Annotated in this window: 51 protein-coding genes, 3 tRNA genes and 1 pseudogene (1 of these 55 only partly in view); 29 read left to right on the top strand and 26 right to left on the bottom strand. The window is 70.5% G+C overall.

The window, feature by feature from the left end:
• From AB0J06_RS06115 to AB0J06_RS06065, 11 genes are all read right to left on the bottom strand, one after another.
• On the bottom strand, positions 1-478 hold the 5' portion of the coding sequence (locus tag AB0J06_RS06115; protein WP_357425387.1) for an ABC transporter ATP-binding protein. 281 nt of this gene lie to the left of the window's left edge; only the first 478 of its 759 coding nucleotides appear in the window; the start codon lies at positions 476-478; the stop codon falls past the left edge of the window.
• Between the two features lie 87 nt (positions 479-565).
• Positions 566-2,209, bottom strand: coding sequence for a cation acetate symporter (locus tag AB0J06_RS06110; RefSeq protein ID WP_357425176.1), 1,644 nt, complete (start codon positions 2,207-2,209; stop codon positions 566-568).
• A 5-nt stretch (positions 2,210-2,214) separates the two neighbouring features.
• Positions 2,215-2,640, bottom strand: coding sequence for a hypothetical protein (locus AB0J06_RS06105; protein WP_357425174.1), 426 nt, complete (start codon positions 2,638-2,640; stop codon positions 2,215-2,217).
• Positions 2,641-2,818: 178 nt separating this feature from the next.
• Positions 2,819-4,906 carry a carboxypeptidase-like regulatory domain-containing protein gene (locus AB0J06_RS06100; protein WP_357425172.1) on the bottom strand — a complete coding sequence of 696 codons (2,088 nt, stop codon included), beginning with the start codon at positions 4,904-4,906 and terminating at the stop codon, positions 2,819-2,821.
• A 271-nt stretch (positions 4,907-5,177) separates the two neighbouring features.
• On the bottom strand, positions 5,178-6,917 hold the full coding sequence (locus AB0J06_RS06095; protein WP_357425169.1) for a DUF4173 domain-containing protein: 1,740 nt from the start codon (positions 6,915-6,917) through the stop codon (positions 5,178-5,180).
• Between the two features lie 75 nt (positions 6,918-6,992).
• On the bottom strand, positions 6,993-8,000 hold the full coding sequence (locus AB0J06_RS06090; protein WP_357425385.1) for an ATP-binding protein: 1,008 nt from the start codon (positions 7,998-8,000) through the stop codon (positions 6,993-6,995).
• Positions 8,001-8,074: 74 nt separating this feature from the next.
• The gene (locus tag AB0J06_RS06085; RefSeq protein ID WP_357425167.1) at positions 8,075-8,752 is read right to left on the bottom strand and encodes a response regulator transcription factor; all 678 of its coding nucleotides are present in this window, start codon (positions 8,750-8,752) and stop codon (positions 8,075-8,077) included.
• A 210-nt stretch (positions 8,753-8,962) separates the two neighbouring features.
• Positions 8,963-9,718, bottom strand: coding sequence for a LytTR family DNA-binding domain-containing protein (locus AB0J06_RS06080; protein ID WP_357425165.1), 756 nt, complete (start codon positions 9,716-9,718; stop codon positions 8,963-8,965).
• Positions 9,715-10,932, bottom strand: coding sequence for a histidine kinase (locus tag AB0J06_RS06075; protein WP_357425163.1), 1,218 nt, complete (start codon positions 10,930-10,932; stop codon positions 9,715-9,717). Before AB0J06_RS06075 ends, AB0J06_RS06080 begins: the two co-directional genes overlap by 4 nt.
• A 43-nt stretch (positions 10,933-10,975) precedes the next feature.
• Entirely contained in the window at positions 10,976-12,487 is a 1,512-nt protein-coding gene (locus tag AB0J06_RS06070) for a sugar transferase (RefSeq protein WP_357425161.1), read from the bottom strand.
• A 321-nt stretch (positions 12,488-12,808) separates the two neighbouring features.
• Entirely contained in the window at positions 12,809-13,696 is an 888-nt protein-coding gene (locus AB0J06_RS06065) for a DNA-formamidopyrimidine glycosylase family protein (RefSeq protein WP_357425159.1), read from the bottom strand.
• Between the two features lie 45 nt (positions 13,697-13,741).
• On the opposite strand from AB0J06_RS06065, the gene AB0J06_RS06060 reads away from it, so the two are divergent.
• Positions 13,742-14,926: a glycosyltransferase gene (locus tag AB0J06_RS06060; RefSeq protein ID WP_357425157.1), complete on the top strand. Its 1,185-nt coding sequence runs from the start codon at positions 13,742-13,744 to the stop codon at positions 14,924-14,926.
• Between the two features lie 67 nt (positions 14,927-14,993).
• Here AB0J06_RS06060 and AB0J06_RS06055 read toward each other — a convergent pair whose 3' ends face one another.
• Genes AB0J06_RS06055 through AB0J06_RS06045 form a run of 3 tightly spaced genes read right to left on the bottom strand, consistent with a single transcriptional unit; the run spans position 14,994 to position 17,480 of the window.
• On the bottom strand, positions 14,994-15,719 hold the full coding sequence (locus AB0J06_RS06055) for a CDP-alcohol phosphatidyltransferase family protein (protein WP_357425155.1): 726 nt from the start codon (positions 15,717-15,719) through the stop codon (positions 14,994-14,996).
• Positions 15,694-16,761: an iron-containing alcohol dehydrogenase family protein gene (locus AB0J06_RS06050; RefSeq protein ID WP_357425152.1), complete on the bottom strand. Its 1,068-nt coding sequence runs from the start codon at positions 16,759-16,761 to the stop codon at positions 15,694-15,696. Before AB0J06_RS06050 ends, AB0J06_RS06055 begins: the two co-directional genes overlap by 26 nt.
• The gene (locus AB0J06_RS06045) at positions 16,749-17,480 is read right to left on the bottom strand and encodes a phosphocholine cytidylyltransferase family protein (protein ID WP_357425150.1); all 732 of its coding nucleotides are present in this window, start codon (positions 17,478-17,480) and stop codon (positions 16,749-16,751) included. Before AB0J06_RS06045 ends, AB0J06_RS06050 begins: the two co-directional genes overlap by 13 nt.
• A 245-nt stretch (positions 17,481-17,725) precedes the next feature.
• Between AB0J06_RS06045 and AB0J06_RS06040 the strand changes: the two genes are divergently transcribed.
• From AB0J06_RS06040 to corA, 3 genes are all read left to right on the top strand, one after another.
• The gene (locus tag AB0J06_RS06040) at positions 17,726-18,118 is read left to right on the top strand and encodes a CBS domain-containing protein (protein ID WP_357425148.1); all 393 of its coding nucleotides are present in this window, start codon (positions 17,726-17,728) and stop codon (positions 18,116-18,118) included.
• 113 nt (positions 18,119-18,231) lie between these two features.
• The gene (locus AB0J06_RS06035; protein WP_357425146.1) at positions 18,232-19,326 is read left to right on the top strand and encodes a PLP-dependent aminotransferase family protein; all 1,095 of its coding nucleotides are present in this window, start codon (positions 18,232-18,234) and stop codon (positions 19,324-19,326) included.
• Between the two features lie 275 nt (positions 19,327-19,601).
• Positions 19,602-20,756 carry a magnesium/cobalt transporter CorA gene (corA, locus tag AB0J06_RS06030; RefSeq protein WP_357425144.1) on the top strand — a complete coding sequence of 385 codons (1,155 nt, stop codon included), beginning with the start codon at positions 19,602-19,604 and terminating at the stop codon, positions 20,754-20,756.
• Positions 20,757-20,902: 146 nt separating this feature from the next.
• Here corA and AB0J06_RS06025 read toward each other — a convergent pair whose 3' ends face one another.
• A complete protein-coding gene (locus tag AB0J06_RS06025) occupies positions 20,903-21,691 on the bottom strand; it encodes a hypothetical protein (RefSeq protein ID WP_357425142.1) in 789 nt (262 codons plus the stop codon).
• A gap of 43 nt (positions 21,692-21,734) precedes the next feature.
• Between AB0J06_RS06025 and AB0J06_RS06020 the strand changes: the two genes are divergently transcribed.
• Together AB0J06_RS06020 and AB0J06_RS06015 are read left to right on the top strand one after the other, a co-directional pair.
• Positions 21,735-22,265: a peptidylprolyl isomerase gene (locus AB0J06_RS06020; RefSeq protein WP_357425140.1), complete on the top strand. Its 531-nt coding sequence runs from the start codon at positions 21,735-21,737 to the stop codon at positions 22,263-22,265.
• 62 nt (positions 22,266-22,327) lie between these two features.
• On the top strand, positions 22,328-23,260 hold the full coding sequence (locus AB0J06_RS06015; RefSeq protein ID WP_357425138.1) for a rhomboid family intramembrane serine protease: 933 nt from the start codon (positions 22,328-22,330) through the stop codon (positions 23,258-23,260).
• Positions 23,261-23,269: 9 nt separating this feature from the next.
• Here the strand turns inward: AB0J06_RS06015 and AB0J06_RS06010 are convergent, their stop codons facing one another.
• Positions 23,270-23,710 (bottom strand): PH domain-containing protein, encoded by a 441-nt coding sequence (locus AB0J06_RS06010; RefSeq protein ID WP_357425136.1) that lies wholly within the window; start codon positions 23,708-23,710, stop codon positions 23,270-23,272.
• 125 nt (positions 23,711-23,835) lie between these two features.
• On the opposite strand from AB0J06_RS06010, the gene AB0J06_RS06005 reads away from it, so the two are divergent.
• The 6 genes from AB0J06_RS06005 to AB0J06_RS05980 all read left to right on the top strand — a co-directional run bounded on the left by AB0J06_RS06005 (position 23,836) and on the right by AB0J06_RS05980 (position 29,429).
• Positions 23,836-25,008 carry an acetyl-CoA C-acyltransferase gene (locus AB0J06_RS06005; RefSeq protein ID WP_357425134.1) on the top strand — a complete coding sequence of 391 codons (1,173 nt, stop codon included), beginning with the start codon at positions 23,836-23,838 and terminating at the stop codon, positions 25,006-25,008.
• Positions 25,009-25,067: 59 nt separating this feature from the next.
• Positions 25,068-25,580, top strand: coding sequence for a hypothetical protein (locus tag AB0J06_RS06000; RefSeq protein ID WP_357425383.1), 513 nt, complete (start codon positions 25,068-25,070; stop codon positions 25,578-25,580).
• Positions 25,581-25,707: 127 nt separating this feature from the next.
• Positions 25,708-26,403 (top strand): response regulator transcription factor, encoded by a 696-nt coding sequence (locus tag AB0J06_RS05995; protein ID WP_357425132.1) that lies wholly within the window; start codon positions 25,708-25,710, stop codon positions 26,401-26,403.
• A complete protein-coding gene (locus AB0J06_RS05990) occupies positions 26,396-27,835 on the top strand; it encodes a HAMP domain-containing sensor histidine kinase (protein ID WP_357425130.1) in 1,440 nt (479 codons plus the stop codon). Before AB0J06_RS05995 ends, AB0J06_RS05990 begins: the two co-directional genes overlap by 8 nt.
• An 89-nt stretch (positions 27,836-27,924) precedes the next feature.
• Positions 27,925-28,512, top strand: a complete 588-nt coding sequence (locus AB0J06_RS05985) for a hypothetical protein (RefSeq protein ID WP_357425128.1) — start codon at positions 27,925-27,927, stop codon at positions 28,510-28,512.
• Between the two features lie 209 nt (positions 28,513-28,721).
• On the top strand, positions 28,722-29,429 hold the full coding sequence (locus tag AB0J06_RS05980) for a glycosyltransferase family 2 protein (RefSeq protein WP_357425126.1): 708 nt from the start codon (positions 28,722-28,724) through the stop codon (positions 29,427-29,429).
• Here the strand turns inward: AB0J06_RS05980 and AB0J06_RS05975 are convergent.
• Positions 29,410-30,288 (bottom strand): transketolase, encoded by an 879-nt coding sequence (locus AB0J06_RS05975; protein ID WP_357425124.1) that lies wholly within the window; start codon positions 30,286-30,288, stop codon positions 29,410-29,412. The two genes, AB0J06_RS05980 and AB0J06_RS05975, sit on opposite strands and share 20 nt — an antisense overlap.
• Before the next feature lie 2 nt (positions 30,289-30,290).
• Positions 30,291-30,986 carry a transketolase gene (locus AB0J06_RS05970; protein WP_357425122.1) on the bottom strand — a complete coding sequence of 232 codons (696 nt, stop codon included), beginning with the start codon at positions 30,984-30,986 and terminating at the stop codon, positions 30,291-30,293.
• Between the two features lie 46 nt (positions 30,987-31,032).
• Between AB0J06_RS05970 and soxR the strand changes: the two genes are divergently transcribed.
• Positions 31,033-31,500, top strand: a complete 468-nt coding sequence (soxR, locus tag AB0J06_RS05965; protein WP_357425120.1) for a redox-sensitive transcriptional activator SoxR — start codon at positions 31,033-31,035, stop codon at positions 31,498-31,500.
• Here soxR and AB0J06_RS05960 read toward each other — a convergent pair whose 3' ends face one another.
• On the bottom strand, positions 31,501-32,472 hold the full coding sequence (locus AB0J06_RS05960; protein ID WP_357425118.1) for an NAD(P)H-quinone oxidoreductase: 972 nt from the start codon (positions 32,470-32,472) through the stop codon (positions 31,501-31,503).
• Positions 32,473-32,592: 120 nt separating this feature from the next.
• Between AB0J06_RS05960 and AB0J06_RS05955 the strand changes: the two genes are divergently transcribed.
• The 3 genes from AB0J06_RS05955 to AB0J06_RS05945 all read left to right on the top strand — a co-directional run bounded on the left by AB0J06_RS05955 (position 32,593) and on the right by AB0J06_RS05945 (position 35,534).
• A tRNA-Ser gene (locus AB0J06_RS05955) sits at positions 32,593-32,682 on the top strand.
• Between the two features lie 65 nt (positions 32,683-32,747).
• On the top strand, positions 32,748-33,281 hold the full coding sequence (locus AB0J06_RS05950; RefSeq protein ID WP_357425116.1) for a YbhB/YbcL family Raf kinase inhibitor-like protein: 534 nt from the start codon (positions 32,748-32,750) through the stop codon (positions 33,279-33,281).
• Between the two features lie 300 nt (positions 33,282-33,581).
• Positions 33,582-35,534, top strand: a complete 1,953-nt coding sequence (locus tag AB0J06_RS05945; protein WP_357425114.1) for a hypothetical protein — start codon at positions 33,582-33,584, stop codon at positions 35,532-35,534.
• Positions 35,535-35,582: 48 nt separating this feature from the next.
• On the opposite strand, the gene AB0J06_RS05940 is transcribed toward AB0J06_RS05945, so the two are convergent.
• Positions 35,583-36,305, bottom strand: coding sequence for an IucA/IucC family C-terminal-domain containing protein (locus tag AB0J06_RS05940; protein ID WP_357425381.1), 723 nt, complete (start codon positions 36,303-36,305; stop codon positions 35,583-35,585).
• 516 nt (positions 36,306-36,821) lie between these two features.
• On the opposite strand from AB0J06_RS05940, the gene AB0J06_RS05935 reads away from it, so the two are divergent.
• On the top strand, positions 36,822-38,354 hold the full coding sequence (locus AB0J06_RS05935) for a peptide deformylase (protein ID WP_357425112.1): 1,533 nt from the start codon (positions 36,822-36,824) through the stop codon (positions 38,352-38,354).
• 115 nt (positions 38,355-38,469) lie between these two features.
• Here AB0J06_RS05935 and AB0J06_RS05930 read toward each other — a convergent pair whose 3' ends face one another.
• Positions 38,470-39,585 carry a globin domain-containing protein gene (locus AB0J06_RS05930; RefSeq protein ID WP_357425110.1) on the bottom strand — a complete coding sequence of 372 codons (1,116 nt, stop codon included), beginning with the start codon at positions 39,583-39,585 and terminating at the stop codon, positions 38,470-38,472.
• A 261-nt stretch (positions 39,586-39,846) separates the two neighbouring features.
• Between AB0J06_RS05930 and AB0J06_RS05925 the strand changes: the two genes are divergently transcribed.
• Positions 39,847-40,479, top strand: coding sequence for a pyridoxamine 5'-phosphate oxidase family protein (locus tag AB0J06_RS05925; RefSeq protein ID WP_357425108.1), 633 nt, complete (start codon positions 39,847-39,849; stop codon positions 40,477-40,479).
• Positions 40,480-40,500: 21 nt separating this feature from the next.
• Complete coding sequence (locus tag AB0J06_RS05920) at positions 40,501-41,271, top strand: CPBP family intramembrane glutamic endopeptidase (protein ID WP_357425106.1); 771 nt, start codon at positions 40,501-40,503, stop codon at positions 41,269-41,271.
• On the opposite strand, the gene AB0J06_RS05915 is transcribed toward AB0J06_RS05920, so the two are convergent.
• The gene (locus AB0J06_RS05915; RefSeq protein WP_357425104.1) at positions 41,258-42,427 is read right to left on the bottom strand and encodes a hypothetical protein; all 1,170 of its coding nucleotides are present in this window, start codon (positions 42,425-42,427) and stop codon (positions 41,258-41,260) included. The two genes, AB0J06_RS05920 and AB0J06_RS05915, sit on opposite strands and share 14 nt — an antisense overlap.
• 445 nt (positions 42,428-42,872) lie before the next feature.
• Between AB0J06_RS05915 and AB0J06_RS05910 the strand changes: the two genes are divergently transcribed.
• A tRNA-Ser gene (locus AB0J06_RS05910) sits at positions 42,873-42,963 on the top strand.
• 34 nt (positions 42,964-42,997) lie between these two features.
• Positions 42,998-43,073: transfer RNA gene (locus tag AB0J06_RS05905), tRNA-Arg, on the top strand.
• A gap of 598 nt (positions 43,074-43,671) precedes the next feature.
• Here the strand turns inward: AB0J06_RS05905 and AB0J06_RS05900 are convergent.
• Positions 43,672-44,052 (bottom strand): hypothetical protein, encoded by a 381-nt coding sequence (locus tag AB0J06_RS05900; RefSeq protein ID WP_357425102.1) that lies wholly within the window; start codon positions 44,050-44,052, stop codon positions 43,672-43,674.
• Between the two features lie 537 nt (positions 44,053-44,589).
• Between AB0J06_RS05900 and AB0J06_RS05895 the strand changes: the two genes are divergently transcribed.
• The gene (locus tag AB0J06_RS05895; RefSeq protein ID WP_357425100.1) at positions 44,590-45,294 is read left to right on the top strand and encodes an LPXTG cell wall anchor domain-containing protein; all 705 of its coding nucleotides are present in this window, start codon (positions 44,590-44,592) and stop codon (positions 45,292-45,294) included.
• Between the two features lie 349 nt (positions 45,295-45,643).
• Here AB0J06_RS05895 and AB0J06_RS05890 read toward each other — a convergent pair whose 3' ends face one another.
• Complete coding sequence (locus AB0J06_RS05890) at positions 45,644-45,952, bottom strand: transposase (RefSeq protein WP_357425097.1); 309 nt, start codon at positions 45,950-45,952, stop codon at positions 45,644-45,646.
• Between the two features lie 131 nt (positions 45,953-46,083).
• On the opposite strand from AB0J06_RS05890, the gene AB0J06_RS05885 reads away from it, so the two are divergent.
• From AB0J06_RS05885 to AB0J06_RS05865, 5 genes are all read left to right on the top strand, one after another.
• Positions 46,084-46,800, top strand: a complete 717-nt coding sequence (locus AB0J06_RS05885; protein ID WP_357425095.1) for a winged helix-turn-helix domain-containing protein — start codon at positions 46,084-46,086, stop codon at positions 46,798-46,800.
• Positions 46,797-48,056: an MFS transporter gene (locus AB0J06_RS05880; RefSeq protein ID WP_357425093.1), complete on the top strand. Its 1,260-nt coding sequence runs from the start codon at positions 46,797-46,799 to the stop codon at positions 48,054-48,056. The genes AB0J06_RS05885 and AB0J06_RS05880 overlap by 4 nt, the downstream gene beginning before the upstream one ends.
• A 340-nt stretch (positions 48,057-48,396) precedes the next feature.
• The gene (locus AB0J06_RS05875; RefSeq protein ID WP_357425091.1) at positions 48,397-48,963 is read left to right on the top strand and encodes a hypothetical protein; all 567 of its coding nucleotides are present in this window, start codon (positions 48,397-48,399) and stop codon (positions 48,961-48,963) included.
• Positions 48,964-49,137: 174 nt separating this feature from the next.
• Complete coding sequence (locus AB0J06_RS05870; RefSeq protein ID WP_357425089.1) at positions 49,138-49,683, top strand: GNAT family N-acetyltransferase; 546 nt, start codon at positions 49,138-49,140, stop codon at positions 49,681-49,683.
• Between the two features lie 228 nt (positions 49,684-49,911).
• Positions 49,912-50,736 (top strand): hypothetical protein, encoded by an 825-nt coding sequence (locus AB0J06_RS05865; RefSeq protein WP_357425087.1) that lies wholly within the window; start codon positions 49,912-49,914, stop codon positions 50,734-50,736.
• A 162-nt stretch (positions 50,737-50,898) separates the two neighbouring features.
• On the opposite strand, the gene AB0J06_RS05860 is transcribed toward AB0J06_RS05865, so the two are convergent.
• Positions 50,899-51,273 (bottom strand): hypothetical protein, encoded by a 375-nt coding sequence (locus AB0J06_RS05860; RefSeq protein WP_357425085.1) that lies wholly within the window; start codon positions 51,271-51,273, stop codon positions 50,899-50,901.
• Positions 51,274-51,419: 146 nt separating this feature from the next.
• Complete coding sequence (locus tag AB0J06_RS05855; RefSeq protein WP_357425083.1) at positions 51,420-54,626, bottom strand: IPT/TIG domain-containing protein; 3,207 nt, start codon at positions 54,624-54,626, stop codon at positions 51,420-51,422.
• A 207-nt stretch (positions 54,627-54,833) separates the two neighbouring features.
• Here AB0J06_RS05855 and AB0J06_RS05850 point away from each other — a divergent pair, with 207 nt between their 5' ends.
• Both AB0J06_RS05850 and AB0J06_RS05845 read left to right on the top strand, forming a co-directional pair.
• Complete coding sequence (locus AB0J06_RS05850; RefSeq protein ID WP_357425081.1) at positions 54,834-56,057, top strand: serine hydrolase domain-containing protein; 1,224 nt, start codon at positions 54,834-54,836, stop codon at positions 56,055-56,057.
• 129 nt (positions 56,058-56,186) lie between these two features.
• Positions 56,187-56,262 (top strand): annotated as a pseudogene (locus AB0J06_RS05845) (30S ribosomal protein S8); the annotation flags it as partial.

Below are 56,262 nucleotides of genomic sequence, written 5' to 3'. Positions count from 1 at the left end.
GCAGTCGCGGCGCGTGCAGCAGGGCGCAGGCCAGCCCGATCTTCTTCTTCATCCCGGCCGAATAGTCGACGACCAGGGTGCGTCCGGCGTCGCCGAGCGCCAGCACGTCGAGCAGTTCCCGTGCCCGCTGGTCGACCACCGCCGGGTCCATGCCGCGCAGCAGTCCGTGATAGGCCAGCAGCTCGGCGCCGTTGAGCCGATCGAACAGGCGGACGCCGTCGGGCAGCACGCCGAGCAGGTGCTTGGCCTGGACCGGGTTGCTCCACACGTCGTGCCCGAGCACCCAGGCGCCGCCCGCGTCGGGGCGCAGCAGGCCGACCGCCATAGACAGCGTGGTCGTCTTGCCCGCGCCGTTGGGGCCGAGCAGCCCGTAGAACGAGCCGATCGGCACGTCCAGGTCGACCCCGCTCACGGCCACCTTGGTGTCGAACCGCTTGACCAGCCCGCGTAACGCGAGCGCACCCTGCTCACCACTGATCACGCCACTGACCGTAGCGGCCAGCGCCAAACGCGCGCCTGCGCAACGCGGATGATCCGTCCCTCCTCCGGTGGTAGGAGGGACCGTTCAGAGGCGGAGGCTCTCGGGGGCGTGCAACCGCAGCATGGTGGCGCCGACGTCCGACGGCATCCGACGGCGGGTGGCCAGGGACACGGCCACCATGACGGCGAACGCCAGCGGCACGGTCCAGGCCGCCGGCTGGGTGAGCAGCGCCGCCGGCCAGCCGGACAGCGCGGGCCCGATGACGGTGACCAGGACGGCGGCGATGGCGGCCCCGCCGCCGACGAGAATGCCGGCCGCCGCACCGACGTCGGTCAACCCCCGCCACCAGATGCCGAGCACCAGGAGCGGGCAGAAGCTGGACGCGGCGACCGCGAACGCCAACCCCACCACCTGCGAGACGTCGAGCCCGGAGACGTTGAGCGCGAGCACCATCGGCACCAGCCCGGCGACCACGGTGGCCAGCCGGAAGTCGCGGACGGAGCCGCGCCCCAGGACGTCTGTGGAAATCACCCCGGCGACGCTGGTGAGCAACCCCGAGGAGGTGGAGAGGAAAGCGGCGAAGGCGCCGGCCGCCACGAGCGCGGCCAACAACTGCCCGGTCACACCGCCACCGAGCGCGGCGCCGGGCAGGAGCACCACCACCGCGTCGGACTGGCCGGTCATCAGCAACTGCGGGGTGTAGACCCGGCCGAGCACGCCGTAGAGGGTGGGGAGCAGGTAGAAGAGCCCCACGAGCGCGAGCACGACCAGTGTGGTGCGCCGGGCGGCGGCGCCGTCCGGGTTGGTGTAGAAGCGCACGAGTACGTGCGGCAACCCCATCGTGCCGAGGAAGGTGGCCAGGATCAGGGAGTACGCGGCGAACAGACCCCGCTCGCCGTGCTCCGCGCCCCCCGGCAGCAGCCAGTCCGGCCCCAGGTTGGCCGGCACGGTGGAGACCTGCGGCACGGGGGCGCCGGCGGCGAAGGAGAGTTCCGTTCCCGGCTGCACCTCCACGACGCTGCCGTCCCCGAGAGCGAGGGTCGCCGGCTGTTCGACCACGATGGTGGTCGCGCGGGGAAAGGTCAGCCCCTCCGGCGGCGTGACCGGCGGCCGCCCGTCGGCCTGCCACTGCAGGACCAGGAAGATCGCGGGTACGGCGAGCGCGGTGAGCTTGAGCCAGTACTGGAACGCCTGCACGAAGGTGATCGCGCGCATGCCGCCCAGCGCCACGTTGGCGGTGACCACCGCGCCGACCAGCAGCGCGCCGAGTTGGTAGGGACCGCCGGTCACCGTGGTGAGGGTCAGGCCGGCGCCCTGCATCTGCGGCACCAGATAGAACCATCCGATGAAGATGACGAAAACCGTGGCCAGCTTGCGCAGCCGGCGCGAGCCGAGCCGCACCTCGCAGAAGTCCGGCAGGGTGAACGCCCCCGACCGGCGCAGCGGCGCGGCCACGAAGAGCAGCAGCGCCAGATAGCCGGCGGCGAAGCCGACCGGATACCAGAGCACGTCCACGCCGTACTTGAGGATCAGACCGGCGATGCCGAGGAACGACGCGGCGGAGAGGTATTCACCGCCGATCGCGGCGGCGTTCCAGGTCGGACTGACCATCCGGGAGGCGACCAGGAAGTCGGAGGTGGTGCGGGCCAGCTTCAGCCCGTAGAAGCCGATGGCGACGGAGATCAGGGTGACCGCCACGATCGCCGGCACGGTGTAGGGGTTGGGCACGGCCCTCAGCGCTCCGGCCGGCGCACCAGCGCAGTGAAGTCCTGCTCGTTGCGTTCGGCGAGGCGCACGAAGATCCAGCCGACGCCCACCAGGAACGGGAAGGCGGCGACCCCGAGCAGCAGCCACGGCAGGTTGATCCCGAAGATCTTCGCCGCGCCGACCGCCGGCGCGACCGCGAAGAGCAGTGGCAGGCCGCCGAGCCCGATCGCGACGACCAGCGACAGCCGCAGGGCCAGGGCGAGCTGGGCGCGAACCAGTCCGCGTACGAGCGCCTCGCCGACCCGGGTCTGCTCGGCCAGTTCGGTGCGGGTGCGGTCCGGGTCCCTGCGCTGGCGGGTCACCTCGGCCAGCACCAGCCGGGTCCGCTGGCGCGGGGTGGACGCGCCCGTGGTCCGGCCGGCGCTCGCGGTCGGATCGGCGGGTGCGGCCATGCCGGCAGTCTCGCCGCCAGCCGGTGATTGTCAAGTGCGCGAGGTCGGCACCCACATCGCGGGATCGATCGCGGGCGCTGTGCACAACAGGCGGAAACCCGTTCACCCGTGTGGATAACCCGCGGGAAAGCCGGAGGGCCGGTGGTTTCCCGACCGGCCCCCCTTCCCACAACCCGGGTCAGCCGGTCTGTACGACCAGGTTGACGGCGAGCGTGCCGGTCGCCGGGACGACGAAGATCGCGAGCTTACGGCTTCCGTCGGGCTGCGTCGCCAGGTAGCGATCGTCGTACCAGTCTTGTCCGTCCCGGAACGAGACGTTGTAGGTGACGTAGATGCGCTGCTTGCCGAGGACGCGCATGCGGAACTGCCCGTCGGACATCCAGCCCGCGCCGGCCACGTCTCCGGTCTCCGCGTTGTGGGCCAGGACCCACCCGCCGGCGAAGGCCGTGCCGTCCTGGTTGTTGAAGGATCCGGTTACCTCGGTGCCGGCGCTCAGCGCGATGTCGTGCGTCGCTGTGCCACCGGCCGTCACCGCGATCGGGGTGGCGGTGAAGCGGCTGACGGCGCCCCCCGACCACTGTTGCGCATAGTCGTGCGCGCCGAAGCCGAGCGGCCACTCGTACGGCCCGAGCCGCCCGATCCGGTAGCGGCCATCGGCGTCGGTCACCTCGTCGCCCACACCGACGCCGGGGTGGCCGGTCAGCAGCGCGATGCCGGCAGATTGAATCGGAGCACCGCTCGCGGCATCCGTTACCCGGCCGGTGAGCGACCCGGCCGGATCCAGCTTGACCTGCGGGGCCGCGGCGGCCTTCCCCGCGGTGGCGGCGACAGGGGCGGCCTGCCGTTCGTCGCCTGTGCCACCGTCGGCGCCGACCCACTGCCGCCCGTACGCCACGTCCTGGGGGATGGCGAAGAGCCGGTAGGAGCCGCCCTCCAGCGGACCAATGGTGATCTTGCCGTTCCGGTCACTGCACCGACCGTGACCGTCCCTGAGGCTGGCCTGCTTGGGCAGGAAGGCGTCGACGCAGACGTCCTTCACGGGTTGCCCGGTCCGGCGGTCGACGATGGTGGTGGTGATGGCCGCGGCGGGCTTCAGCAACACCGTCCGTTCCGTGGTCTGTCCGGCCCGGACCCGGACGCCCGTGATCTCCTTGCTGAAGTGCAGGGCGTTCGGCACGTCGACGTAGAGGTCGTGCTGCCCCTGCGGGAGGTCATCGATCGTGACCTGGCCGGTTCCTTTGCTGCACACCGCTTTGACGCAGAAGGTCGCCAGCGGTGCGCCGGTGACGGCGTCAACCGCGGAGACGCGCACCGATCCGGTGCCGAGCAGCTTGTCGCTGATCCGCGTCGTTTGCTCGCCGTGCACCACGACCAGCTCGGCGTCCGCCTGGTCCAGCTTGCCGCGGTAGTACTGCTGTCGCTCGCCGTGGTAAAAAGCGACCTTGTACGCGCCGGCGAGCAGCGCGGGCATGGCGAACTGGCCGTTCGCGTCCGTCGCCGCGTCCGGGGCGGAGCCGTACCAGTTCGGCGTGGTGGCCGAGACGGTGACGTTGGCGAGCGGCTCGCCGGCCGCGCTGGTGAACCGACCGGCGAGGCTGCCAATGGGCAACACCGTGTCGTCCGCGACGACCTCCGCACCGGCCCGCACCTCGAAGCGCTGAGCGCTCTCCGAATCGAGCTTTCCGGGCACGTACTGGCTCTGGTACGAGCCCTCGATCGGGTCGAAAGAGATGGTGTACCAACCGGGCAGGGCGTCCAACCGGTAGCGCCCCTCGCCATCGGTGGAGCCGTAGACCTGGTCGCCCGAATCGTTGTTCACCACCCGCACGAGAAGCGAGGATGCCGGGTTGCCGGCCCCGTCCCGGATCTGTCCGGTGATGACGCCGGTCGCTCGGAGCTGGTCGTCCGCCGTGACGGTCTGTCCACTGACGACCGTGACCGCGTCGGCCTGCCAGACCTCGGACTGCTGGCGGTAGAACTGTTGCGCGCCGCCGGTCGGGAAGAACCCGACGATGTACGCCTTGGGGGCCAGGCCGGTGATGGTGTAGCGGCCGTCCGCGTCCGTGGTGGCCCAGCCGGGACTGTTGTACGTGTCGGCGTCGTAGACCTGGACCGGGACGTCGGCGGCCGGGGTGCCGGCGCTCGTGGTCAACCGACCGGTGATGGTGCCCGTGCCGGCCGCGTGCGCGGGGGGTGCCCCGGCGAGCGCGACGGCCGTGATGACCGCGCCGGCCAACGCGGCGCGGCGCAGAAGTGGAAAGCGCATGTACGTCCAAACGTGAGGGGACGGGGCGGCCGCGGCGGCTGGGCCGCGCGGATCGGTTGCCCCGAAACAAGATCGGCGATCGGATCATAGATCCTGCGCTATATCGGCAATTCGCCTTTTCGGTCGAGATCCACTCGCGCGACCGTCCACTCGCGCGACCGCCCACTGGCGCGGCCTGGCCGCGCCGGCGGAGGTGGCCGGATCGGGGGTGCGCGAGCCCGGCAGTCGTGCCGGCCGCCCCGGATTGTCGATCCCCCGCGTCCGTCCCGGGTCACCCGCGTGACCCCGACACGTAGCAGTCCGGCTCTGCGTCCGGAAGCGGATTGGCGGCGAGTAGCCGCCGCGCCTGAGCCCGCGCGACGTTCGCCTCCCGCCAGCCGTCGCGGTGCCGCGCCAGATCCCGGTCGATCTCCGTGACGGCGCAGTGCCGCAGGGATTCCGGCAGGCGGTCCAGCGCCGGTATCGCGTCGGCGGACAGTTGGGAGAGGTACCACACGTCCACGCGCTGGGTGCTGAAGTACCGATCGATATTGCGGTCGGCGATAAGCCGGTCGGGGTTGAGCGCGGCGAGGCCCATCAGCGCCAGCACCCCGGTGCCGATGACGAGTCGGGGCAACCAGGGGGCGCGTAGACGGATACCGGCGATCAGCACGAGCACGAACAACAGGCCGAGCCACAGTTCGGTGGCCGAGACGAGCAGCCGGAGCCGGGTGAAGCCGTACGCCTGCTGGTAGACGTCCATGCGGAACAGGGCAGAGGCGACCACGACGAGGCTGAGCAGCGCGAGCGCCCCCAGCAGGAGACGGATCAGCACCCGGTCGGCCCGCACCTGGCGAGGTGCCCAACGGCTGGCCGCGGCGATAACCAGCACGGTGAGAACGGAGACCGCCAGTAGTTGCCAGAAGCCGCCGCGGGCATATTCGGCGTACGTCAGCCCCGACGTAGCCAGGACGTGGTCCGAACCACCGAACAGGTGTGTCACCTGGACCAGCACGAAGGCCGCGAACAGCGCGTCCAACAGCGCGACGGGGGCCGCCCACTCCAGCCGTCGTACCCGACGCGACGCGGCGGTCTCCAGGCCGGTCAGGTCGGGCGGAGCGGCCAGCAGGAACGCCGCGGCGAGCAGCCCGGCACCGATGATCGGGAAGAGGAAGGCCCCGCGCGCCAGGCCGGCGCCCGACAGCGTGGGTACCACCGCGTCGAGCAGGTGGGCGAAGGCGGGGTCGGCGGAGGCGAAGAGGGCGCCGAAGACAACCAGCAGGGCCACCGAGACCGCGATCGTGATCGCGGTGCGTCCGACGACCCGGCCGCCGCCCCGGCCCACGCCGGCCACCGACCACGGCACCGCCCGCCCGACCGCCGCGGGCACGATGACGCCGGAGAGCAGCAGGCCACGCACGGAGCGCCCGTCGGTCACCGCCAGACCCGCCGTCACCCCGGCGGTGAGCACACAGAGTACGAACAGCCAGCCGGCCGCGCGGACCGTGCCGACGCCGATCAAGCCAATGGTCGCGACCGTCCAGAGCAGGCGTTCCGCGCTCAACCGTGACCGTGCGGCGGTCCCGGTTCGGTCCGGCGCCCCCGTGGTGCCGGACCGAACCGCGCCCCGGACGGTCGCCGCGAGTGCGCCTGTGCCGGCAAGGACGCTCACCAACCAGCCGACACCGGGACGGTCCAGCGGGATGCTCACCGCACCGATCGCGGCGGCGGCGACCACCGCGCCGAGGACCGCCGGCTGCGCGCCGCCGACCGGTGCCGGCCAGCGCCGCTCCAGCAGCGACGGCCGACGGGGTACGACCGGCGGTCGTCGGTACGGGTGCTGCCCGGGCGGCTGTACCGGTCGCATCGCCGTCCCGGGTGGGACCGGTGTCGGAGGCGCGTCCGGTGTCTGCGGGCCGGGCGGTTGCGCCACGGGGGCGGTCTCCGCTGGCTGCGTGACGGGCGTGGTCTCGGCGGGCGGGTTCGACGGCGTGGTGTCGGCCGGATCGTTGGTGGGGGTGGTGTCGGTCAACGGTGGCTCCATTCAGATCTGGGCATGCGGATCCGCCCGGCGGGCGGTAGCCGCGTCGGCAGGTATGGGGGCAGGTCAGGTCAGGGCGGCGGCTGGCCCGGTAGCGGCCAGCGGGAGACTCACCCGGATCCGGCATCCGGCGGTCCTACGGTGCGGGGCCATGCCCGGCGGATCGGTGACCGTGATGGTCCCGCCGTGCAGTTCCACGACCCACTGCGCGATCGCCAGGCCGAGTCCGGTGCCACCGTCGGTGGCCCGCTCTCCGCGGGTGAACCGTTCGAACACCCGCGAACGTTCCTCGACCGGGATCCCTTCGCCCTCGTCGGTCACGTCGAAACGCAGGTGCTCGGCCCGCAACTCGGCGGCGACGAGCACCGTGCCCCCGGGCGGGCTGTGCCGGGCGGCATTTTCGAGCAAATTAGCGAACACCTGGTGCAGCCGCGACGGATCGGCCTCGATGTGCAGTGGCACGGCGAGTGGACGTACCCGGAACTCCACCGTCCGGCCGGCGCCGGCCGCGCTCACCGCCGCCTGGCGGACCGCCTCGTCGAGGAAGTCCGCCACATCCACCCGGACCCGCCGCAGCGGTACCACGCCAGCGTCCAGGCGGGACAGGTCGAGCAGTTCAGCCACCAGGTGCCCGAGCCGTTCCGTCTGCGCCAGCGCGACCCGCAGGGTGGCCGGCTCCGGCTCGGCCACACCGTCCACGATGTTTTCCAGCACGCCCTGCAGCGCCGTGATGGGGGTGCGCAACTCGTGCGACACGTTGGCGATCAGTTCGCGCCGTCGCCGGTCGGCCTCGGCGAGGTCGGTCGCCATCTGGTTGAAGGCCCGCGCGAGTTCGCCCACCTCGTCGCGGGAGGTCGCCCGGACCCGCCGCGTGTAGTCGCCCCGGGCCATCGTCCGCGCCGCCGCCGTCATCTCCCGCAACGGTGAGGTCATCCCGTGGGCGAGCACCTGCGAGGTCACCAGCGCTCCGACGATGGCGACCGCCGAGGTCCCGTACGGAATCCAGCCGATGCCGATCCAGAAGTAGGCGAGCCCGGCGAAGCCGGCCGAGACGAGCAGGATGCCCAGCTTCATCTTGATCGAGCGGACCGGGTCCAGCGGCCGGGGGAGCAGGTCGAGCGTGCGGTTCACCGCCGCCCAGATCCGGGTCACGCCCCCACCTCCAGCGCATACCCGACGCCGTGCACGGTCCGGATCAGGTCCGCGCCGAGCTTTCGGCGCAGGGCCTTGACGTGGCTGTCGACCGTACGCGCGCCGGCGCTGTCGGCCCAACCCCAGACGTCGGCGACCAGCCGTTCCCGGGGCAGCACGGTCCTCGGTCGGCCGGCGAAATGCACCAACAGGTCGAACTCGGTCGGGGTCAGGTGCGCCTCGACCCCGGAGCGGCGTACCCGGCGCTCCGCCTGATTGATCTCCAGGTCGCCGACGCGCAGCGTGTGCTGGGTGGCGCTCACGGCCCGGTCCACCCGGCGCAACAGGGCGTGTACGCGAGCGGCCAGTTCCCGCAGCGAGAAGGGCTTGGTCAGATAGTCGTCGGCACCGACGGCCAAACCGACGAGCAGGTCCGTCTCGTCGTCGCGGGCGGTCAGCATCAGGACCGGGACCGGCCGGTCGGCCTGGATCCGCCGGCACACCTCAAGGCCGTCGAAGCCCGGCAGCATGACGTCGAGCACCACCACGTCGGGTTGATGAACGCGGGCCGCCTCCACCGCGCCCGGTCCGTCGCCGGCGATGTCCACGCTGAAGCCCTCCGCCCGCAGGCGGGCCGCCACGGACTCCGCGATTGTGCGCTCGTCCTCCACGACCAGGACCCGACGTCCACTCATGACCAGGACTTTAGGCAGCGTCCGTGGAGGGTGGTGGGGCGCAGTGTGAAGAACCTGTGGAGATCGTCGCCCCCGGACAGCAGGTGCCGCCGACCGTCACCGTGCCTGTGGACATGCTGTGGACAACCGTTCACTCCTGTGGATAACCGCTCCCGTTGGCCGGCCGGCGCGGTGGCTCAGCCGCCCGTTCGCCCAGTTCACCGCCGTGCGCTACCGGTTCCAGTCCTGCTTCGCGGCCCGCACCAGCTTGTCCTTCAGCTCCCGGGTGTGCCGGCGGGAGACCGGCAGCTCGGTGCCGTCAACCACGACGACGTAGCCGGAATTCGCCAGCCGCAGTTCGGCGATGAGCCGAAGCTGAACCAGGTACGACCGGTGGATGCGGACGAACCCGGCGTCGGCCCAGCGTTCGGCGAGCGTCGCGAGCGGCACCCGCACCAGATGCGAGCCGTCCGCCGTGTGCAGCCGGGCATAGTCCCCCTGCGCCTCGACCCACCGTACGGCGGACCGGGGCAGCATCCGGGTGCTGCCGGCCAGTTCGATCGGGATGGTGGGATCCTCCTCGGCCCGCGCCAGCGCCGCCGGGTGCGCCGGCACCACCCGCGAGCTCACCACCCGGCGCAGCGACTCCGCCAACCGTTCGACCTGCACCGGCTTGCGCACATAGTCCGTCACGCCGAGGTCGAACGCGTCGACGGCGCCGTCGTCGTAGGCGGTGACGAAGACGATCGCGGGCGGGCGGGCGAAGCGGCGCAGCACCCGCGCCAGTTCCATGCCGTCAAGTCCCGGCATGCGGATGTCGAGGAACACCGCGTCGACGTCGTTGTCGCGCAGCACCCGCAGGGCGTCGGTGGCGTCGGAGGCGGTGTGCAGCCGCGCCACCCGCGGATCGGCGCGGAGCAGGTAGGCCAGCTCGTCGAGCGCCGGCGGCTCGTCGTCGACGGCCAGCACCCGCAGGAAGGCGGTCACCGGCCGGTCCTGACGCCGGGGTGGAACTTCGGCACCCGCATGCTCACCCTCGTACCCGCTCCCAGGCCCGTCTCGACGACCAGGCCGAACTGGTCGCCGAAGACGGACCGTAACCGTTCGTCGACATTGGAGAGACCCACGTGCTGGCCCGAATCCTCGCCCGCGTCCGCGGCGACGTCGGCGATCCCCGCGGCGAACACCGCCGGATCCATGCCGACCCCGTCGTCCTCGATGGTGATGTGGCACTCCGCACCGGCGTCGCGCGCCTGGATGCTCACCATACCGACGCCGGGTTTACGCGACAGCCCGTGCCGGACCGCGTTCTCCACCAGCGGCTGCAGGCACAGGAAAGGCAGGCTGACCGGCAGCACCTCGGGCGCGATCTGCAGCCGGACCTGCAGCCGGTCGCCGAAGCGGGCCCGCTCGATCGTCAGGTAGCGGTCGATGGAGCGCAGCTCCTCGGCGAGCGTGGTGAATTCGCCGTGCGCGCGGAAGGAATAGCGGGTGAACTCGGCGAACTCGAGGATCAGATCGCGGGCCCGTTCGGGGTCGGTCCGTACGAAGGATGCGATCGCGGTCAGCGCGTTGTAGATGAAGTGCGGGCTGATCTGCGCGCGCAGCGCCCGCACCTCCGCCCGGGCCAGCCGTTCCCGCGACGAGTCGAGCTCCGCGAGCGCGAGCTGGGCCCCCGCCCACCGCGCGGTCTCCAGGGTGGCCTGCACCAGGCCCGGGGCCGGCTGATCGTCCGCGATCGCCACCAGCGCCGCCACGGCCGTGCCGTCCGGGCCGGTGAGCGGCGCGATCACCGCCCCGCGTACGGCGCAGTCGATCCGGTCGCAGCCCAACTCGGACTGACCGAGCACGGTCGACCGGTGCGCGGCGACGGCCCGCCGGGCGGCCGCGACGAACTGCTCGGCGTGGTGCGCGCCGTCGCCATCGATCGCCAACAGCTCCGTGTGGTCGACGAGCGCCAGGCCGGGCGCTCCGACCAGCGCGCGCAGGTGGCGTACGGCCTTCGCCGCACCCGGCCGGCTGAGCCCGGCGCGCAGTGGTTCGGCGGCGAGCCCGGCGGTGTGCAGCACGTCGTAGGTGGCCCGCTGGGTGGCCGTGGCGATGCCGCGGCGCCCCCGGAGCCGGACGACCGCGAACACGGCGGCGGCCAATGCACTGACCAGCGCCAGCACCGCGAACGGCGCGGAAAGGTTCGCCCCCACGCACAGATCTTGGCGGTTGCGGTGGCAATAGCCAAGTGCTGCGTCAGTAGGCGCCCTTGCGGGCGAGGACGACGCCGATGGTGCGCCACAGGATGCTGAGGTCGTAGGCGAGGGACCAGTTGTCGACGTAGTAGAGGTCGAGGCGCACGGCCTCGTCCCAGGAGAGGTCCGAGCGTCCGGAGACCTGCCACAGGCCGGTCATGCCGGGGCGGACCAGCAGCCGGCGGCGTACGTCGCCGAGGAAGTCGCCGTCGTCGGCCGGCAGGGGACGGGGTCCGACCAGCGACATCTCGCCCTTGAGCACGTTGATCAGCTGTGGCAGCTCGTCGAGGGAGCTGGCCCGCAGGAACCGGCCGATCGGGAAGACCCGCGGATCCTGCCTGATCTTGAACAGCATCCCGTCGGTCTCGTTCTGGTCGACGAGGGCGGCGAGCCGCTCTTCGGCGTTTTCGTACATCGTCCGGAACTTCCAGACCCGGAACGTGCGCCCCTCGTGCCCGACGCGGGGCTGCCGGAAGAAGACCGGCCCGCGGTCGGAGAGACGGATGGCCAGCGCGACGAGGGCGAAGACCGGCGCGAGCACGAGGAGCCCGACGCCGGCGGCGACCCGGTCCAGGAGGTTTTTCGCCAGCCAGGAGAGACCGGAGAGGGTCGGTTCCTCGACGTGCAGCAGCGGCAGACCCTCGATGGGACGGATGTGCACACGGGGGCCGGCGATGTCGGTCAGTTGGGGCGCGACGATGAGGTCTACGCCGCTGCCCTCGAGTTGCCACGCGAGTCGACGCAGCTCGCCCGGCTCGGCGCTGGCCGACCCGCACACCGCGATCGTGTCCGCGCCGACCTCCCGCACCAGCGCCAGCACGTCGCGGCCGGCGAAGACCGGCACCGGGGTCTCGATCCCGCGCGCCGCCGCGTAGCCGTCGGTCAGGTGGATCGCGACCGGGATGAGCCCGGCGGCCGGGCTGCGGGTCACGGCCGTGTAGACCTCGAGCGCCTCGGGGAGCGTCCCGATCAGCACCATCCGGTGCGCGGCCTGGCCGGTGCGCTTGCGGATCGTGTGCAGCACGAACCGGGCCTGCAGCCGGACGATCAGCAGGAAGACCATCGCGGCAATCACCGCGGTGGCGACGGCGAATCGGGACAGGTCGGTCTTGGTGGAGAACGCCAGGAAGGAGACGCTCGCCGCGACCGTGACCGACGCCCGGATGACCCGCTTGAACTCGTCCGTGCCGAGCCCCAGGTAACGCCGGTCGTAGGCGCGGTTGCCCCAGAGCACGATCAGCCAGCCGAGCGGCAGCAGCAGGTAGGTGACGGTGTGGAACCAGGTCGCATTGTCGTCGGTGTCGTTGAAACCGGCGGTGGCCTGCTCGAACAGGGAGATCGACACCCAGCTGGCCAGGGCGGTGGCAGCGAAATCAAGAAGAAGCAGGATCGCCGTGTAAGGGCGGTGCCAGCGGGAAACCCGGCGGCGGGCTCTCGCCCAGGCGTTGCGTGGCACGCCGTTGGGGGGCCGGGGTGCCGGCGGCTGGATCTCGAAGCTGTCGCCATGGCGCACCGTGCTGCTCCGGCCTGTGTTGGTTACCGGGCGCTGGAGGCTTGTCGTCACCTCAGCTACGTCCTCCCGCGTGACACGTGCCGCCCAGTTGCCGTGAAGGCTCGGGTCGCCCACCGGCCCAGTCTCCCACGGTGTCCTTGTATGGACGAAAACCGGAGGGACATTACGCCCCACCGAGGGTTGGTGAGGGCCCGCCGGCTCCTGCGACGAAGCACTGGGACCGGGCCACTATACCGATGGATGAAGGCGAGGGAAGTCTCCGTTGTGCACGGTTTCATCGCCGTGTGACCGGGTCACCACCTGTCGTGCCGGTCTGGTCACTTAACGCACAAGTCGGGACAGTCGGCGGTCCGCCAGGGGCTTCCCGCCGGTCTGGCACCCGGGGCAGTACTGGAGGCTCGAGTCGACGAAAGAGACCTCCCGGACGGTCTCGCCGCAGACCGGGCAGGGGAGCCCGGCGCGGGCGTGCACCTTGAGCCCCGAGCGCTTCTCGCCCTTCAATTCCGCGGCACGCTGGCCGACCGAGCGGGCGACCGCGTCGGCCAGCACCTCCCGGGTGGCCTCGTACAAGGACGCCATCTGGGCATCCGACAGTCGGTTGGTGATCGCGAACGGGGAGAGCCGCGCCGCGTGCAGGATCTCGTCCGAGTAGGCGTTGCCCACCCCGGCCAGCACCTCCTGGTCGGTCAGCACCCCTTTCACCTGCGCACGCCGACCGCGCAGCCGCTCGGCGAAGACCGGCAGCTCGACCGCCAGGGCATCGGGGCCGAGCCGGGCCACCCCCGGCACCTGCGTCGGGTCGGTGACCAGGTAGACGGCGAGCTTCTTCTGCGTGCCCGCCTCCGTGAGATCGAAGCCCGATCCGTCCTCCAGCCGTAGCCGTAACGCGATCGGCCCCTTGCCCGGCTTGAGCGGGACGGCGGAGCCGAAGGGGTCGCGGTAATGCAGCCAACCGGCCCGGGCGAGATGCACGATCAGGTGCAGCTCGTCGATCTCGGCGGTGTGGTCGTCGGCGGGGGAGAGCACGAGGTCGAGAAACTTCCCGTGCCGGCGGGCGTCGACCAACCGGCAGCCGTCGACGGCCGTCGGCGGCGGATCGTAGGTCTTCAGGGCGCTGATGGCGGAGACTTCGACGCGCTCGACCCGGCGGCCGACCGCGCGCTCGCGCAGGTAGGCCGCGAGCGCCTCGACCTCGGGCAACTCGGGCATGCATTCAAAGGTAGCGTTAATCAGCGTGAGCGAAAGGTCAGCACTGTGAAGGTCGTCGTCGCGCACAACCGCTACCGCGAGGCGCAGCCCTCGGGCGAGAACACCATCGTCGATCTGGAGATCGCGCAGCTGAGCGCTGCCGGGGTGGAGGTGCTGCCGTTTTCGCGCAGCTCCGACGAGATCGGCGCCATGTCGACCGGGGAGAAGGCGCTGCTGCCCCTCTCGCCGATCTACGCGCCCAAGGCGCAGCAGGAGCTGAGCCGGCTGATCGAGGAGCACCGGCCCGACGTCCTGCACCTGCACAACCCGTACCCGTTGCTTTCGCCCTGGGTCGTGCGGACCGCGCACCGGCACGGCGTGCCGGTCGTGCAGACGGTGCACAACTACCGGCAGGTCTGCTCGTCCGGGCTCTACTTCCGCGACGGACGCGTCTGTCAGGACTGCCGCGGTCGGGTGCTCGGCGTGCCCGCCGTGGTGCACCGCTGCTACCGCGGGTCCCGCGTGCAGAGCGCGCTGATGGCGACCACCCTCGCCGTGCACCGGCCGACGTGGCGCTCTGTCGACCGCTACATCGCGCTCACCTCGGCGATCGCCGATCATCTGCGCGATTACGGCATCCCCGACGACCGCGTCGTGGTGAAACCCAACGCCGTGCCCGATCCGGGCTCTCCCGCCCCGCTCGGCGAGGGCTTCCTCTTTCTCGGCCGGCTCTCGCCCGAGAAGGGGCTCGGACTGCTGCTCGACGCGTGGATGCGGCACCCGGAGGGCGCGCTCGGCACGCTGCGTATCGCGGGCGACGGCGAGCTGCGGCCGATGGTGGAGGAGGCGGCCGCGACGCGGTCCGACATCGTCTTCCTCGGGCCGCTCGACCGCGCCGGGGTCCACTCGGCGCTGCGCGCGACCGCCGTCGTGGTCGCCACGTCGACCTGGCACGACGTGCTGCCGACCGTGGTGATCGAGGCGCTCGCCAACGGGCGGCCGGTGCTCGGCACGGCGATGGGCGGCATCCCCTACCTGATCGGTGCCAACGACCCGGATGGTTCGGCCGGGTGGGCCGTCCCGCCGGAGCCCGCCGCGCTGGCCGCCGCGCTGCCCGTGGCCCGGGACGGCGCGGCCGCGCTCGCCGACCTGGCGCGGGCCCGCTACGAGCGCACGTTCCATCCCGACGTGGTCACGAAGCAGCTGCTCGACGTGTACGCCGGCCTCGCCCGCCACGCAGGAACCGCCTGATCAGGGAGGAACGCTCGCATTTTGCACGGCGCACGCGATCTCACTCCCCGATCACGCGGATCGGGGGTCAGCGGAGTGCGGCGCGGGCGGTGAAGGCGATGCTGGCGAGCAGGAACCCGCCGTTGACGAGGGTGAACACGGCGATCAGCCACACGGTCCACTGCGGGGCGAGAGTCAGCACGAGACCGGCAACCGTGATCACGGCGCCGTAGTCGCGGATCAGCTTCACGACGCGCACCGGCAGCGAGGTCGACGGCACCATGCTGGCCGCGTTCGGGCCGGCCTGCATCACCGACGTCACCAGATTGACCATCCAGGTGCCGGCGAACGCGGCCACCAGCCACACCGGCGTCGACGGGCGCTGCGCCACCGCGACCGACGACAGCGCGGTCACCAGCGCGATCTGCGCCGCCACGTCGCAGAGCACGTCGATCCGCGCGCCCGACGGGCTGGTCCGGCCGGTCACCCTGGCCAACTGCCCGTCCGCGCAGTCCAACGCGTACGCCACCTGCCAGCCGATCAGGGCGATCAACCCGACGCTCCACGCCGGCAGTTCGTCGGCGGCGACCCGGTCCCACAGCGCGACCACGCTGACCGACGCCGCGAGGCCGAGCACGAGGTTGGCGATGGTCAGCGTGGTCGGCGACAGGCCGAGGCGGTGCGCCGCCACCGCGAGGGCGGCCCCGATGCGTTGGCTGATCGCCTCACTGAACAGTCCGCCGCCCCGGTTGATGCGGTAGAAGTCGCCGGCGGTGGGTCGGGGGAGCTCAGTCGAGGTGGTCGCGGAGTGCATCGGCGTAGTCTGCCAGCCGGCCGCGGATCTCGTCCGGCCCCAGGTCGAGGTGTTCGATGATCGTGTACCGGTCCGGCCGGGTGCGCGGCGCGTACACGACCGCGTCGACGAACTGGTCGTCGGTGAGGCCCACGTCGGCGGGGGTACGCGGCAGGTTGTGCCGGGCCAGGCAGGCTGACATCTGCGCGAGCCGCTTGTCGTCCCCCCGGAGGAAGGTGCAGAACAGTGCCCCGAGCCCGGCCAGCTCCCCGTGCGATCCGGTGCCCGGAAAGAGCGCGTCGATGGCGTGCATGATCTCGTGGCACCCGCCGCTGGCCGGGCGGCTGGTGCCGCAGACCGCCATCGCCAGTCCGCTGGAGATCAGCGACTCGGCCAGCACGGTGACGAAACCCTCGTCGTTCATGTCGCCGGGGTGGTTGATGATCGCCTCGGCGCCCGCCCGGGCGAGCGAGGCGGCCAGCCCGTCGACCGGCTCGCCGCGTACCCTCCGGGCGAGCTCCCAGTCGGCCAGCGCGCTGATGTTGCTGACCACGTCGCCGATGCCGGCCCGGTTGTGCCGCTCCGGACCGCTCTCCACGAAGTCCAGATCGACGATCACGGCGATCGGGATGTGCACGCCGTACGAGCCCTTGATCCCGTCGGTGACCAGGCTCGCCACCGGTGAGGCGATGCCGTCGTTGGCCAGGGCGGTCGCGACCGAGACCATCGGTAGGCCGCGACGCGTCGCCGCGTACTTGGCGACGTCCACCGTCTTGCCGCCGCCGATGCCGACCACGGCGTCGTACGAGCGGGCCCCCAGCTTGGCGCCGAGATCGGTGGCGGCGTCCAGGGTGCCGCCGGCCGCGGTGAAAACGTCGGCGGAGCCCAGCGTCGGACGGATCAGCTCGGCGATCTTCTCGCCCTGGCCGGGGCCGACCACCACGGCGACGTCGCCGCCCGCCGAGATCCGCCCGTCGGAGAGGATCGCGGCCAGGTCCGCCACCGCGCCCCGGCGCACGTCGATGGCGAGCGGCGCCATGATGGAACGGGCTAGTAGCGGCACGCGATCTCCCGCGCCCGCGTGAGGTCGTCGTGGTTGTCGACCTCTACCCAGGGCACGTCACCGATGGTGGCCGCACGCACCTCGCCGCCGCGGTCGGCGTACTCCTGGTAGCCGTCCTCGTAGTAGAGGTCGGGGTTCCGCCGCCAGGTCGCCTCGAGCGCCTCGGCCAGACCATCCGCGGCGTGCGCCTCGATGAGGGTGGCGCCGATGTATTCCCCGAACGCGTCCGCCGGGTCCATCAGCTTGGTGATCCGGGTGAGCTGTCCGTTGGCGTCGAAGACGGTCTTCATCTCCTCCTCGGCCAGCTTCTTGACGTTGTCGACGGCGAGCAGGATGGCCGGTCCACGCTGCGCGAGCAGTGTGTGCTCGACGCTCACGGGGTGCACCGTGTCGCCGTTGACCAGCAGCGCGCCCTCGGCGAAGTGCTTACGGGCGAGCCACAGCGAGTAGGCGTTGTTCCACTCCTCGGCCTTGTCGTTGTGCACGAGGGTGAGGGTGACCCCGTAACGCTTCTCCAGGTCGCGCTGTCGCGCCTCGACGGCCTGCGCGGCGTATCCGACGACCACCACCACGTCGGTGAGCCCGGCGGCAGCGAGGTTGCGCAGCGAGATGTCCAGGATCGTGGTCTCCCCGTCCACCGGGACGAGTGCCTTGGGGAGGGTGTCGGTGTATGGGCGCAGCCGACGTCCCGCTCCTGCGGCGAGCACGAGACCGATCATTCGGCGATCCTTCCGAGCGGTGGCGGGTACCGGTGGAGGATAGCGCTGCGTGGCGGTTGCCCGTCGCGAACGGTCGACGTCAGCGGGACAGCGCTACCTGCTGATCCACGCGCTGCCGCAGCCCGATCGGGCGCAGAGCGGCGAACCCGTCCTCGATCCGAGGGCGCCCGGCGCAATCAGGTCTTGTGGTTCTGTCGCCCGGAGGGCCAGTATGTCCGTACCGTGCCTTCCAGGGGTGATGCGTCATGCAGGTCCGCGATGCGATGTCCACCGAGGTTCTCATGGTCGGTCCGGAGCACACGCTCCGGCAGGCCGCGCAGATGATGGCCGAGCGCCGGATCGGATCGGCGATCGTGGTCGATCCAGACTCATCGGGCATCGGCATCATGACCGAGCGCGATGTGCTGTACGCGATCGGCGCCGGTCTCGATTGCGACGTCGAGCGGACGGCCGCCCACATCACGTGGGATGTCGTCTACGCCGGACCCGACTGGACGCTTGAGGAGGCCGCGTTCGCGATGGCGCGCGGCGGCTTCCGGCACCTGGTCGTGATGGACGGCAGCGAGGTGCTCGGGGTGATCTCGGTGCGGGACATCATGCGGGTCTGGGCGACCAACCGTGCCGGCGTGACCGCCTGACCCGGGCGCGACGGCCACCGCCCTGATCGGGAACGGACCGGCGGTGCGCTCATGATGCGGACATCGTCGTGCCGCCGCAGAGCGGCGCGAGCGCGGCCGTACGCTGAAGAACCATGACCGTCGCGCAGCTGATTTCGTTCGCCCGTGGGGCGCCATCGCTGGACATCGTCGATGTCGAAGGGCTGAAGGCGGCCGCTGTCCGCGCCTTCGACGCCGATCCGGCCGGTGTCACGGCCTACGGCACATCGGTGGGTTACCCGCCGCTCCGTCAGTGGATCGCCGATAAGCACGGCGTCGGTGTCGATCAGGTCCTGGTGACCAACGGCTCGTTGCAGGCCGACGCGTTCCTCTTCGACTACCTGGTCAAGCCCGGCGACGCCGTCGTCGTGGAGCGTCCGACCTATGACCGGACGCTGCTCAACCTGCGGCAGCAGGGCGGCGACGTGCACGCCGTGACGATCCAGCCGGACGGGATCGACACCGACGAGCTGCGCAAGCTGCTCGAGTCGGGGGTGCGCCCCAAGCTGGCGCATATCATCCCCAACTACCAGAATCCGGCAGGTGTGACGCTGTCGCTGGAGAAGCGGCGCGCGCTGCTCGCGCTGGCCGCCGAGTACGGGTTCACCCTCTTCGAGGACGACCCGTACGCGGACATCCGGTTCCGTGGCGAGCCCCTTCCCTCGATGCTCTCTATGGACGAGCACGGCGTCGTGGTGCACGCGTCCAGCTTCACCAAGACGGTCTGTCCCGGCGTGCGCGTCGGCTATCTGGTGGGCCCGGCGCCGCTGATCGCGGACATCGCCAAGCGCGCCACCAACCTCTACATCTCGCCGGGCATGGTCGCGCAGGCGATCGTCCACCAGTTCTGCGTCTCCGGCGATCTCGACCGCTCGATCGCGACCGTCCGCGCCGCCCTCGGCGAACGGGCCTCGGTCCTCGCCGCGTCGCTGCGGGAGCACATTCCCGGTGTCCGTTTCACGGAGCCGGACGGCGGCTACTTCCTCTGGGTCGAGTTCCCGGAGGACGTCGACGTGGACAAGGTCCTGCCGGCGGCGGCGGAGCGTGGCGTCGCGGTGGTCAAGGGGAGCGACTTCCTGATGGAGGGCGGTCGGCACGCGCTGCGGCTGGCGTACTCGGCGGTGACCGTCGACCAGATCGATGAAGGTGTGCGTCGTCTCGCCGCAGCGGTGCAGGCCGTACGCGGCTGACCGGATTCTGTCAGGTTTTTGACAATCGGCCCTTCTGGCTGGTCCGGGGTTCCCCTCGGGCCAGCCAGGGCCGCACAATGCTGCGAGCGTCAATCGCTGTGCGGTTGACCAGGTAGGCACAACCCCCCGCCCCATCGGCGCCGGGTGGCCCGCTCGCACCCCACCCCCCCCCGACGCGACCGGTCCACCCGGCGCCACCCCCGGTTCCGGCGATCTCCCTCCCACGTGGGCGTAAGGTGCAAACCGCGGGGCGACCGGCAAAGGGGAGGCGGGCCATGGCGGAGCAGGTCGACCGTGAGCGGGCCTGGCGCGAGGGCAACAAGGCGCCCCTGTCCCGGGCCTGGTCAGCGCCGGTGCGGGCGGTCACCCGGATCCTCAACTCCGCCGAGGGGCAACAGCGCTTCATCAGTGAGGCCGACGCCGAGGCGGAACGCAGCGCGGTCGTCGACTGTGCGCTGTACATCGACGGGGTGCGTCAGCCGGGCAAATGGCGGCACGACGAGGCGATGGCCGCGGCTCAGCGTGAGCGCAACTCCTTCGTCTGGCTGGGGCTGCACGAGCCGAGCCAGGCCGAGATGGCGGACATCGCCAGCACGTACGGCCTGCACGAACTCGCCGTCGAAGACGCGGTCAAAGCGGAGCAGCGACCCAAGCTCGAGCAGTTCGGTGACGTCAACTTCCTGGTGCTGCGCACGGCGCGGTACGTCGAGCACGACGAGTTGACGGAAAACTCCGAGGTGGTCGAGACGGGGCAGGTCATGCTCTTCATCGGGCGCTGCTTCGTGATCACCGTGCGGCACGGTGACGCCTGCCGGCTGGCTCCCGTCCGCGCCGATCTGGAGCGCAAGCAGGAGCTGATGGTGCAGGGCCCGTGGGCGGTGGCCTACGCGGTGACCGACCGCGTCGTCGATCTCTACCTGGAGGTCGCCGACAAGGTGGAGGTGGATCTCGACACCGTCGAGGCGGAGGTCTTCTCGCGCGACGGCAACGGCAGCATCCAGGGGATCTACCAGCTCAAGCGGGAGCTGGTCGAGTTCAAGCGGACCGTGGTGCCGCTGCAGCGCCCGTTGATGACCCTCACGGCCGAGATAAACGACGAGGTCCCGCACGAGGTGCGGCGTTACTTCCGGGACGTGCAGGACCATCTCACCCGCACCGTTGAGCAGATCAACTCTTTCGATGACCTGCTCAACTCGATCCTCCAGGCGAGGCTGGCGCAGGTCACGGTCGACCAGAACAACGACATGCGCAAGATTGCGGCCTGGGCCGCCATCGCGGCGGTGTGGACGGCGCTCGCCGGCATCTACGGCATGAACTTCGACTACATGCCCGAACTCCATTGGAACTACGGCTATCCCACGGTGCTCGCGGTGATGCTCGGCATCTCGCTGGTGCTCTACCGCTGGTTCCGCCGCAACGGGTGGCTCTGACCGCAGCCGGAAGCGCCGAACGGTCCGCGTGACTCCCGGGTCGCGGGGGCGTGATCCGGTAGTACGACGTATCTGCAGGGCGTCCCGACGGATCGGAGCACCCTGCAGATACGTCCGCGTGATTGCGCCGGACGCCGTGCCGCGGATCAGGTGTGGCTGTTGCGGGAACCGCCACCCGCGTTGCTCGCGACATCGACGGCGAGCGGATCGCCCTGCTTCTTGGTGCCGGTCATCCGGGCCGTCGGCGCGTCGGGCATCGTGAGATCGGCCGTGGCGTCGGTCGAAGCGGTCATCGGCGTGCCGTGCTGCGCCTTGGTAGAGGTCGCGGCGCGCAGCGCGTCGTCGGAGGAGGCGCCCGATGACGGGCCGCCCATCGCCGTCGCGTCGTTCGGCATCGGGCCCGGGCCGCGGCCGGGGTCGTACTCGTCCCACTGCTGCGTCATGCGACGCTTCCGCACGACCGCCCCGGCAGCGCCCACGATGGCGCCCGTGGCCAGGAGCCCGGCCAGGATGGGCCAACGGCGACGCGACATCTGCGACCCTCTCTTCCTCATCAGGCCCGGCTTCTTCGGCTTCGCCTTGCGGGCGACGCCGCCCGCCTGACGGGCACCCTCGGCGGCTGCGATGGCCAGCGGCGCGAGAGCTGTGACGGTCGATTCCCAGCCGTTCGAGGCGCCGTGCCTGAGCCGGTCCGTCGCGGGCGCGACGAGGTCGCGTGCCGCGTGGACGCGAGGGCCGACCGTGGCCCCCACCCCGCTCGCCGCGTGCGTCGCTGCCTGCATGAAGTGATCGAAGCTTTCGCCCAGTTCGCCCTTGATGTGCTCACTATGGGTTTTGCGTCGCCCGATTCCAAACACCGGTCCCCCACCTCCCAGGGTGCTGTTCTTCCTCATCCTCCACCTTTGGATGCCTCCGCAGTGCTGGAACGGGCACATGGGAGGATCCGCATGGAAGCTGACCAACGACAGAGGAGTACCCGTGGCTGAGGCTATCTACGCCACCCTGCACACCAATGTCGGACCGATCCGGCTCGAGCTTTTTCCGAACCACGCGCCGAAGACCGTCCGAAACTTCGTCGAACTCGCGGAAGGCACACGCGAGTACACCGACCCGCGGACCGGGCAGCCCGGCAGCGGTCCCTACTTTGACGGCACGATCTCGCACCGCGTGATCAGCGGTTTCATGATCCAGATGGGTGACCCGACGGGGACCGGCCGGGGCGGTCCCGGCTACAAGTTCGCCGACGAGTTCCACCCCGAACTCCGCTTCGACCGTCCCTACCTGCTCGCGATGGCGAACGCCGGTCCCGGCACCAACGGGTCCCAGTTCTTCATCACCGTGGGCCCGACGCCGCACCTGAACAACCGGCACACGATCTACGGCCAGGTGGCCGACGAGGCCTCGGTGAAGGTGGTCGACACCATCGCCAACGCCCCGACCGACGCCGCCGACCGTCCGCTGAGCGACGTGGTCATCGAGCGCGTCGAGATCGAACGCACCGAGGTCTGATCCGTACAGCGAGATAACCTGGCGCCTATGAACGGACACCGTGTGTGGAGTGGAGTGGCGGCATGAGCGAGTCTCCTCCGACGGCTCCGGTCTGTTACCGCCACACCTCACGCGAGACCTGGGTGCGCTGCACCCGGTGTGATCGTCCGATCTGTCCTGATTGCATGCGCGAAGCCGCGGTGGGGCACCAGTGCCCCGAGTGCGTGGCCGAGGGACGGCGCACCCAGCGGTCGGCCCGCACCGCCTTCGGTGGCGGTGCGGCCGGCCGCGAGGGCTACGTGACCAAGGCGCTGATCGCGATCAACGTGCTGGTCGCGCTGATCGGCGTGGCCGTCTCGGGTGCCGGCGCGCTGATCGGAAACGGGCTCTTCACCGGCGCCGGACCGCTGCAGGCAATCGGCGCGGTGACCGGCGGCCCCTGGACCGTGATCGCCGACGGTCGGGTGGCGCCCGGCGCGTTCCCGGATTTCGGCGCGGTCTATCCGGGCATCGACGACGGCGGCGGCATCTACCGCCTGATTACCGCCATGTTCATCCACTACGGACTGCTGCACCTGTTGATGAACATGTGGGCGCTCTGGGTGCTCGGCCGCAATCTCGAAGCGGTGCTCGGACCGGTCCGGTTCGTCGCCCTGTATCTCCTCGCCGGCCTTGGCGGCAACGTCGCCGCCTATCTGTTGAGCCCCGGCAGTCTGTCCGCCGGGGCGTCGACGGCGGTCTTCGGCCTCTTCGCCGCGTACTTCATCGTCCTGCGCAAGTTGAAGTTGGACACCTCCGCGGTGGTCGGCGTGCTCGTGGTCAACCTGGTGCTGACATTCACGATCAGCAGCATTTCCTGGCAGGGGCACCTCGGCGGACTGGTGGCCGGCGGCCTCACCGCCATCGTTCTGGCGTACGCGCCACGCCCGCACCGCACCCTGATCCAGGCCGCCGGCTGCGGCGCGCTCCTGCTCGTGCTGCTCGCCCTCACCGTCCTGCGCGTGCTCACCCACTAGGCCTGCCGGTCAGCCGGCTCCGGCGCCCTCCCGCACGGCGTGCAGCGCCGCAGCGACTTCGTCGGGCGGGGCGCCGAGGTCGTTCGCGCTGAACAGATACAGCGACTCGCCCGTGTCGATCTCGAGCAACTCCGTGCGGATGCCGAGATGGGGTCGGGTCTGCGCCGAGATCCGTTCGATCTGCGCCCAGGCCAGCCGTCGTCGACCCGCGACGCCGACGGCGACCGTGACCCCGGCGGGGTCGACCGCGAGCCGCACCGGCGAGAGCAGGTCGCGCAGTCCCCACGCGAGCAGCCCGATCGCGGCGAGCGCCGCCAGCCCCAAGCGCACCGGATCCCCGCCGAGCAGCCCGCCGGCGAGCAGGATCAGGACGGCCGCGGTCAGCTTGAGCGCGGGCAGCGCCGGACGCACGCGCCAGCGCCGGGCTGTCCCGTTCGGGTCGGTCTCCACCGGCCAAGAATGCCAGCCGGAGCGGCGCGGTGGCGGTGTGGCGCCGCCGTCGATGAAACCCGAGGGGCGCGCAGCGTGGCCGAGCGACGTAGTATCGGGTCAGCCCAAGTTACCGGGGAGTAAAGATGAGAGACGCGGTCATCGTCGGAGCGGTACGCACCCCGGTCGGGCGGCGTAAGGGCGGCCTGGCCACGGTTCACCCGGTCGACCTCTCGGCACACGTGCTGCGGTCGCTCGCGGAGCGCACCGGCATGGACCCGGCCGACGTGGACGACGTGGTCTGGGGCTGTGTCTCGCAGATCGGTGACCAGGCGTGGAACGTCGGACGCAACGCCGTGCTCGCCGCGGGTTGGCCGGAATCGGTTCCCGGCACCACTCTCGACCGTCAGTGCGGCTCCAGCCAGCAGGCGCTGCACTTCGCCGCGGCAACCGTGATCTCCGGCCAGGCCGACCTCGTCGTCGCCGGCGGCGTCGAGTCGATGACGCGGGTGCCGATGGGCGCGAGCGCGGCCGGTGGGCTCCCCTACGGCGACCAGGTACGCGAGCGCTACCGCGGTGCCGAGGGATTCGCCGCCGATCAGCCGGTCCCGTTCAACCAGGGGGTCGGCGCGGAAATGATCGCGCGGCGCTGGGGCCTCTCGCGGACCCAGCTCGACGAGTTCGCGCTGGCCAGCCACGGCAAGGCGGCCGCCGCGCAGGACGCCGGGGTATTCGACGCGGAGATCGCTGCGGTGGCGGTCGGTGACGGTGGCAAGGTCACGGCCGACGAGGGCATCCGCAGGGACACGTCGCTGACCAAGTTGGCCGAACTCGCGACGCCGTTCCGCGCCGATGGGGTGGTCACCGCCGGCTCCGCCTCGCAGATCTCCGACGGCGCGGCCGCGCTCGCCGTCACGACCTCCGACTGGGCCCGCGAGCACGGTCTGCGGCCGCTGGCGCGAATCCACACGGCGGTCGTCGCCGCCGATGATCCGGTCATCATGTTGACCGCGCCGATCCCGGCCACCGCGAAGGCACTGCGCCGCGCCGGCCTGGGCATCGAGGAGATCGGCGTGTACGAGGTCAACGAGGCGTTCGCCCCGGTGCCGCTCGCCTGGCTCGCCGAGACCGAGGCGGACCCGGAGCGGCTGAACCCGCGCGGCGGCGCCATCGCCCTCGGCCATCCGCTGGGCGGATCGGGCGCCCGGATCATGACGACGATGCTGCACCACATGCGGGACAACGGCATCCGATTCGGTCTGCAGACCATGTGTGAGGGCGGCGGGATGGCCAACGCGACGATCGTGGAACTTCTATAACTGCAATATTCATCGCCGCTTCACCGCGTCATCTCCTGGTGACGCGTCGTTACATGGGCATGGACGTGTTTTCACGAACGTTCCTGCCCGCCGCCGCTGAAGCCGGGGTGGCGATCCCGTCCGTCAGCCGTCACATGCCCGTGTTCCGGCGCTGTGTCGAGTCCGACGACGTGACCGTCCTCGTCACCCGTTGTCTGCGGCCCGATGGTCCAATGCAGGGAGAGTTCCTGCTCCTGCTGACCTACCGTCGGCTGGTCGTGACCCAGGAGACCCGGGTCCTGCACCGACTCCGCCTGCATCTCAACGCCGAACTGCGGCACCTGAGCAACGTGACCTGGAACGCCGATCCACGGATCGGCACCGTCGAACTCGCGGCGACCGCCATCGACGGCGTGCGCGAGCATTTCCACATGAAGGTCAGCCACCCGAAGCAGGTGTGGCATTTCGACGCCCTGCTCACGCATGCGTTCCGGCCCCGCGTCCCGGGCCGGCAGGCCGCGGCGCCCGTCGCGCCCGTGCCGGCGGCAACCGCGCAGCCGACGCGGGAGTTCAGCACCGCCGTCGCCTACTGACGGCGCACCGCGCCGCGCCCACCGCCGCACCGCCCCGGCGGACCGGTCCGCGGGCTTGCGTGGCCCGTACACAACCCGAACACACCGGTGACATCGGACGGCCGACGGATCGGCCATCATGGGCCGCATGACCACGGAGCAGCAGCAACGGGGCCTGGTCCTGGTCGTTGAGGACGAACGGTCCATTGCCGACCTGGTACGGATGTATCTGGCCCGCGACGGGTTCGGGGTGCACGTCGAGCACGACGGCGCGGCTGGGCTCGCAGCCGCCCAGCGGTTACGTCCGGTCGCCTGCGTGGTCGACATCGCGCTGCCCGGCATCGCCGGCACCGAGCTGTGCCGTCGACTCCGGGAGAACGGCGACTGGACGCCGGTGATCTTCCTGACCGCCCGCGACGACGAGGTCGACCGGATCGTCGGACTGGAACTCGGCGCCGACGACTACGTCACCAAGCCGTTCAGCCCCCGGGAACTCGTCGCCCGGGTCCGCGCCGTGCTGCGGCGCACCGCCGGCCCCCCGCCCGGAACGCAGCCGGCACGGGCCGTCGGCGGGGTGACGCTCGATCCGCTGCGCCGGGCGGTCACCGTCGGCGGCGCCCCGGTCCACCTCACCTCCACCGAGTTCGATCTGCTCGCCCATCTGATGAGCCGGCCGGGACGGGTGTTCACCCGGGAGGAACTGCTCGCCAGCGTGTGGGGCTACGCCTCGCACAGCGGCACCCGCACAGTCGACGTCCACGTCGCCCAGGTGCGCGGCAAGCTCGGCGCCGCCGCGACGCTCATCCGCACCGTACGCGGCGTCGGGTACGCGTGCGATGAGTGAGGCGCGGGGCGCTCGGAAGGACCTCACGGTCCCGTTGCAGGTGATCCGGGAGCGACGCGTGGCGAGCGGCGGGCCGCTCCGCTTCGGCCGTACCCTGACCGCCCGTGCCGTGCTCGTGGCGTGCGCGGTGGCCCTGGTGTCGGTGCTCGTCACCCTGCTCGTCGCCGTGCCCCTCGCGGCGCGCACCGCGGAGCGTCAGGCGCGGGAGGCGCTCGGCGCGCAGGCCCGGCTCACCGCCGAGCTGCTCCGGTTCCGCCTCGACCGCGGCCGGGCCAACGACGAGGAGCGCCTGATCCGGCAACTGCGCAAGCAGGGCATCGAGGCGTATCTGATCCGGGACGGCACACCCGACCGTCCCGGCCTGCCACCCCAACTCGTCGACCGGGTCGCCGCCGGTCAGCCGGCCTCCGGTGTCCGGCTCGTCGCCGGCACGCCGTCGATCGTCGAGGGACGCCCGTTGACCGGCGGCAGCGGTGTGGTGCTGGCCCGTCCGCGGGCGAGCGGACTGTGGTGGCAGGTCGCCCGGAATCTCTGGCTGCCGCTCCTCGGCGGCCTCACCGCGGGCGTCGTCGCGGGGACGTTGCTCGCCCGCCGACTGGCCCGACCGATCCGCAACGCCGCGACGGCCGCCGCACGGTTGCGGGCCGGCGACCGGAACGTGCGGCTGCCCGTCGAATCACCGGCCGAGGCGGCGGACCTCGCCGACGCCCTCAACGCGCTCGCCGCCGCCCTGGCGACCAGCGAGGGGAGGCAGCGCGAGTTTCTGCTCTCCGTTTCGCACGAACTGCGCACCCCGTTGACCGCGATCCGGGGCTACGCCGAGGCGCTGGCCGACGGGGTGATCGGCCCGGAGGGGACGCCCCGGGCGGCGCAGACGATGCTCGCCGAGGCGGAACACCTGGACCGGCTCGTCAGCGACCTGCTGGCGCTGGCCCGGCTGGAGGCGGCCGACTTCCCGCTGGAGCCGGCGCGGGTGGACCTGACGCAGTTGGTGGCCGACGCCGCCGAGGCGTGGGGGGCGCGGTGCGCCGCGGTGGGGGTCGTGCTCGGTACCGAGATCGCGGGCGGGCCCGTGCCGGCGTACACCGATCCGGGGCGGACCCGGCAGGTCATCGACGGTTTGCTGGAGAACGCGCTGCGGGTCGTGCCGCCGGGCGCGCCTGTGGTGCTCGCGGTGCGTCCGCCCGGGCCGGACGGGACAGCGGTGATCGAGATCCGGGACGGCGGCCCGGGATTCACCGACGACGACCTGGCGGTGGCGTTCGAGCGGGGCGCGCTGCACCAGCGCTATCAGGGGATACGCAAGGTCGGTAGCGGACTGGGGCTCGCACTCGCCGCCGGGCTGGTCCGGCGGTTGGGGGGTCGGATAGCGGCGGACCACTCTCCGGAGGGGGGCGCCCGGTTCACCGTCTCGCTCCCGTCCGCCCCGTGAACCGGCTCTTACCTGATCCGTACACGGGGCTGACCGGGTGCTCGTGCGGCGGCGGGAGGCTGGGCGCACACCCGACGAGAGGGAGATCGATGAGACGTTTCGGAGTCGTCACGACGACGGCGCTGCTCGCGGCGGTGGGCGCGCTGGGACTGACCGGTTGCGGTGCGGCGGGAGGGCCGGCGCGGCTGGCGGAGGATTCGATCGAGGTGGTCGCGGCGATGGGCGCCGAGGGCCAGGCGCTGGCGGCGATGGGGTTCGACGCGAACGACATCTCGCCCGATCAGTCCGTCGCCACCGAGCCGGTCGCCGCGCCCGCCGGGTCCGCCAGCGCCGAGCCGGCCAACGAGCAGAAGGGGGAGCGGAAGCGCCACCGCGCGCGTGTCCTCCTGCGGAAGAACACGCTGCACGGCGAGGCCGTCGTGCAGACCAAGGACGGGTCGAAGACGGTGGCCGTCCAGCGCGGCACGGTGACGGCGATCGACGGCAGCACGATGACCGTCAAGTCCTCGGACGGCTTCACCATCACCTGGACCTTCGGCGACAACCTCCGCGTGGTGGAGCATCGGGTCGCGGTGAAACCCGATCAGGTAAAGGCCGGCACCGTGGTCGGCGTCGCGGGGACCAAGGACGGCGACAAGACCAGTGCCCGTCTGATCGTCATTCCGAAGAAGAAGTAACCGGCCGAACGTCGTCCGGCTCGACCTGCGCCGGGCCGGACGGCCTTCGCTGCTGACGACCACCCCGGCGTTGCATCCGCGCATGGCTGCGGGGGCTGCGCCCGCCGCCGGAACGTCGGGGGAAGGCGTCCGATCGGTGGTCGGGCGAATGGGCCGCGGCTCACCAGGCTACGCTAGAGCTGATTTGTCGTCAGCCCGTGGAGATTCCCGTGAAGCTCTCGATCCTCATGCCGGTCTACAACGAGGAAGAACGCATCGCGGATGCCCTCAAGCAGGCGCTGGCGGTCGACTACCCGTGCGAGATCGAACTGCTGGTCGTCGACGACGGCAGCCGCGACGGCACCAGCGAGGTCCTCGGTCGCACCGATGACGCCCGGGTGCGCGTGATCACGCACCCGCGCAACGCCGGCAAGGGCGCGGCGATCAAGACCGCCGTCGACAGTGCCGACGGCGAATACATGGTCATCCTCGACGCCGACCTCGAGTACGACCCGCAGGACATCCCGAAGCTGCTCGACCCGGTTCTCGACGGGCGGGCCACCGTCGTCTACGGCAACCGCACCTTCGGCAGCCACAGCGCCTACAGCTTCTGGTACGTCATGGGCAACAAGGGCGTCACGATGGCCGCCAACGTGCTGTTCAACTCCTACATCGGCGATCTGGAGACCTGCTTCAAGTTGATGCCGGTCGCCCTCTACCGCTCGCTGGAGATCCACTCACGCGGTTTCGGCATGGAAGCCGAGGTCACCGGCAAGCTGCTGCGGCGCAAGATCCGCCCCTACGAGGTGCCGATCAGCTACCGCGCGCGGGGTCGCGAAGAGGGCAAGAAGATCACCTGGAAGGACGGCGTCGAGGCGCTGTGGATCCTGGGCCGCGAGCGCGCCCGACGCCGCACGGTCACCCCAGGAAACCGCTGATCGACCGCCGCAGACCGGTGGCGTCCAGCCCGTGCCACCGGTCGTGGTCTGCCGGCGTTCCGTAACGGTGCAGGTCGGTGCGGCCCACGCCGAGGCTCAGCAGCCGGTGCGGCCGGTCCGCCAACGCCTCCGTGATGACGTGGCTCGACGTGCCGGCCAGGTACGGCTCGACGAGGATCACGTCCTGTCCGGCGAGCGCGCGCAGGCCGACGACGTCCAACGGTCGGGGCGTGTGCGTGTACGCGACCGTCACATCCAGCCCCTCGACCGCCTCGAGCAGCGGATCGAGCAGTGGCCCGACCACCACCACGAGCGGCCCGCCGATCCGGCCCTGCCGCAGCACCCGGAGCGTCCCGTCCCCGATGTGCGCAACCGCGTTGCGTGCGGTCGTCAGCCGCAGGTAGACCGGTTCGTCGTGCCCCGCCGCGGCGCGCAGCAGCGGCGCCACCTCCGCCGGATGCCCGGGCACATGCACCGTCCAGCCGCTCAGTGTGTCGAAGAGCGCCACGTCCCCCGGTGACATGTGCGTGCGTCCCATCTGCGATCCGTCGTACGAGGCGCCGACGCTGACCAGCACCGCACCCACGCCCTGGTGATTGAGATCCAGCTTGATCTGCTCGTACGCCCGGTCGACGGTGAACGGCGCGTAGGAGTGCACGATCGGCCGGAGCCCGGTCAGCGCCAGCCCGCCGGCGACGCCGAGCATCAGTTGCTCGCGGATGCCGACGTTGAGCACCCGGTCCGGATGCCGCCGGGCGGCCGTGTCGAAGCTCGCGGCCGAGATGTCGGCGAGGACGAGCGCCGTGCGCGGGTCCTCATCCAGCAGCGTCGCCGCGGTGTCGATGAACGTGTCGCGCATGGTCACTCCTTGGGGGCGACGACCGCGACGACGACGTGCGGCCGGTGGTTGTCGTGCGCGGTCAGTGCGGCTTCGATGGCGTCGTGGTCGCGGCCGTCGACGGTGCGGGCGCTCCATCCGTTGACCGTGAAGCGGCTGGCGATGCCGCCCGGCCAGCCGTGGGTGGCGGATCGGTTGTCGATGACGATCGCGGTGAGGCTCCCCAGCCCGGTGGCCCCGGCGTACGCGACCGCCTCGTGGTTGGAGCCCTCGTCGAGTTCGGCGTCGCCGAGCAGGACGTACACGCGGGGGTCGGTCAGGTCCTGGGCCCGCAGCCCGAGGACCGTGCCGACGCCGAGTCCGAGGCCGTGGCCGAGCGACCCGGAGCCGATCTCGACGCCGGGCACGAGTAGCCGGTCGGGGTGGTGGCCGAGGCGGCTCTGCGGTCCGGCGAGGTCGTCGAGCCAGGTCTGCGGGATGAAGCCCTTGGCGGCGAGGACCGCGTAGTAGGCGGCCGGCCCGTGACCCTTGGAGAGCAGGAACCGGTCCCGCTCCGGGTCATCGGTGCGATCGGGCGCGACCCGCAGGATCCGGTCGTAGAGCACCCAGAGGACGTCGAGGGTGGAGTGCGCGCTCGGACCGTGTTTCTCGTCGCCGGTGATCCGGCGCAGCAACGGACCGAGCGCGGCGGCGCTGTCGGTGGCTGTCGTGACGCTCATGCGGATAGCCTGCAAGTTAAAGCGCACTTCAGATCAAGGCGACGTGATGCATGAATCTCTGACCATCGGCGATTTGGCCGCCCGCTCCGGGGTGGCCCCCTCCGCACTGCGCTACTACGAGCGGCTCGGACTCATCCGTGCCGGGCGCACGACCGGCAACCAGCGCCGCTACGAGCGGTCGGAGCTGCGCCGGGTGTCGTTCATCCGGATCGCGCAGCAGGTCGGGGTCTCGCTGGAGGAGATCCGCGAGGCGCTCGACTCGCTGCCGGAGTCGCGTACGCCGAGCAAGGGCGACTGGGCGCAACTGTCGGCGCGGTGGCGCTCGCGGCTGGACGAGAAGATCGGTCTCCTCACCCGGCTCCGCGACGACCTGACCGGTTGCATCGGCTGCGGCTGCCTGTCACTGCAGCGGTGCAGCCTCTACAACCCGGCCGATGCCCTGGCCGCGGAGGGGGCCGGCCCCCGCATCCTGCTCCGGGCCCCGGCCCCCGTCCCCGCTCGCACCGAGAGCTGATCACGCGGTGGTGAGGAGCACCTTGCCGAGGTGGTCGCTGGACTCGACGATCCGGTGGGCCTCGGCGGCCTGCGCCATCGGCACCCGACGGTCGACGATCGGGCGGACCGTTCCCGCGCCGACGAGCGGCCAGACCAGCTGGTGCACCCCGCGTACGATTTCCGCCTTCTCCTCGACGGGGCGCGCGCGCAGGGTGGTCGCGTGCACCGACCCCCGCTTGGCCATCAGCGCGCCGAGGTTGAACTCGGCCTTGCGCCCGCCCTGGAAACCGATGATGGCCAGTCGTCCGCCGACGGCCAGGGCGTCGATGTTGCGACCGAGGTAGGCGCCGCCGATGATGTCGAGGATGACGTCCGCGCCGCCGGCGATCCGGTTCGTCTCCGCGACGAAGTCCGTGCTCGTGTAGTCGATGGTGTGGTGCGCGCCCAGCTCGCGGAGCCGATCGTGCTTGCCGGCGCGCGCGGTGGTGATCACCGTGGCGCCGAGCGCGGCGGCGAACTGGATGGCGAACGTGCCGATCCCGCTGCCCCCACCGTGCACGAGCAGGGTCTCCCCCTTACTCAGCCCGGCGAGCTGCACGACGTTGGACCACACCGTGCAGGCCACCTCGGGCAGCGCTGCGGCATCGGCGAGACTCACCCCGGCGGGGACCGGCAACAGCTGCCCCGCCGGGACGGCCACCTTCTCGGCGTAGCCGCCGCCGGCCAGCAGCGCGCAGACCTCGTCACCCACCCGGTGGTCGACCACATCGGGGCCGACCGCGCTGATCACCCCGGAGCATTCCAGACCCGGGTACGCGGGCGCGCCGGGCGGTGGCGGATAGTGCCCCTGCCGCTGCAGGAGGTCGGCGCGGTTGACGGCGGAGGCGGTGACGTCGATGACCACCTCGCCCGGGCCGGGTCGCGGGTCTGGCACCTGCGCCCAGACCAACGCGTCGGGTCCACCGGGCTCCGGGATGGTGATGGCATGCATGACTGCGGCTTACCCCTCTCGCCCACCGGGCACTCCGTGACGCGCCGCCGGTGCGGGCGCGCGGCCATGGCAGACTATGCACGGCGGCGGATGCCCGGTGGCGGGGGTCCGTGGCTGCCAGGAGGGCTCGCCTAGTGGCCGATGGCGCTGGTCTTGAAAACCGGTAGGGCGGTAACCCCGTCCTCGTGGGTTCGAATCCCACGCCCTCCGCGGTTACCCGCACGCGCGTCGGGGGAGATAAGCCGCTGCACGTCCGTTTACGGAAGGATTGCAGCATGAGTCTTGAGCGTCCCATCGCCCCCGATCCGTACGATCTACTCCCGCCTGTCCCGTCGTTCGAGCTGACCAGCGAGGACGTCCAGGACGGGCAGCCGATGGATGCCGTGTTCGCGCACGACAGCGTCGGCGGCGACAACGTCTCACCACAGCTCGCCTGGTCGGGTTTCCCGTCGGAGACCCGTAGTTTCGTGGTCACCTGCTTCGACCCGGACGCGCCGACCGGCAGCGGCTTCTGGCACTGGGTGCTGGTCGATCTGCCGACGTCGGTCACCCAACTGCCCCGTGGCGCCGGCAGCGACGCGAGTGGCGGCGCCTTCTCCGTGCGCAACGACTACGGTGACCGGGCGTACGGCGGAGCGGCGCCGCCGCCGGGCGACCGTCCGCACCGGTACGTCTTCGCCGTGCATGCCCTCGACGTGGACGAACTTGCCGTGACGCCCGAGGCGAGCCCCGCCTACGTGGGCTTCAACCTGGCCTTCCATACGCTGGCGCGCGCGACGTTGCGCCCGACGTACCAGGTCAAGGACTGACGCACGGCCCTCGCGGTCCCCGGTGCCCCTGCGGTGCCGGGGACCTGCCGTATCCGGCGGACGTGAGGATGTCTCGCAACTCTAGCGCGACCGGCTCGTCAAATGTGGCCATTAGCCCAGACTTTTGCTGTTTTTTCGTAAGCCCCTGATAAGTCGGCTAACTGCCAATTTGATCAAGAATCTGGAAGGCATCATGTGTGCTGACCTACCGATTCGCCGGGGTAGCGCGCTGTTCCGTCATCCAGTACCGCGCTCCCTCCTGCGCATGATCTCCGGAGGCGATAGCGATATGGGCACCAGATGCTCGGTGAGGCTGCGCTCGTTATGACGACCCCGAACCTGGGCGGATCGCCCGGCATCGACACAGAGGATCAGGCGCTGGAGACGGTGACGACATCAGGGGATGGCGCGAAGCCGCTGAAGATCATCGTCAAGGCTCTCGGCGGTCGGCAGCAGCAGGTTCCGGAGCGCCCCCGGGCGCAGGCGGCACCCGAACCGGATACGCGGCCGCGCCGACGGTGGCCGCAGGACGTCGCCGCGGTCTCGACCTTCGTCGTCCTCGCGTTCTGGGTCACCGCCCGGATCTGGCGTCACCCGTCGCACGGTGTCCGGGACAACCGGATGGACCAGGCATTCTTCGAATGGATGCTGGCCCATGGCGCGCGCGTCGTCACCGATTTCTCCTATCCATTTGTTTCCAAACAGATGAACGTGCCCGACGGCGTGAATATGATGGCGAACACCTCGGTGCTGGGCATTTCTCTGCCGATGACGCCGGTGACGCTTCTTTTCGGTCCGCACGTGTCCTTCAATGTGTTTCTCACCGGAGCCCTGATCGCGACCGCGGTGTCCTGGTATTTCGTGCTGTCCCGGTTCATCGTCCGGTCCCGGGTGGCCGCCTGGATCGGGGCGGTCTTCTGCGGGTTCGCGCCGAGTATGGTGTCGCACGCGACCGGACACCCCAACATCGTGTCGCAGTTCCTCGTCCCAGTGATCATCTGGCGTACGTTCGCGCTCCGCGAGCACGGTCGCTGGCTCCGTAACGGATTGCTGCTCGCGCTTCCGATCGTCTGGCAGGCGTTCATCAACCTCGAGATCCTGCTCCTGACCGCCGTCGGGCTCGGCCTCTTTCTCGGCACCCTCGTCCTGCTCCGACCCGAACTGCGCAAGGACCTCCGGCCGTTCGTGGCCGGGCTCGTCGTCGCGGCGGCGGTCGCCGGCACGCTGCTGGCCTACCCGATCTACGTGCAGTTCTTCGGTCCGCAGGCCTATCACGGCCTGCCGCCCGACATCCGCCGGTACGGCGCCGACCTCGCCTCGTTCGTGGCGTTCTCGCGGGAGTCGATCGGCGGCAGCCCCCGCTCCGCGGCCGGGCTGGCGCAGAATCCGACCGAGGAGAATGCCTTCTTCGGCTGGTCACTGGTCATCCTCACCGGTGCGATCGTGCTGTGGCTGCGGCGTACCCCCGCGGTGCTCGCCCTGGCCGTGGTCGGCCTGGTCTTCGCGGTGTTCTCGCTCGGCCCGGAGATCCGGTTCGACGGTCAGAAGACCGGGATCCCGTCCGCGTGGCGGCTCATGCTGAACGTGCCGGTGCTCAATTCGGCGGTGCCGACCCGATGGGCGCTGGCGATCGCGCCCGTGGTGGGTCTCCTGCTCGCCCTCGCATGGGAGCAGACCCGTTCGCTCGCCCGGCGCAATCCCAACGTCTCGGGGCAGATCCGGTTCGCGACGGCCGCCGGGCTCGCCATGGCGCTGGTGCCGATCGCGCCGACCGCGCTGCCGAGCGTGAAGCTGCCGAAGACCCCGGACTTCATCACGGCCGGCACGTGGAAGCAGTACGTCGGAGAGGGCGAGACGGTCTGCCCGCTGCCGATGCCGTCGCTCGCCTACTCGGATCCGCTGCGCTGGTCGGCGCAGACCGGCCTGGACATGCCGATCCCGCGCGGCTATTTCCTCGGCCCGCGCCGCGATCCGAAGAAGCCGAACGACCGGACCGCGCTCTTCACCGCGCCGGCCCGTCCGACCTCCACCGTCTTCGCCTCGATCCAGCGCTCCGGACAGATCCCGATTGTCACCCAAGGGCTGCGGGCCCAGGCGCGCGAGGATCTGCGCTACTGGCGCTCCGCGGTCGTCATCCTGGCGCCACAGAAGCACTCCGAGGTGCACCGGCGGACGATGACGGAGCTCATCGGGATCCAGCCCACGTGGATCGGCGGCGTGTGGGTCTGGGACGTGCGGCCGCTGGTGCGATGAACCGAGCGCAGGGCGGCAGTCGGGTCAGGCGACCCGGCTGCCGCGGCGTCAGGACGGGCGGATGCAGCAGCCCGAGCAGACCTTCGGCTCGGGAAGCGTGAACGCGAGGCAGCACGTCTTGCGCTGCACGGTCAGCTCGCCGGTCGGGCCGGGCACGAGCTCGATCAGGTCGTCGACCTCGAGGGCGGTGAGCAGCGCACCGATGTTCTGCAGGGTGCGACCGGGCAGCACATCGGCGGCGCGCAGCACGCCGTACGCGACCCCGGACGCCAGCGAGCCGAGCAGCGTGCGCGCCCCGAGCCGGACCTGGTCCTGGATCGCGTCGAGCAGCGGGGCGAGGTGCCCGTCGAGCATCGAGGCGCGCAGAACCCGCAGCAGTTCGGCCTCGTCGGCGACGACGCGGACCTCCGGCAGCCCGGAGAGGGCCAGCGGGTCGGTGGGGAGCACCGCGACGGTGGTGGAGCGGCGCAGGCCGAGCGTGAGCAGCGGACGATGGTCGTCGAAGTGGACCATGACGTCGGACGCGTTCAGCAGCGGCACCCGCCGGGCGGACGCCCAGCCGAGCACACCGGGCAGCGCCAGCCAGTAGGTGTAGGACTTCCAGGCCAGCGCGGCGGCCGCGTGGGGTGAGGCCTGCCACCGGTGCTTGGCGGCGTCGAGCAACTCCGGGAGCCGGGTGCCGTCGACGAGCCGCGTGGCGGGGATCCAGCCGTATTCGTCGTCCACCAGCAGCCCCGGCGCGAGGCCGGGCAGATCGTCCGTGCCGAACATGGCGCGCAGGGTCGCCGTGACCGGCGCGAGTGGCGCGGCCGTGTGCGCGGGGTTGATCAGGGCGGTCACGCGCGCACGCCGACCGTGGCGGTGGCGTTGGCCGAGGCGGACTGCGCGGCCTGGCCCGGAGAGCGCCGGGCCTGCTTGCGGTTCATCGCTGTCACCTCGACCCATCCTCCTGATGTCGCCCGACCGCCACCTTAGCCTGCTAAGCCTAACCTAACCAGAGGTCGGACGAAAAATCGTTCCCTCTGCCTCTCGATGGTTTGTCCGCAGCTCGGGGGCGTTCTGGCGCTGGATACCCGTGGCCGCCATCGGCTAACCCGGCGCGAAGGCCCGGGGAGGGGACACGGTGGCGATGAGCCGGTGCGTACGAGATGACCTAAAGTATCGGCAACATCGCTGAACGTGGTAAGTCTGTGCGGCTTTGTCAAGGCGTATGTCGGTAACGCGCCACTTCTGCCGCAGCCGATCGGCCGGAAAGCACACTGAGTTTCCCGGCTGAGGGGACATGTCATGACCACGTCGCCCATCGAACGGGCCGCTGACACGTTCGCGGCGGAACTCGCCCAGCGGCGGGTGGAGCGAGGCATGAGCAAGAAGCAGCTCGCCGCCCGAATGGGCTTCGACCCCTCCTACATCAGCCACGTGGAGGGACGCCGGCACCGCCCGACGGAGGACTTCGCGCGCAGGGCGGAGGCAGTGCTCGCCACGGGCGGCGCGATCTGGCAGCGCTTCCGGGAGTACGACCAACTACGCCGGGTCCGGATCGGTCCGCCTCCGCACCGCGACCCGCCCGTTCCCGAGCACTGGTTGCCTCCGGGGACCGGGCTGATCGTGGAGCAGGAGGAGGCATCCCTCTCCTACCAGGACGGCGTCTACCGCTGCGTCGTGCGGCGTTCCCTCTACAACGCCGGCACCGAGCCGGTCACCCGCTATCTGATCAGGGTGGCCGTCGACCGCTACCCACAGGACCCGGAACGCTCCAACCGGCACCACCGCCACCACCCGCTCAGCTTCGCCGAGCTCGACCTGCGCGCCTACTGCGGCGAGCCGGGCGCGCGGGAGCCGATGGAGTGGCGCAAGAAGCACGACCGGGACGCGTTCAAGGAGGTGTGGCTCCTCTTCGAGAACTCCGACGGGCGATTCCCCCTCTACCCCGGTGAACGGGCGCCCATCGAATACTCGTACACGGTCGGACAGGAGAAGTGGGGACAGTGGTTCCAGCGGGCGATCCGGGTGCCCACCCGGCAGATGACCGTGCGGCTGGACTTCCCGCTCACCCTCGATCCGCAGGTGTGGGGGGTGGAGACGTCGCTGTCGTCCGAGGAGGCGCCGCTGCGCACGCCGCTGGCCCGGTACGACAAGAACGGGCGCGCCGTCTTCGAATGGTTCACCGAGGCGCCGCCGCTCAACGCCCGTTACCGGCTGGAATGGCGGTTCCGGGCCAGTCCCGACGCGCTGCCGGCATCCACCGCCGCAGCGTCGGGCGGCGCCCGCGCCAGCGATCGGATGCGGTCGGCGGGGATCGTGCAGCGCGGCGCGGAGTTGTTGCGGCAGCCGGCCCGCCAGTTCGATCTCCCGCGCGACGAGCACACCGCGCTCGACGCCGTGGCCCGACTGCGCGACACCCTCGAACGCCTCGACGAGCTGCACCCGTTCAGCAAGGGGGTCGGCCTCGCCGCGCCACAGGTCGGGCTGCCGTGGGCGGCCGCCGTGGTCCGCCCGCCGGACCGTGCGGTCGAGCCGCTCGTCCTGCTCAACCCCCGGATCGTCGATGCCTCGCTGGAGACGGACGAGAAGTACGAGGGCTGCCTATCCTTTTTCGATGTGCGCGGCTTGGTGGTGCGGCCGCTGCGGATCGACGTCGAGCACGCCCGCTGGGACGGTGGCCGGCAGATCACCTCGTTCGAGCAGGCGATGGCGCGGTTGGTGGCTCACGAGATCGACCATCTTCAGGGGCGGCTGTACACCGACCGGATGGCGCCCGGGGAGCCGCTGATCCCGGTCGAGGAGTACCGCGACGCCGGCCACGCGTGGCGGTACTGACCCCCGCCGGCGTCCCTTGCCTTGCCCGCCCTGCTCACCGGAGTGGGGACCCTGGCTGGCGGATAAGCGGGCTTTATCCGCGCGCAAGATCCCCACTTGGCCAATCAGAAGTGGGCTATCCGTCGCCGAAGGTGTCGTACTTGATGCGGATCGACGGGACCTGGAGTTCGGCCAGCGTCCGCAGCGTGGCCTTGACCATCGGCGTCGAGCCGGAGACGAAGAAGTCGTGCTCGTTCCACGGGCCGTACCGCGCCACGACGTCGGAGATGTTGCCCTGCTCGCCGCTGAACCCCGGATCGTCGCTGCACGCCGGCACCACGGTCAGCCACGGGTAGCGCGCCGCCAGCTTGGTCAGCTCATCCAGGTCGTAGAGGTCGTCGCGGTCCTTCGCGCCGTAGAACACATGCACCCAGCGGGTCCGGTTGTAGCGGGTCAGCTCATCGATGATCGCCTTGATCGGGGCGAAGCCGGTGCCGCCCGCCACGCAGACGATGTCGCGGGTGGACTGACGGTCGAGCGTCAACGAGCCCATCGGGGCGGCCAGCCGCAGCAGGTCGCCGGGCTGCACGCGGCGTACCAGCGCGCTCGACACCCAGCCGGCGCCGAGCGCCCGGACGTGGAACTCGAGGACGTTCTCCTCGTTCGGCGCGTTCGCCATCGAGTAGGTCCGCCACAGTCGCGGCTGGTAGCGCGGCACCTCGACGCTCACGTACTGCCCGGCCCGGAAGTCCAGCGGGTGCTGCAGGGGACGGCAGGTGAACACCGCGATGTCGCGGCTGCGCCGCTCGTGGGTGAGGACCTGGGCGTGCCAGAACGGGGGGTTCGGGTCCTCCTCGGCGCCGGCGATCATCTTGCGCGCGATCATGTCGTACGCGTCGATCCACGCCTGGTCGTACTCGATGCTCCACTGCTCGCCGGCGAACGTGCGGAACGCCTCCAGCAGCGCGTCCCGGACCACGTCGTAGTGCTCGGGCGCCACGTGGAACTTGCGATGGTCCCGCCCGAGCGCGCGCAGGTACTCGTCGAACCGCTCCGGGTCGCCGACCGTCTGCACCGCGGTGACGATCGCTCCGAGCAGTCGGGCCCGCTGCACGTCCATCTGCACGGGGAAAAGATCGCGCAGGTGCGGGTTGGACAGGAACATGCGTGCGTAAAAGTAGCCGGCGACCTTGTCTTGTTGTTCCTCGACGAGGGTCCAGCTCTCTTTTAGTAGCCGTGAGAGGTTACCCATTGACGCCCTTTTCGTGACGGCACGCGGCGTCATGCCAGCGTGACTGAGCGGTGATCGGGTTTCGATCCCTGGGTGTGTGGCCATGCCCTGTGCACGCGACTTTAAGAGTGCCGCATCGTGGGTCTGCCACCGTCGCACATGGTGTGCGACATTGTTCCACGTTGCCTGGCGGGTGCCCATGACCTGTGCCAACGTGGGCCACGTGTGGTTATGCCCTGGGCACGTTTAGTGATGGTTGTCACGGTGGAATTCGGAGGATGCATGGAGCGCAGTCAGCTTGTTCACCTGCCGGGCTCGGCGGGTGAACACGTGCTGCAACAGCAGTACGGCACGAACGAGCGAGCTGAGCGCTTCTACGAGCAGCAGGTCCTCGACCACCTGAATCCTCGGATGCGCGAGTTCGTCGGCCGACAGGAGATGATGTTCGTCGCCACGGCCGACGCGCAGGGTGAGTGTGACAACACATTCCGGGCCGGTCCGCCCGGCTTCGTCTACGTCATCAGCGAAAAATGGCTCGCCTGGCCGGAGTACCGGGGCAACGGAGTCATGGCGAGTCTCGGCAACATCAGTGAGAACGCCCATGTCGGACTGCTGTTCGTCGACTTCGTGCGTGACGTCATCGGACTCCACGTCAACGGGCGCGCCAAGATCGTCGAAGATGACGTGATGCGCTCCGACGTGCCGCACCTCCCCATCGACCCCGTGCCGGGGCGCCGTGCCGAACGGTGGGTGCTCGTGCGGGTCGAAGAGGCGTACATCCACTGCTCCAAGCACATCCCCCGACTCACCAAGGCGCCGCAGGGCCGGGCCTGGGGCACCGACGACGCGAAACGCAAGGGCGGGGACTTCTTCGCCGCGAAGGGCACCCCCCGCTCCCGGTCACCGCTCGACTGACCCGTCGGGCAGAGTGGTGCGGTGACCGTCGATCTCGGCAGACCGCTGCCCCGCGCCGCCCTGCGCACCGAGGTGCTCCTGGTCCTCGGGGTGTCCCTCGCGCAGTCGGCGGTCTACGCCACGGTGACGCTGATCGCGCGGCTGACCGCCGCGCGGCCGCTGGCGGAGCAGACCGCGACCCTCAACGCCTCCCAGTCGCCCCGACCGGGGCTGGACCTCACGTACCAACTCCTCGGCATCTTCTTCGCCCTGGTGCCGGTGCTCCTCGCCGTACATCTGCTCAACCGGGACCGCGGCGACGCGCGAGCACTCCTCGGCCTCGATGCCCGACGGCCCGGCTTCGACCTCGCCTGGGGCGCGGCCCTGGCCGGCGGGATCGGGCTTCCGGGACTGGCCCTGTTCTGGCTCGCCGCGCGGCTCGGCATCAACGCCAGCCTGGTGCCGGCCGGTCTGCCCCAGCTGTGGTGGACGGTGCCCGTGCTGGTCCTCGCCGCCGCGCAGAACGCCGTCCTGGAGGAGATCGTGGTCGTCGGTTATCTCATGACCCGACTCCGCGACCTGGGCTGGCGGATCGGCGCCGTGATCGCGGCGAGCGCGTTGCTGCGCGGCTCCTACCACCTGTACCAGGGGTTGGGCGCCTTCGTGGGTAATGCGATCATGGGCGCCGTGTTCGCGCTGTTCTTCCTCCGGACCAAGCGTGTACTGCCCTTGATCGTCGCGCACACGTTGCTGGATGTGGTGGCCTTCGTGGGCTACGCGCTGCTGCCCCGCGACTGGTTCAGCTGGCTCTGACCCGGTAGCGCGCGACAGCCCGCGCCGCGAGCCGCTCGGCCGCGGCCGAGTCGCCCGCCGCCGCCGCGAGCGGCGCGGCGCCCGGCAGCAGCCGGCTGGCCACACGCAGCGCCAGCCACCCGCCGGCCTGCGCGGCGAGCGGCGCCGCCAGCCGCCAGACCGCCTCCGCGGCCCGGTGCAGCGGCGGGTCACCGGCGTGCGGAGCGGCCACGGCCGCCACGAGCGCCGCCCGGGCCACCTCCTCGTCGGGATGCACCTGGGTCAGCACCAGCAGCTCGACGGCGCGGTCCGGATGTGCCGGGTCATGCCCGTAGGCCGCGGCGAGATGCAGCACCAGTCCGGCCTGCGTCCAGGCCACCGCCGCCAGTTCGGCGAGGGGCGCGAGCAGGCCGGCCGTCGCCGAGAGGGCGCCACCCGCACCGGCCAGCCGGATGAACCGCCGGGTGGCGAGCCGGGCGAGTCCGTCGGGGGTCGCCCCCGGGTAGCTCGCGCGGGTCTCCTCGGCCCAGGCGTGGGCGTGCGGCGCGAGGGCGCGGACGGCAGCGAGGGTCAACAGTTCCGGGGCGAAACCGGGATGGGCCAGCAGCCGCCGGGCCGTCGGCGGTGCCGGCACATCCTCGGGTACGCGACGCGCCGGCACGACGGTCGCCGGTGGGGTCTCCGGCGTCGCCGCCCTGCTCGCGGGTGCGGCCTTCTCCGGGACGGCGGCCTTCGGCGGCGCCGCCTTCTTCGCGGGCGTCGCCTTCTTCACACCGGCCGCCTTCTTGGCGGGGGTTGCTGTGTTCCCGGCGGCTCCCCTCGCCACCGGTGCCTTCTCGGCACCGGCCCGTTTGGCGGCAGCCTTCTTCGGCGCGGTCCTCTTCGCCCCGCCCTGGACGGGCTCGGCGACCGGCTCGTTCGCGCCCGAGGGCTCGGGCGGGACGGCCGGTTGCAGGGCGGCCTTCGCGGGTCCGACGGGCTGCCCATCTGGGCGCTCCTCGGCTGGTGGCGGCTGGAAGAGCACCGGTGGCGCTGCCTTCGCGGCGGACGGCCGCCGGGCGGGCGCGTCCTGATCGGCGGGGGTCTCGGACGGCGTGAAAGTGGCCTTCGGGGTGCGCGGCCGTGGCGTCGACTTGGCCGGTCCGCGAGGCGCCTCAGTGGGGGGCTGCTCCTCCATGTTCAGGCAGCCTAGTGGGACGTCGGACTTTTGCCAGGTGAAAAGCGCCCGGGCCGGTGACACGGAAGTGCCACCGGCCCGCTGTGCTGCTTCCCGCGTCAGTTCAACGGCAGGGGCCGAACCCCCCGCCGCCGGGCGCGGGATCGTCGGCCCACAGCTTCACCATGCCGCCCCGGAGACAGGCTTGCCGTCCGTGGCACTGGTGACCATCCCGCTGACCGTGCGGGCGCGGTCGAGCTCCACCGCGCGGTTGCGAGGCCGCCCGGCGAAGCGTGATTCTGCTCACGGACTTGTGGGGGTGGGAGGTCTGAGGAGGCGTACGAGGTCGGGTATGCCCCGCTTCCTGCCTCGGTATGCCATGATCGGCGCCGGGGGGATGGCCGCTTTGCCCTGTGCCGCGGCGGACCTGTATTCTCGGCCAACGGCGGTCTTCGAGGACCGTCAGGGAGACTTCGCCTAGTCTGGTCTATGGCGCCGCACTGCTAATGCGGTTGGGGTCTTAAAGCCCCTCCCGGGTTCGAATCCCGGAGTCTCCGCGCGAAAGTCGGTGTGTAGACTGGCTGAGCACCTGCGCCCGTAGCTCAACGGATAGAGCATCTGACTACGGATCAGAAGGTTAGGGGTTCGAGTCCCTTCGGGCGCACCACACAGGGGAAAGCCTCCGATCAGCCGAAATGGCCAGGTCGGGGGCTTTTTCGCATGCGCTGCGTCCCCGACCTCGGGGAGTTCCGCAGCGTCCGGCGGTGGACGCCTCGGGAGGTGGCTGACGCCGACCCCGCGACCCTCGAACCGCACCTGAGCCGGATGCTGACCAAGCTGAACGCTCTCAGTGGACGGTGAGCGTCAGCGGTGGGAGGTCTCGGCGCGACAGAGGCTGTCGGCGTGTTAGGCCTCGCACTGTCGAATTAGCCTCTTCAGGATCAATGCGCCGCGCAAGCGCGGCGCGTCGCGCTCTGGACCGCCGGCCCGCCGCGCACGCGCCGGCCCGCCGCACCAGCTGCCGGGCGGGTTGATGCCCAAGATGCCTCCGGCGGGGGCGCTCCGGCTCCGGGAGGGGCACTGCCCTCCCGCCCGTCCTCGACCCAGGCAAGCCGAGCAGACCAGGTCCAGGGCGCCAAGGTGGAGCGCCCTACCGGACGAACGACCTTGGCGCCCTGGACCTGGCCCGCTCCCCGATGGCGTGGGTCGAGGGCAGACGGGAGGGCAACGGGGCGAGGTCGAGGTTCGTCCTCGAACAGCTCGGATCAGCGGTTGTCCGCCTCAGACGAGAACACCGCCAACGCATGGTCGACATCGACGTAATAGTGCGCGGACGCGTAGGTCTGCTTCCCGACGTAAGCGGCGTCCAGACTCGCGCTCTGCTGCCACTTCGCGTCCTTCGGTATCCACGCTGACAGATGTTCCAGCCGCGGCCTATCATCTACCGCCCACCCCCGGCCCACTGTCAGCGTGGAGACCGGCTTCCAGTCGCTATGGCGATCGATGACGGAGCGCACCGCGTCCGGAGAGAGCTGGACGACACCGATCTGATGGTCAGGACCGGGGGTGCCGGCCGACAATCCGCCTCGACTTTGCAAGGCAGGGGTTAGGGGTTCGAGTCCCCTGGGCTCCACCAGCACAGACACCGGTTGATCTCGGGTGCGAGTACAGCCAAGAGGTCACGCCGTGCCCTTCTGATCCGTAGGAGCGAGCGTGGTCGACAGACCCGGCGATCACCTCGCCGCCGACCTGAGGACGGCGTTCCTCGGATGGCGCGGCGTTGCCTTCCGCTGGGTCAAGCTGGGGTCACCTGACCCCAGGTCGGGATCACGGTTTAGGAAGTGTGAACACGGCCGGTAGTCACACCCCGTGACCCGCCTCCACCTGCCTTGCAGTGCCGGCGGGCACGTCCAGGAACTGACCGCCGTTGACCCTCGGCTCCCGCTCGAACGGGCACGGCGGGAACCATCTAGCGCCTCGGACCATCTCAGCCCGCCCAGCCTGCTAAGAGTTCCTACCAAAATGATCTAGGTGGTGGGTCTTTCATCCCTTATGGAGGGACTTGAAGGCCTCCTCTGGTCGGCAGCCCTGGGCACCCTCGACGACATAAATCCCTTCTTGCTTTTCCGCCCGCTGTCGGTAATATCTTCATGTTTTGGCCTGCAGCGGGGAGGAAAACCCACATGCGACGGAAGATACCGGCCGGCATCCTAATGGCCCTGGTCTTTCTGATTCCGGCGGCACCGGCGGTGGCTCAAACCGAATCGCCCGGGCTGAACGAGGCCTGCCAAACGGTCGAGCGCAAGGTATACAAGGATATCCCCGAGCTTGTCACCATCGACCTGGATACCGCCACCAATGTAGAGGTGCGGGTGTTGGCCTACCAGATCCTGGCCGCGGCAAACGCCGACTCGTTGCCCGTTCTGCCTGACGCCATTCAGGAGCGCCTGGCCGGCACCGCGGACGATCTGCGCGCATTCCTCAAGGCGGACGTGCAGAACGCATGGTCAACGGCTCTGCGGGTCACGGTCGTCCGGACGTTGACGGGCGCTGGTACCAACGTGAAGGCGGACGCGAAAAAGACGCTCGATGAGGGGACTGTCGATGCCTACCTGGCTTACCTGAACAACGGCCTGTACGCCGCACGTGCGCTTGACTGCGCGTCTCAGCCCACACCGACACCGAGCGCCACGCCCAGCGCCACGACGACCGTTGCACCGACCCCTGCTTCCTCCACCAGCCTGGGCGCCCCCGGCGGCGAGGGCGGTGGGCTGCCCGTGACCGGTGCCGACACCGCGACCGTGGCCGGCATTGGCGGTGCGCTTCTGCTCCTCGGCGGCGCTGGCTACCTGATCGGACGCCGACGCCGTTCCCGCTTCGTGGCATAGCCCGCTCGACGCGCCCGGCTCGATGCTTCGTCGCGCTGGGCGCGTTCAGCGCTGTGCTTGGCGAGGTTCGTCGCGACCCAAAGGCGCGTTGTCAGCTTCGGAAGCAAGTTGCAAGGTTAGGGGTTCGAGTCCCTTCGGCGCACATAGCTGAACAGGTAAAACGCACAGGGCCGGTCGCTTGCGACCGGCCCTGACAGCAACCGGCGACAGCAACGTCATTTCCCGGCCTCGTCATCAAGGCGGCCTGCTGGCGACCTCCGGCCGGCATCGGCCGGGCCGGTGCGCTGAAGCATCCGAGGGGCGACTCGGATAGCGATCCAGATGTCACCGGCCAAGAGGCTCAGACCGATCAGACCCATGACAAGCCCATAGATTCGATCGGCGTCGGCGAGAGGTGGCCCATCCGGTGGCAATGGATCCCAAGCGTTCCAAGCGCCTCCGATAAGCAGCACGCCGACGAGGGCCAAGGTAAGCGGCACAAGCAGAAACACGAACCGGTCAATCCTGGCAGGAACTCCCACTGGATTTCGGTGTGCAGCACGGACAGAATGCCGCACAGCACCTGCCGGTCCGGGATCCGGTTGCGCCCGGGGAAGCGCCGTCGCCGTTCGGGCTTGGGCAGCAGCGGCTCGATGCGCCGCCACAACCCGTCCGGCACGATTCACGGCGGCTGCTCGCCTCGCCTCACGGCCCAACACTCTAGATCGTCCTCCATCGTGGACGGAAGGCTCTAGATCATTTTTTCAGGACCTGGTTGCAACAGTTTCTTTGCATAGTTATCTTGGCATAATGGCCGGGGATCCGCACAAGCCTGGGTACGACTCCACACAGGACGTAGTTCTCGACGCACGGACGCTACGCGGTGTAGCCCATCCACTGCGCCTGCGGTTGCTCGGCTCACTGCGCCATGAGGGACCGCAGACCGCCACCCAGTTGGCCTCCCGACTCGGTGAGTCCAGCGCAGCGACCAGCTACCACCTCCGCACACTGGCTGCTCACGGCTTCGTGACCGATGCGCCCGAGCTGGGCCGCGGCCGGGAACGCTTCTGGCGCGCCGTGCATCGCTCGACCTGGTTCGACGTTCCCGACCGCGACGCGCCGGAGCGTGCACTCGGCGAGGCCTACCTGCGCACGGTCGCGCGGATGTACGCGGAGAACGTCGAGCGGTCCATCACCGAGTTGGCCGACTGGCCACAGGAGTGGGTACGGGCGGCCAGCATGAGCGACCTCACGGTCAGCCTGAGCGCCGCCGAGGCGCAGCAACTCGCCGACGACATGATGGCCCTGCTGGTGCGGTATCGGGACCGGGCGGCGGACCGGGCCGGTGACGGATCGGAACGCGTCGCGATGACCACGCAGTTCCAGATTTTCCCGCGGCGCGGCCAGCTGGACGCGCTGTTGGCGACGCGAACCGCGTCCGTCGGCGGGCCCGTCACCGCGGGTAATGAATCGTCCGGTACCGCGGCCGATGAACCGTCCGGTGCTGCGGACGGGGACCGACTATGAGTCAGCGGTCCGCGTACGGGTTGCTCATCGCCGAGGCGGTCTCGGTCGCCGGCACCCGGATGTCGGTCGTGGCGGTGCCCTGGTTCGTGCTGCAGACCACCGGCGACGCCCTGCTGACCGGCGTCACCGCGTTCGTGGAGATGGGCGCCCTGGTCGCGGCGCGCGTACTCGGCGGACCGCTGGTCGACCGTATCGGACCGCGGATGGCCAGCGTCGGCGGTGACCTGATCGCCGGGCTCGTGCTCGGCGTGGTGCCCCTGCTATACGCCGCCGGCCTGCTCGCCTATCCGGTCCTGCTCGTACTGGTCGGGGTGGTCGGGCTGTTCCGCGGGCCGTCGGACAACGCGAAGTACGCGATGGTGCCCGACGTCGCGGCCGCCGCCGGCTGGAGTAACGAGCGTGCCGCCGGGCTGGCCGACAGCGTGCAGCGCCTCGGGTCGCTGATAGGAGCGCCACTGGGCGCAGTGCTGATCGTTCTGGTCGGCGCTCCCGCGGTCATCGCGCTGGACGCGGCCAGCTTCCTGCTCGCCGCCGCGCTGGTGGCGACACTGGTCCGGGTCCGGCGGGCCGAACCCGACCCGGCCGAGGTGGGTCACCGCACCGGCGTCGGCGGCTACCTTGCCGACCTCGGGGCCGGGCTGCGCTTCGTCCGGCGTGATCCGCTGCTACGGGCGATCGTCGCGATGGTGCTGCTGACGAACCTGCTCGACCAGGCAATGACGGCGGTGCTGATCCCGGTATGGGCGGCCGAGCGCTTTAATGACGCCGCACCAGTCGGGCTTGTGTTCGGCGCGGTGAGCGCTGGCGCCTTCGTCGGGTCACTGCTCGTGTCGATGTACGGCGCGCGATTGCCGCGATGGCGCACGTACGCCCTGGCCTTCCTGCTCGGCGCCGTCCCGCGGATCTTCGTGCTGGCGCTGCCAGTCGGACTGCCTGTCATCGCGGGCGTCGCGCTCGTCGGCGGGGTGCTGATCGGGGCCATCAACCCATTGCTGTCCGCTGCGGAGTTCGAACGCATCCCGGCCAACCTGCGGGCGCGTGTCCTCGGCGCGGTCGGCGGCCTGGCTTGGGCCGGTATCCCGCTCGGCGGGCTCGTCGGCGGCGTGCTCGCAACAACGCTCGGCGCCACCGGCGGCATCCTCATCGTGGGCGCGGCGTACCTGTTGGTCACCCTGGACCCGCTGGTCCGCCGGCGCACCTGGCGGCTGATGAACCGGCCCGCTCCAGCCACCGCCTCGGTCGCTGTGCCAACCTGACTCCGGCGTCACCGGCGCGGACCCCGGAGGCGAACGGCAACGATCTGTCACCCTCGCTCACAACCGGATCCCTTATCGCTCAGGAGAATTAGCCACCCGTGCCAGCGGACCTTGCGGGCGAGCCACACGTCGCGCCGGGTGAGTCCGCCAGCGCCGACGCTTGACAGCCGCCATTGAGACTCGTCCGGTAGGGCGCTCCACCTTGTCCCCGTCCGGGGAGGCTGGACGGTCTACGACTGCCCGACGAGGAGATCCGCTCCCAGGGGGCCGCGAAAGCCACGCGCTACCGGTATCGTCCGCTGTCACGCTGTTGAGGCCTGCGGGAGAGGTGCCGGGAGCAATGTCGTCCGAGGTCTTGTTCTTCTCCGGGGCGGCGGTTGTGCTGTTGGCGGTTGCTGTGCTGCTTGGCAGGTTGCTGGCCAAGCGCCGCCGCTGGGAACTCCTGCCCCTGATGGGAGCCCTTGTCGCGTCGGTGATAGTGCTGACGGTGATCACGGGGCCGCTCGGTGAACGATCGCTGGCGGTCGGGCTTGCTTCCTTGTCTTGGGGGGCGGTGCTTCTGGCCACCGTCTTTTTGGTAAGGCGTTCACACCCACGCCTTGTGATCGCGGTCGGCGCGGTAGGGGGAGCCATTGCGATACACGTGGCGATGGTCGCGTTTGTGTTTGCAAGGTTCAGCGCAGCGGAGGCCCCCCGGGAATACGCGCTGCTGTGGTTGCCCGCTGCAATGACGGGCGCGGTGAGGAACCTGGGCGAGCCGGGCAGCGGGGTCGAGACGCCGCTGTGGGTTCGGATGTCTGAGGACGCCGGCCTGTTGCCGTTGCTGGTGGTCTTGTTGTCGGGCTTTGCCGTGTCTTACGTGGTGCGCCGGGGGACCCTCGCCCGAGGTGCCAACGTTCAGGTCTGAGCGCCACTCAGTCTCAGGAGGTATGGCGGGCCATCCACGGGCCAAAAGCCCGTGTAACTCCAGGCGGATCCAGGCCGCAAGAGACTGCGTTGAGCAGGCGAACCGCCGTGCCTCGGCCCGTGGGGTGCTCGGTAAGGCTTTGCCCACCCCGGCCGGCTCGGATAGCTTCGCCCGGTGGTGCAGATCAATACTGAACGGCTGGTCCTGCGGGACTGGCAACAGTCCGACCTCGCGCCATGGGCGGCCATGAACGCCGATCCGGAGGTCCGGGAGCATCTCGGCGCACCGTTGACCGCCGAGCAGGCCGCAGCCTCGGTGCGCTGCTTTCAGGACGATCTGGACCGCGTCGGCTTCGGCTTCTGGGCCGTCGAGGTCCGCGCCACCGCCGAATTCATCGGATTCACCGGCCTGGACGCGGTGGACGAGGCGATGCCCTTCACCGGCGTCGAGGCCGGCTGGCGATTGGCCCGCTCCGCGTGGGGGTACGGGTACGCCACCGAGGCGGCACTCGCCGCCCTGTGGTACGGCTTCGACACGCTCGGGCTGCCCGAGATCCTCGCGATCACCACCGTGACGAACGTGCGTTCGCAGGCGGTGATGCGGCGGATCGGCATGACCACCGACCCGACCGACGACTTCGACGACCCGGAGGCTGAGCAGGGCCCGCTGCGCCGGCAGGTCGTGTATCGCAAACGCGCGGAACCGCCCGTCCGGCGGTAGCCGCCGCCAACCGTCGCCGCAACGGCAGACGTGCCGCCTCAACTGCTGGTTGTCCGACGCGGCTCGCGTCACTGGTCGCCGGCCTGATTCAGCGATCCGCCCGCCGAGTGGGCACGAGCAGCGCACGCTTGAGCGTGGAGCGACGCAGCCCGGTCATGTCTGCGCCCTGCGTGAGGGGTGGACCGGGAAGCCGACGCCGGAGGGAGGTCGATGATGCAGGTCCGTCTCATGTCCGAGCCAGCACCGGGCCACGCCGAGAACGAAGACCACGCGTTCCACGCCGGCCCGATCGTCGCCGTCCTGGACGGGGTGACCGTGCTCCCCGGGACCGACACGGGCTGCGTTCACGGGCCCGCCTGGTATGTGCGCCGACTCGGCAGCCGCCTCACCGAGGTCGCGGAGGAAAGCCCGACCGCCCCGCTCGCCGACAGCCTTGCCGAGGCCATCCGCCGGGTACGCGGCGATCACGGCGACCGGTGCGACCTGGACAACCCGGCGACGCCCGCTGCGACCGTCTGTCTGGTCCGCGATACGGGGCAAACGCTCGACTACCTGATCCTGTCCGACAGCACGCTCGTCACCGAGCGGGCCGGACAGGTGCAGATCTTCACCGACACCCGCTTCCACAAGGTGGTCGCCGAGTTGCGGCGCGACGCGGTCACGGAGGACTACGCGATCGGCAGCAGCGAACAGGCGGCGCGGATGCGTCAGACCGTCACGCGCAAGCACGAGTTCACCAACCAGCCGGACGGGTACTGGGTCGCCGCCGCCGATCCCGATGCCGCGCACCAGGCCGTGATCGGAAGCCTTCCCCTGACGGGGAAGACCCGCGTACGCCGCGCCGCCCTGCTCACCGATGGCGCCTCGTGCGCGGTCGACGATTACGCCTTCATGGACTGGGCGGAGTTGCTCGAACTGGTGACCGAGCAGGGCCCGGAGGAGTTGATCCGCCGGGTACGCCTGGCCGAGGACGCCGACCGGGACGGGTACGCGCAGCCGCGGTTCAAGCGCCACGACGACGCCACGGTCGCCCTCTGCACCTTCGACAAGTAGCAGCGGTGGGGAGCCGCGCGTCCCCGTACGCGGCGAATGCGCGACGGCAGAACGGGTAGCCGGCACCGAAGCCAGCAGGTGATGGCGGCAGCCTGACCCCGTCCGCCGGCCGGCTGCCCGTCGCGGGAACCGGCCGGCGGCGGGGCCGTCGTACGCGAGCCGTCAGTTCTTCAGGAACGTCCGCCATTCCGCTTCGTCCGCGAAGCGGCGTACCTGCTCCTCGGTCTGCGCCTGCCGGGCCATGCGGCTGAGCTGGCCCTGCAGGATGGCGCTCGCCAGCAGAGTGCCGATCTTGCCGGCGCCGCCGCGCTTGAGCGCGATCTGGACCTCGCCCATGACCTTCAGGTTCTCCGGCTTGAGCACCTTCATGTCGCGCAGGTCGACGGCCCCGGTCCAGCCCGGCTTCAACTTGCGCGCCTCCCGCTGGACCGCCCCGACGATCTCCGAAAATTCCGAATCGATGATCGGGTCAGCTACGGAGAGCGCGAGTTGGTTCTCCGTCACCTTCGCTTCGACGCTGTACATGGGTTCCTCCACGTCTGGTGTCCTTCCTTCTTGTCTCGGCAGGAACATCCAGCCGTTGAGAAGAAGGTCCGGGTGAGCCCGCCGCCCCGGGAGGCGGCGAGCTCACCCGGAGGATCAAGGAGTGGCCCTTGATCCACGGACAGTGATGTCCGGCATGGTCAGGAGACCGTGTAACGGAACTTGCTACCGCTGTTGGCGGTGGTGGTGCCGCCCGGGGTCGTGACCACCACCTCGTAGGTGCCGGCCGCCCGCGGCGGCAGGGTCACCCGGACCTGCGTGTCCGAGAGCCGTACGTAGCCGATCGCGGTTCCACCGACCGTCACCCGCGTCGCCGCGGTGAGCCCGGTACCTGTGATCACGACCGTGGTGCTCTTGCTGGTCAGTCCGCTCGACGGCGTCACCGACGAGAGGACCGGCACAGGCGGCGCCACGAACGCGAACTTCGACGTCGAACTCGTCCCCGATGTGCCGCCCGGGGTCGTGACCTGCACGTCGAACGTGCCGGCCGCGCTGGTCGCGCGCGGCGGCAGGGTCGCCCGGAGCTGACCGTCGTTGACGAAAACGAACGGAACCACGAGGCCACCGACGGTCACGCGCGAGGCGGCCGTGAGGTTGCTGCCGTTGACCAGTACGACCGTCGCCACGTACGTCATGCCGCTGGTGACGCTCAACGACGACACCACCGGCGCGGGCGGCAGCTCGTAGGTGAACTGTGCTGCCGTGCTGGTGCCGCCCGGCGTGGTCACCGCGACATCGAGCGCGCCGGCCGGCCGTGCCGGCAGAACGACGCGCAGCTGCGTGTCGGAGATCCGGGTGAACGAGACCTTGACACCCCCGAGGGTGACCATGGAAGCCGCGGTGAAGTTGCTGCCGGTCAGTCCGACGGTGCTGGTCTTGTACGTGTAGCCGGTGTTCGGGCTGACCGCGTCGATCACCGGCGGTGGCGGGGCCTCGTACGTGAAGGCCACACCTGTGCTGGTCCCTCCCGGCGTGACCACCTGCACGTCGACGGTGCCCGCGGTGCGCGGGAGCAGCGACGCCTTGATCTGCGTGTCGGAGACCCGGGTGAACGGCACGGAGACGCCGCCCACGGTCACCTTCGACGCGGCGGTCAGGTCGGTGCCGGTCAGTGTCACGGCGGTCGACACGTAGGTCAGGCCCTTCGTGACGCTGAGGCTCGTCACCGTTGGCGCGGGCGGTGCGACGTAGGTGAACGTGGTCGCCGTGCTGCTGCCACCCGGGGTGGTCACCACCAGGTCGACGGGGCCCGCGGCCCGCGGCGGCAGGACCACCCGCAGCTGGGTCGCGGAGATCCGGGTGAAGCCGACCCGTACGCCGTTCGCGGTGACCTGCGACGCCGCGGTCAGGTCGGTGCCGGTCAGCAGCGCCGACGTGGTCAGGTAGGTGAGGCCGCTGTCCGGGGCCACCGTGCTCACCGCGGGCACCGGCGGCGCCGTGTAGGTGAACTGCGCGTCCGATCCGGTCGCGGTCACGCCGCCCGGGGTGGTCACCTGCACGTCGACGTCCCCCGCCGCGTGCGCCGGCAGGGTCGCCTTCAGCTGCGTGTCGGAGACCCGGGTGAACGACACGGCGACGCCACCGACGGTCAGCTTCGACGCGGCGGTGAAGTTGACGCCGGTGATGGTGACCGGCGTCGGGAGGTACGTGAGCCCGCCCTTCGGGTTCAGCGAGGTGATCGCCGGAGCCGGCGGGGTCCGGTACGTGAACTGCGTGGCGGTGTCGACCGCGCTCGTCCCGCCGGGCGTGGTGACCTGCAGGTCGACGGTGCCGGCGGCGCCCGGCGGCAGGGTGAGCTTGAGCTGCGTGTCGGAGACCCGCGTGAAGGACAGACTCTTGCCGCCCAGGGTGACCTTCGTCGCCCCGGTGAAGCTCGTGCCGACCACCACCACGGGCGTGGCGAGGTAGGTCAGCGCGCTGCTCGGCGTGACGGATTGGACGACCGGCGCGGGCGGGTTGACGTAGGTCAGCTTCGCGGCGGGCCCGGTGGGGCTGGTGCCCTGTGCGGTGCTGACGGTGACGTCGTACGTGCCGACGGGCATCGCGGGCGCGACGAAGCTGAGGCTGGTGGCGGAGAGCAGCTTCGACGCGACCGCCTTGGTGCCGACCTTGACCGAGGTGGCGCCGGTGAAGTCGGTGCCGGTCGCCGTGATCGTCGTGCCGCCGAAGATGAGCTGGCTGTTCACGTTGAGCGCGGAGACGACGGGCGGTGGCGGCACGTACGTGAACTTGCCGGTCGCGGTGACCGGGCTGATCCCGGCCGGGTTGGTGACTGTGACGTCGACCGTGCCCAGGGCGTTCGGCGGTGCGGTCGCGACCAGCTTGGTGACGCCGTTGGCCTGCACCGGGTTGAATGTCGCCGTGGCGGAGCCGAAGCGGACGGCGGTGGCGCTCGCCAGGCCGGCGCCGGTGACCGTCACCTGGGTGCCCCCGTCGGAGCGGCCCTTGTTGACCGAGAGCGATGCCACGGTCGGCGCCATCGGGATCGGCGCGGACGGTGTCTGGATCCCGCTGATCGTGTAGGCGCCGTTGACCACGGTGTTGACGAACGACCAGGAGACCTTGGCGTCGCCGCTGTTGCCCCAGCCCGTGCCCCACTGGTTGCGGAGGAAGACGCCCTGGGCGTCGTACCCGAAGGCGGTCACCATGTGCCCACCGAGGCTGCTGCCGCTGGTGGTGCTGTAAAGGCTGTGCGAGCGGAGGGACATGAAGTCCTTGAAGACCGGGAAGCCGATCGCGACCGGCGAGCCGGAGGCGATGGCCTGTTGGATCGCCGTCTGGGCACCCGCACCCTGGTTGCCGCCGACCCAGAGCCGGGTCCAGCCCGTCACCTTGTAGTTGGCCGCGTTGGCGATCTGCTGGGCGGTCGGCGGGGTCTGCCAGCCGACCGTGCCCTGGAAGTAGTTGTCCTGGGTGTCGACGCCGCCGGACTGCGCGTTGGCGAGCGCGTGGTCCGGGACGAGGCCGGCGTTCGGGGCGCCGCCTGCTGCGACCGTCCGCATGTAGAGGAAGAGCGGAGCGTACGGAGCCCCGACGCCGCCCGTGCGTGTCGCGTAGTAACCCATGATCGAGTGGGCTATCGTCCATGCGACGCACGAGCCGACCTGCCCCTGGTCGCCGACAGGCGGCGCATACTGCCGCAGGTCGACGCTGGCGGGCAGCGTGCTGGACGCGTAGACACCGGCGTCGCCGCCGGCGAGGACGCGGCCAGTGCTGGGGACGTAGCCCCCGACCGCGTGTGGCAACGATGTGGGCGCGGCGAGCGCCGCTGACGCGGGCGCGGTGATGGCTATCACCGCGAGAACCGCGACCAGTGGCCTGGTCAACCTGCGCAAGAGGAGGGGCATCCGTGCTCCTTCGGACAGAGGTCATCCGGTGCCCGTACGCGCCGCTCAGGCTCCATGCCCTGCCGGTGCTGACACCGAGAATCGCCCCATCGGCACAGATGATCTTTAGTTGAGCCCTTCGCCGGGGCCATCCCGGATAGACGATCAGGGATATGCGCGGGTGTTTCCCGGATCACACGGGCGGCGGTCGCCCGGAAGGCTTACGGCATGCGAAAGCCGACCCGCGCGCTCGCCGCGCTGACCGCCACCGCACTCCTCTCCGTCACCCTGGCCGCGCCGGCCGGAGCCGCCCCGCCCGGCGCCGCCGTGGGCGCCCCGCCCGGCGCTGAACCCCGACCGCAGTGCCCCACCCCGCCACCCGCGCCGACGACGCTGCCGCCGCTCTCCGACGCGAAGCTCTCCGCGGCCATCGCCGCGCTGCCGGACGACGAGGTCACCGGCGCACTGGCGCGGGTCCGTGGCTCCGCCGGCTCCTGGCAGGGCACCGCCGGCGTCGCGGACCTGCGTACCGAACGACCGGTTCCGGCGAACGGGCGGTTCCGGATCGGCTCGATGACGAAGGTGTTCACCGCGGTCGTCGCGCTCCAGTTGACCGCCGAAGGGCGCCTCGACCTCGACCAGTCGGTGCAGCACTACCTGCCGGGCCTCCTGCCCCCGGACTACGAGCCGATCAAGGTTCGGCACGTGCTGACCTACACCAGCGGGATCAATGGAGCGAGCGTTCCGCACAAGGACCCGGACTGGTTCTTCGCCCACCGCTACGACCACTGGGAGTCGGGCAGCCAGCTCGATCTGACGCGGCCGCTCGCGTTCAAGCCCGGGTCGAAGCAGCGGTACGGCAACGCCGACTACTGGCTCGCCGGGCTGTTGATCGAGAAGGTCACGGGACACAGTTGGGCGCGGGAGGTCACCGACCGGGTGATCAGGCCGCTGCGGCTCACCGGGACGAGCGCGCCCGGCGACGATCCGCGCATCCACGGACCGCACGCCCACGGGTACGAAGCGGTCGAAACCCCGGACGGCACGCGGTGGGTCGACGTGACCTTGGCGAACCCGTCGTTGCAGTGGTCCGCGGCCGCGATCGTCTCCACCGCCGAGGACCTGGACCGGTTGATGGTTGCGCTGTTCACCGGACGGCTGGTCCCCGCGCCGCAGTTGGAGCTGATGTTCACGGTCCCCGACGTGTACGTGTTCGACGGCGACGACGACCCGGCGAACGACCGGTGCGCGGACTACGGCCTCGGCCTCGCACGGATTCAGCTCGGACCGGTCACGGTGTGGGGGAAGAGCGGCGACCGCCCCGGCTACAACAACGGGATGGGCGCTACCCGTGATCTGTCCCGGCGGCTCGTCTACTCCGTGAACACGATCCGCATGGGCGGCGCGCAGCCGTTGCGGGCGCAACGGATCATCATGGCCACCTTCTCCTGATCCCGCCGCCGCCCGACATCGATCAAGGACTTATCAGTCGATCAAGGACGTATTCACACGATTGGAGATCGTTCCATGCGAATACGTCCTTGATCGACGCGGACGGGGGGCGGCGCGGACGGGGGGGGTAACGCCAACCAGGCGTACCACGACCGGGTGACCATGCCCTACTCGAAGATCAATGCGAACATCGCCGAGGTTCTCA

Origin of the sequence: Micromonospora sp. NPDC049679 (assembly GCF_040659735.1) — a bacterium.
Taxonomy (GTDB): Bacteria; Actinomycetota; Actinomycetes; order Mycobacteriales; family Micromonosporaceae; genus Micromonospora_I.
Note: the sequence above shows the minus strand (reverse complement) of the source record. Positions and strands in the feature narration are given on the sequence as shown.

Coding starts and splice junctions, on each gene's coding strand:
- AB0J06_RS06040 (WP_357425148.1), top strand. CDS start 17,726: ATGCAGGTCCGCGATGCGATGTCCACCGAGGTTCTCATGGTCGGTCCG.
- AB0J06_RS05995 (WP_357425132.1), top strand. CDS start 25,708: ATGACCACGGAGCAGCAGCAACGGGGCCTGGTCCTGGTCGTTGAGGAC.
- AB0J06_RS05935 (WP_357425112.1), top strand. CDS start 36,822: ATGACCACGTCGCCCATCGAACGGGCCGCTGACACGTTCGCGGCGGAA.
- AB0J06_RS05880 (WP_357425093.1), top strand. CDS start 46,797: ATGAGTCAGCGGTCCGCGTACGGGTTGCTCATCGCCGAGGCGGTCTCG.
- AB0J06_RS05915 (WP_357425104.1), bottom strand. CDS start 42,427: ATGGAGGAGCAGCCCCCCACTGAGGCGCCTCGCGGACCGGCCAAGTCG.
- AB0J06_RS05945 (WP_357425114.1), top strand. CDS start 33,582: ATGCTCGGTGAGGCTGCGCTCGTTATGACGACCCCGAACCTGGGCGGA.
- AB0J06_RS05885 (WP_357425095.1), top strand. CDS start 46,084: ATGGCCGGGGATCCGCACAAGCCTGGGTACGACTCCACACAGGACGTA.
- AB0J06_RS05975 (WP_357425124.1), bottom strand. CDS start 30,288: ATGCGCGACACGTTCATCGACACCGCGGCGACGCTGCTGGATGAGGAC.
- AB0J06_RS05950 (WP_357425116.1), top strand. CDS start 32,748: ATGAGTCTTGAGCGTCCCATCGCCCCCGATCCGTACGATCTACTCCCG.
- AB0J06_RS05970 (WP_357425122.1), bottom strand. CDS start 30,986: ATGAGCGTCACGACAGCCACCGACAGCGCCGCCGCGCTCGGTCCGTTG.
- AB0J06_RS05925 (WP_357425108.1), top strand. CDS start 39,847: ATGGAGCGCAGTCAGCTTGTTCACCTGCCGGGCTCGGCGGGTGAACAC.
- AB0J06_RS06055 (WP_357425155.1), bottom strand. CDS start 15,719: ATGCACTCCGCGACCACCTCGACTGAGCTCCCCCGACCCACCGCCGGC.
- AB0J06_RS06025 (WP_357425142.1), bottom strand. CDS start 21,691: ATGTGCCCGTTCCAGCACTGCGGAGGCATCCAAAGGTGGAGGATGAGG.
- AB0J06_RS06085 (WP_357425167.1), bottom strand. CDS start 8,752: ATGAGTGGACGTCGGGTCCTGGTCGTGGAGGACGAGCGCACAATCGCG.
- AB0J06_RS06090 (WP_357425385.1), bottom strand. CDS start 8,000: ATGAAGCTGGGCATCCTGCTCGTCTCGGCCGGCTTCGCCGGGCTCGCC.
- AB0J06_RS06100 (WP_357425172.1), bottom strand. CDS start 4,906: ATGCGCTTTCCACTTCTGCGCCGCGCCGCGTTGGCCGGCGCGGTCATC.
- AB0J06_RS05990 (WP_357425130.1), top strand. CDS start 26,396: ATGAGTGAGGCGCGGGGCGCTCGGAAGGACCTCACGGTCCCGTTGCAG.
- AB0J06_RS05850 (WP_357425081.1), top strand. CDS start 54,834: ATGCGAAAGCCGACCCGCGCGCTCGCCGCGCTGACCGCCACCGCACTC.
- AB0J06_RS06035 (WP_357425146.1), top strand. CDS start 18,232: ATGACCGTCGCGCAGCTGATTTCGTTCGCCCGTGGGGCGCCATCGCTG.
- AB0J06_RS05875 (WP_357425091.1), top strand. CDS start 48,397: ATGTCGTCCGAGGTCTTGTTCTTCTCCGGGGCGGCGGTTGTGCTGTTG.
- corA (WP_357425144.1), top strand. CDS start 19,602: ATGGCGGAGCAGGTCGACCGTGAGCGGGCCTGGCGCGAGGGCAACAAG.
- AB0J06_RS05960 (WP_357425118.1), bottom strand. CDS start 32,472: ATGCATGCCATCACCATCCCGGAGCCCGGTGGACCCGACGCGTTGGTC.
- AB0J06_RS05855 (WP_357425083.1), bottom strand. CDS start 54,626: ATGCCCCTCCTCTTGCGCAGGTTGACCAGGCCACTGGTCGCGGTTCTC.
- AB0J06_RS06015 (WP_357425138.1), top strand. CDS start 22,328: ATGAGCGAGTCTCCTCCGACGGCTCCGGTCTGTTACCGCCACACCTCA.
- AB0J06_RS06005 (WP_357425134.1), top strand. CDS start 23,836: ATGAGAGACGCGGTCATCGTCGGAGCGGTACGCACCCCGGTCGGGCGG.
- AB0J06_RS06105 (WP_357425174.1), bottom strand. CDS start 2,640: ATGGCCGCACCCGCCGATCCGACCGCGAGCGCCGGCCGGACCACGGGC.
- AB0J06_RS05865 (WP_357425087.1), top strand. CDS start 49,912: ATGTCCGAGCCAGCACCGGGCCACGCCGAGAACGAAGACCACGCGTTC.
- AB0J06_RS06000 (WP_357425383.1), top strand. CDS start 25,068: ATGGACGTGTTTTCACGAACGTTCCTGCCCGCCGCCGCTGAAGCCGGG.
- AB0J06_RS05940 (WP_357425381.1), bottom strand. CDS start 36,305: ATGTTCGGCACGGACGATCTGCCCGGCCTCGCGCCGGGGCTGCTGGTG.
- AB0J06_RS05930 (WP_357425110.1), bottom strand. CDS start 39,585: ATGGGTAACCTCTCACGGCTACTAAAAGAGAGCTGGACCCTCGTCGAG.
- AB0J06_RS06065 (WP_357425159.1), bottom strand. CDS start 13,696: ATGCCCGAGTTGCCCGAGGTCGAGGCGCTCGCGGCCTACCTGCGCGAG.
- AB0J06_RS05985 (WP_357425128.1), top strand. CDS start 27,925: ATGAGACGTTTCGGAGTCGTCACGACGACGGCGCTGCTCGCGGCGGTG.
- AB0J06_RS05895 (WP_357425100.1), top strand. CDS start 44,590: ATGCGACGGAAGATACCGGCCGGCATCCTAATGGCCCTGGTCTTTCTG.
- AB0J06_RS06045 (WP_357425150.1), bottom strand. CDS start 17,480: ATGATCGGTCTCGTGCTCGCCGCAGGAGCGGGACGTCGGCTGCGCCCA.
- soxR (WP_357425120.1), top strand. CDS start 31,033: ATGCATGAATCTCTGACCATCGGCGATTTGGCCGCCCGCTCCGGGGTG.